This is a genomic window from Nocardiopsis terrae (assembly GCF_014651695.1).
Classification (GTDB): domain Bacteria; phylum Actinomycetota; class Actinomycetes; order Streptosporangiales; family Streptosporangiaceae; genus Nocardiopsis; species Nocardiopsis terrae.
In genome coordinates, this window is the sequence record NZ_BMXJ01000004.1 from 115,343 (window position 1) to 172,420 (window position 57,078).

Sequence of the window (57,078 nt, forward strand, 5' to 3'; positions counted from 1 at the left end):
ACCAGCGTGTGGTCGTCGGGTGTCTCGATACCGCCGAACCCGGCCAGCGGGTCCTCCCCCTCCCCGTAGGGCCCTTCGTAGTCCTCGCTGTCGGCCAGCAGGTCCTGGAAGTACTTGGGGCCGTTGGGCAGCGCCTGGTCGCCGAAGTTGCTGCGCGCGATGGCGTACTTGATGTCCTGCGCGGTGATCTCCGAGCCGTCCTCGTAACGCAGCCCCTGCTTGATGCGGACGGTCCACTCGGTGGAGTCCTCGTTGGCCTCGGGCATGTCCTCGGCCAGGTCGGGCTGGATTTCGATGCCCTGTTCGCCGGGGGCCTGCGTGTAGGTGAGCAGGGTGCGCGCGTAGTAGCGGGAGAAGTTCCAGCTGAACGCGTAGTAGGTGTTGCCCGGGTCGGGTGAGTCGAAGTCGGCCGAGATGGCGTAGCGCAGGGTGCCGCCGGTCTCGTCGGAGGGGTTGACGACCGTCGTCTCCCCCTCGTTGAACTCGGCGTCGGACTCCCCGCCGCCGCCTCCGCCGCCGTCGCCGCCGCAGGCGGCCAGCAGCAGCACCATGGCGGTTCCGACGGCTGCCGGAGCTGTGCGGCGGTGGAGTGCGCCGCGCCACCGGGACGGCTCCTGACGCGTGAAGTGATGGGTGGTCACCTTGGCCTCCTGGTCGGTTTCGCTGGTGGGGACGTGCGGCGCACGGCCCGGCGGGTGGCTGATCGGGGCGGCGGGGCAGGGAAGGAATGCCGAACGGGCCGGACGGGCTGCGCCCTCAGTCGGAGGAACGCGGGTCGAAGGCGTCACGGAGCCCGTCGCCGAAGAGGTTGAAGGCGAGGACGGTGACGAAGATGGCCAGGCCGGGGATGATCACGAAGTGCGGAGAGGTGGTGTAGAAGCGCAACGCGCTCTCCAACATGCCGCCCCAGGTAGCCATGGGCGGGTTGATGCCCACACCGAGGAAGCTCAGCGCCGCCTCGAAGAGGATGTTCGTGGGGATGAGCAGGGTGGAGTAGACGAGGATCGGGGTGATCAGGTTGGGCAGGATCTCGCGGAAGACGATGTGGGCGCTGCCCGCGCCGAGGCTGCGTGCGGCCTCGACGAACTCGCGTTCCTTGAGGGTGAGGGTCTGGCCCCGCACGATGCGTCCGATGTAGGGCCAGTTGAAGAAGCCGATGATGAACACCAGGACGCCGATGCGCAGGTTGTTCCCGGACAGGCCGAAGGCCCCGTCGGGGATGACGCCGACCAGGGCGATGGCGAAGAGCAGCAGGGGGAAGGCCAGGAAGATGTCCATGGCCCGGCTGATGGCCACGTCGACCCAGCCGCCGAAGTAACCGGCGAGGATGCCCAGGACGGTGCCGATGACCACGCACACCACGGTGGCGACGGTGGCGACGAGCAGCGAGGTCTGGGCGCCGTGGACGATTCGGCTGAACAGGTCGCGGCCGTTGACCGGTTCGACGCCCAGGAGGTGTTGTGTGCTGATGCCGCCCCAGGGGTCCAGGCCCTGGCCCGGGTCGTCGGGGTCGCGCAGGACCCCGCCGGTGAGCGGGTCGATCAGTGCCTGGTTGAACTGGTTGGGCGGGTAACCGAACCAGGACGTGAGCAGGGGCGCCAGGAACGCGACCAGGATGAGCAGGATGACCACGATCCCGCCGGTCATCCCGACCTTGTCCTTACGGAAGCGCTGCCAGGCGATCTGACGGAGGGACCTGTTGGCGGCGCCCCTGGCCCCCGCGGCGACCGCTTCCGGCTCGGCGTGCTGGGACGACTCGGGAACGTCCATCGGCGTGGTCATATGCCCCTGCACCCCGCCCTCTCTGCCTGTGACTACTTCACTACGCAGAGTTTGCATGAGGGGGGAGGGGGTTTCCAGCGTCCGCGCCGACCGGCGACGGCCGAAGCCCGGCGCCGCAACCGGCGGGGCGGGCCCGTGTGTCGCGGCCCGTCAGCCGGGGGTGGCCCGGAACCGTCCCGGGCCGGGCTCAGGGTTGCGGAGTTCTCACGGTCGGCCAACCTTCACCGAATGGGTCCGTCCTTCCGTTCGGTTTCACCGCCCCGCCCGGACCAGGTGTCCCGGACGGGGCGGTGAAACCACTGCGGGGCCGGGGTCCGGTCCCGTCAGCGACCGCGCAGCGTACGGTAGCGGCGCACCAGGCCGCCAGTGGAGGGGTCCAGCCCGGGAACCTCGGCGCCCTCGGTCAGGGCGGGCTCCAACCGCTTGGCCAGGACCTTGCCGAGCTGTACGCCCCACTGGTCGAAGGAGTTGATGTTCCACACCGCGCCCTGGACGAAGACCTTGTGCTCGTAGAGGGCGACGAGCTGGCCGAGCACCGAGGGGTCGAGCCGCTCGGCCAGGACCGTGGTGGTGGGCCGGTTGCCCGGGAAGGTCCGGTGCGGGACCAGGTCGGCGGGCACCCCCTCCGCGGCGACCTCGGCGGAGGTGCGGCCGAAGGCCAGCGCCTGCCCCTGGGCGAACAGGTTGGCCATCAACAGGTCGTGTTGGGGGACCAGGCCCGGGTCCAGGTCCGGGGCGGGGTTCGCGAAGCCGATCAGGTCGGCGGGGACGAACCTGGTGCCCTGGTGCAGCAGCTGGAAGTAGGCGTGCTGGCCGTTGGTCCCGGGGGTGCCCCACACCACCGGCCCGGTCTGCCAGTTGACGGGGCGGCCGTCGCGCTGGACCGACTTGCCGTTGGACTCCATGTCGAGCTGCTGGAGGTAGGCGGGGAACTTCGACATGTGGTGGCTGTAGGGCAGCACGGCGTGCGACTGCGCGTCGAAGAAGCCGCCGTACCAGACGCCGAGCAGACCGAGCAGGAACGGCAGGTTGCGTTCGGGCGGGGCCGTGGCGAAGTGGGTGTCCATGAGGTGGAAACCCGCCAGCATCTCCCGGAACCGTTCCGGGCCCAGGGCCACCATGAGGGAAAGGCCGATGGCCGAGTCGTAGGAGTAGCGGCCGCCCACCCAGTCCCAGAACTCGAACATGTTGGCGGTGTCGATGCCGAACTCGACGACCTTCTCGGCGTTGGTGGAGACCGCGACGAAGTGCTCGGCGACCGCGTCGGAACCCGCGCCCAGCCCGGCCAGGAGCCAGTCCCGGGCCGCCGAGGCGTTGGTGATGGTCTCGACGGTGGTGAAGGTCTTGGAGGCGACCACGAACAGGGTGCGCTCGGGATCGGCGTCGACCAGGGCCTCGTTCAGGTCGGTGCCGTCGACGTTGGAGACGAAGCGGAACTCCAGCCCGCGGTCGGTGTAGGGGCGCAGCGCCTCGTAGGCCATGGCCGGCCCCAGGTCCGAACCGCCGATACCGATGTTGACCACCCTGGTCACGGCTTTGCCGGTGTGGCCCAGCCAGGCGCGGGAGCGGACCCGCTCGGCGAAGGCGCCCATCCGCTCCAGGACCCGGTGCACCTCGGGGACCACGTCGTGTCCGTCCGCCCTGACCACCTCGCCGTGCGGGGCGCGCAGGGCGGTGTGCAGGACGGCCCGGTTCTCGGTGAGGTTGATGTGGTCCCCGCGCAGCATGGCGTCGCGCAGCGAGGCGACCCCCGTGGCCGCGGCCAGGTCGTTGAGCAGGCGCAGCGTCTCGTCGGTGACGAGGTTCTTGGAGTAGTCGACGTGCAGGCCGCCGACGCCGAGGGTGTAGCGGTCAGCGCGCGCGGGGTCGTCGGCGAACAGGTCGCGCAGGTGGGTCGAGCCGAAGCGGTCGCGGTGCTCGGCGAGCCCGGACCACTCCTTTCGCCGGTCCAGGGGGGTGGTCACGCCGGACCGGTTCCCGGTGTCCTCGGTCCGAGGGAGGGGTGTACTCGCAGACATCCGGTCGCTCCTCGTCATCCATGGTCTCAGTGGTGCCCGCGGCGCGCGGGTGCTCGGTCCGCGCGACGTGTGCGCCGTTTGCAGCTGTACCCCTTACCCTCCCACGAAAGCCGCCAACCACGGGCCCTTCCGCGCACGTCAGAGCGTCAGGAGGCGGAAGTACCGCTGGTCTGGCGCTCACGGTCCCCGCGCAGGGACGCGACCTCCGCGCGCAGGGCGCGCAGTTCGGCGAGAACCTGCTCCTGCCCTCCGCCGCCCTCCGGTCCGGGCGCCGGATCGCGTTTCGCGCCGCGCTCGGCCCCGCCGTCACCGGAGTCCTTCTCCAGGGCCTCCACCGCCACCGCAACGAACAGGTTCAGTGCCACGAACGTGGAGACCAGGACGAAGACCACGAAGAAGACCCAGGCGAGGGGCTGATGCGCCATCACGTCCTTGGCGATCGTGGACCAGCTGTCGGCGGTGGAGATCTGGAAGAGAGTGAAGAGGGAGGTCGGCAGGTCTCCGAAGTACTCGGGGGACACGTCCTGGAAGAGCTTGGTGGCCATCACACCCGAGACGTAGAGCAGCAGGATGACCAGGAAGAGGATGGCCACCATCCCGGGCAGCGCCCGGAACAGCCCCGCCACCACGTGGCGCAGGGTCGGTATCACCGACAGCAGCCGCAGGACCCGGAGCACCGCGAAGGGGCCCGAGGAGGGCATCAGGGCGAGCCCGACGATCACCATGTCGAACCAGCTCCACGGGTCGCGCAGGAAGGTGCCCCGGTGAGCGTAGGCCCGCAGGGACAGTTCGACCACGAAGAGCGCCAGGATCACCATGTCGATCCCGCGCAGCAGGTAGCCGTGTTCGGCCATGATCCGGGGGGAGGTCTCGGCGCCCAGGGTCACGGCGTTGACGAGGATGAGGGTGACGACCACGCTCTGGAACCAGAAGGAGTCAACGAGTCCGAGGACCCGTTCGCGCACGGTCACGGTGGGAGGGACTCCGTTCGTTGTGTCGGGCGAGCGCGCAAAAGCCTACCGCTGGGGGCTTCCCGCTGTTCCTCCCCCGTCCCCCGCCGTGCCCGCCCTACTGGCGTCTGCCGCCCCGACCAGGCATGATCGGAAACAGGGGAACCGAGGCGAGGGGGCCGCCGGTGACGGAATCCGCAGACTTCGACCGCGACGCGGCGGACATCGACGACGTGGACGCCGAGATGGACGTGGGTGCCCCGGACCAGGACACCGCTGTGGCGGAGTACCTGGAGGAGCACCCGGACGACTACCGGATCGAGGAGATCGAGGACCACGAGGCGCTCGGTATCGACGCCGAACTCGACCAGGAGGACCCGGAACAGGGGCCCGGACCGGAGGAGGCCCGGGCGCCCGCTCCGGGGCGGGGCGAGCTGTCCCGGTTGCTCAGGGCCGAGGAGTTCGCCGAGCGGGTGGACCGTCGGCGCGGTCACTGAGCCCTCGCGCACCGGGCGCCCGGGCTCCGCTCACCGGGGGCGTTCCCGCTCCGCGGGGTCTGGCCCGGGCCGGGTCTGGGCGCCGAGCCAGCGCTCCACCCGCAGCACGTGGGCGGCCGCGGCCGCCCTGGCCGCCTCGGGGTCGCGGGCCAGGAGGGCCTCGTGGATGCGCCGGTGGTCCTCGTGCAGGGCGGCGGTGAAGCCGGCCTCGTCGTGTCCGGCCCAGACCCGCTCGTTGAAGGTGCGCGAGGACAGCCCGGCGTGGACCGCGGAGAGCGTGGCGTTGCCGGCGCAGGCCACGATGGCCTGGTGGAACCCGAGGTCGGCGGCCCCGTGTTCGGCGGGCTCGCGGGGGGCCGCCCCGTCCTCCATCCGGTCGAGCAGGGCACCGATGCGTTCGAGGTCCTCGGGGGCCGCCCGGGCGGCGGCGATGGCGGTGGCCGCCGGTTCGATCATCCGCCGGACCTGGAGGACCTCCAGCAGGGTCTCGTCCCGGGAGACCTCGGCCAGGACCGAGAAGGCCTCCAGCAGGTCGGCCGGGCGCAGCGCGGTGACGTAGACACCCGCCCCGTGGCGAGCCTCCAGCACCCCGAGGGTGGTGAGGGAGCGGATCGCCTCGCGCACGGACCCCCGTGAGACCCCCAGCCGGGTGGAGAGTTCACGTTCGGTGGGAAGCCGCTGCCCTGGTCCTACCTCTCCATCGGAGATCATGGCCTTGATCTGCTCGACGGTCCGCTGGGCAACCGGGGTTCGCACGCCGTCAACCACCTTTGTTTCCTGGATTTTTACCGTTCATGCGGAGATTCTACCTGCCCGCCCCGGCCGGGCCCCGCTTGCCTCCACCCCAGCGACCATGCAAAAGTGGTCGGACCACTTGGCCTGTGTTGAGCCGGGGGCACGAAGGAGGCACATGCGAATCGCGCTGTTCATCACCTGCGTCAACGACACACTCTTCCCCGACACCGGGCGTGCGGTGGTGCGGCTCCTGGAGCGGTTGGGCCACGAGGTGGTCTTCCCCGCCGAGCAGACCTGCTGCGGCCAGATGCACTACAACACGGGCTACCGGCGCCCCGCGGCCAAGCTCGCGGTGCGCTTCGTCAAAACCTTCGACAACGCCGACGCGGTCGTGGTCCCCTCCGCCTCGTGCGCCGCGATGGTGCGCGACAACTACCCGAGGCTGGGAGCGACGGGCAGCCGGCTCTCACGCAAGATGGCCGACCTGGGCCCGCGGGTGTACGACCTCACCGAGTTCCTCGTGGACGTACTGAAGGTGACCGACGTGGGCGCCTACTTCCCGCACAAGGTCGTCTACCACCCCACCTGCCACGGGCTGCGCTTCCTCGGCCTGGAGGACCGCCCCTACCAACTGCTGCGCGCCGTACGCGGCCTGGAACTGCTCGAACTGCCCGGAGCCACCGAGTGCTGCGGTTTCGGCGGCACGTTCTCGGTCAAGAACGGCGACGTCTCCGCGGCGATGGGCTTCGACAAGGCCCGCCATGTGACCGGGACCGGAGCCGAGGTCCTGTGCGCGGTGGACAACTCCTGCCTGATGCACATCGGCGGCACCCTGTCCCGCCAGCGCTCCGGCATCCGAATCGCGCACATCGCCGAGATCCTGGCCAGCACCGAGAAGGAGTACGCGCACACATGAGCGCCACGTTCCTGGGCCTTCCGCCCTTTCCCGAAGCCGCCCGTGAAGCGGTCGGCGACTCGCAGACCCGGCACAACCTGCACAAGGCCACCCACACCATCCGGGGCAAACGGGACGCCGTCGTCGGTGAACTGGGCGACGACTGGCAACGCCTGCGCTCAGCGGGCGAGCAGGTCAAAACCCACACGCTGCGCCACCTGGACCACTACCTGGAACAACTGGAGGAGTCGGTCCGGCGGGCGGGCGGCACGGTCCACTGGGCCGCCGACGCGGCCGAGGCCAACGAGATCGTCACCCGCCTGGTGCGCGAGACCGGCGAGCAGGAGGTGGTCAAGGTCAAGTCGATGGCCACCCAGGAGATCGAGCTGAACAACGCGCTCGAAGCCGCCGGGATCACCGCCTACGAGACCGACCTGGCCGAGCTGATCGTCCAACTGGGCGAGGACCTGCCCTCCCACATCCTGGTACCCGCCATCCACCTGGCCCGCTCCCAGATCCGCGAGATCTTCCTGGACCAGATGTCGGAGTGGGGGGTGCCGGCCCCGCCGGGACTCACCGACGACCCCAAGGCACTGGCCGAGGCGGCCCGCGTCCACCTGCGCGAACTGTTCCTGCGCGCCAAGGTGGCCGTCTCTGGGGCCAACTTCGCGGTGGCCGACTCCGGAACGCTCGTGGTCCTGGAGTCCGAGGGCAACGGACGCATGTGCCTGACCCTGCCCGAAACGCTCATCTCGGTGGTGGGCATCGAGAAGATCGTGCCCACGTGGTCCGACCTCGAAGTGTTCATGCAGCTGCTGCCGCGGTCCTCGACCGGTGAGCGGATGAACCCGTACACGTCCACCTGGACCGGGGTGACCCCGGGGGACGGACCGCAGAACTTCCACCTCGTCCTGCTCGACAACGGCCGCACCGACGTGCTCGCCGACACCGTGGGCCGCCAGGCGCTGCGCTGCATCCGCTGCTCGGCCTGCCTGAACATCTGCCCCGTCTACGAGCGCACCGGCGGCCACGCCTACGGCTCGGTCTACCCGGGGCCGATCGGCGCGATCCTCACACCCCAGCTCCAGGGCATGTCCTCGGAGGCGGACCGGACGCTGCCGTACGCGTCCTCACTGTGCGGAGCCTGCTACGACGTCTGCCCGGTCGCCATCGACATCCCCGAGGTCCTGGTCCACCTGCGCGAGCAGGTCGCCTCCTCCCCCGGGCACCTGGGCGAGAAGGCCGTGATGGCCGGGGCCGACGCGGTGTTCGGCTCGCCGAAGGCACTCGACGCCGTGCAGCGCGCGGCCGGGCTGGCGGGCGGGAACGTCCCCCGGCACCTGCCCGGCATGGCCGGGAAGTGGACCGACACCCGGGACGTACCCGACGTCCCCGGGGAGTCCTTCCGCCGGTGGTGGAACGAGCGCGAGGAGGAGCGTTGAGCGGATCACGCGAACGGGTCCTGGCCCGGGTGCGGGCGGCGCTGGCCGACGTACCCGACAACGAGCCGGTGGAGCGGCCCGCGGAGCACGGCCACGACGAGCACCACTTCACGGGGCGGACCCTGGACGTGCTGGTGGACCGGCTGCTGGACTACAAGGCACTGGTGGAGCGGATGAGCGCCGCCGACCTGCCCGGTCGGATCGCCGCGGCACTGGAGCGGCGCGGCGCCGCCCGGGTGGCGGTGCCCTCGGGCGCGCCCGGGGAGTGGTTCGCCGACGCCACCGCGCGGCGGATCGCCGACTCCCCCGAGGCCCCGCTGTCGGTGGCCGAACTCGACGCCTGTGACGGGGTGGTGACGGGGTGCGCGGTCGCGATCGCCGAGACCGGCACCATCGTCCTGGACGCCGGGCCCGACCAGGGCCGACGGGCGGTCACGCTGGTCCCCGACTACCACCTGTGCGTGGTACGCGCCGACCAGGTGGTGGACGGGGTGCCCCGGGCCGTGCGGCTACTGGACCCCGTGCGCCCGCTCACCTGGATCAGCGGGCCCTCGGCCACCAGCGACATCGAACTCAACCGGGTGGAGGGCGTACACGGCCCCCGAACCCTGGAGGTACTGATCGTGGAACCGGCCGTCTGAGGGGCCGGGGCCGCACGGAGGCGGATCCGGGGCGGGGCCGGGACCGCCGGAAGTGGTGAAGGCACAGGTGGGGCGGGCCCTGGTGGGGCCTGCCCCACCGTCCGGGTCGGGGCTGCCCGCAGCGGGGCTGACGGTGTACACCCTCGCGTCGGCCGGGCCCGGATCCCTAGCGTTTCGGGGAAGGCAGGACGACCACGACGGGAAGGCTCCCCGATGCACCACCCCACCCACCGGAGACCACCCGCCCCCTCTCCCGGACGAGGGCGCGCCACGACCCTGGCCCTGGCCTGTGCGATGGCCCTGGGCACCGCTCTGGCCGGTGGCCCGGCCGCCGCCGGAACCGCCGGGAGCTCCCCTCCGGCGGCAGCGCTGCCCGAACCCACCGGCCCCTCCACCGTCGGCACCACCGACCTGCACCTGGTCGACACCGACCGCGAGGACCTCTGGTTCGGCGGTGACCGGGAGCTGATGGTGACCCTGTGGTACCCGGCCCGCGGCGAGGTCGGGCGCCCCTCCCCCTACATGACCGGGGCCGAGTCCGAGGCGGTCCTGGCCCAGACGGGATACGACCACCTGCCCGCCGACACCCTGACCCGGGTGGTCACCAACGCCCGCGCGAACGTCCCGCCCGCCCACGCCGACGGCGGTTTGCCGCTGGTGGTGTTCTCCCCCGGCGCGGGCGTGTCCCGGACCATGATGTCCTCGCTCGGTGAGGAACTGGCCAGCCACGGCTTCGCGGTGGCCGGGGTCGACCACCGCCACGAGGCCGCCCCGGTGGAGTTCCCCGACGGACTCGTGACGGAGTGCGGGGGCTGCGCGACCGGGCGGTGGGAGGACGGCGCCGTCAACCGGGCCGAGGACGTCGCCTTCCTCCTGGACGAGCTGGAACGGGGCGAAGCCTGGCGGTGGTCCCGCCTGGTCGACACCGGCCGTACCGGGATGGTCGGCCACTCCTGGGGCGGGGCCGCCACCGCCCAGACCCTGCTCACCGAGGACCGGGTGCGCGCCGGACTGAACCTGGACGGCCCCTACTACCCCGCGCAGCTCCAAGGCGAGATCGACAGACCGCTGGCACTGCTCGCCAACGACCAGGCACGGCCCTGGGAGGGCTGGGACGAGCGCTGGGCGGGCCTGACCGGCTGGCGCCAGTGGATCCGGATCACCGGCTCCGGCCACTCCACCGGCCTGGACCGGGGTGTGCTCATGGAACAGCTCGGGCTGCGGGACACACTGACGCCGCAGCAGTGGCGGGCGCAGTTCGGCGACCTTCCGGTCGAGCGCGGTGTGCACCTGGTCCGGACCTACGCCGCCGCCTACTTCGACCACCACCTGCGCGGCGGTGAGCAGCCGGTCCTGGAGGATCCGGCCGGCGTCCACCCCGAGCTGGTCGTGGTGGACCCCGAGGCCGGTTGATTCTTCGGGCTCGGCCCCCGTACCGCGCTCAGGCCCGGGGACTCCCGGTTTCTGCGCGCCAGGTCTGCAGAAGCCGCTCCAGGGGGTCGGGGGTGTGCTCCTCCTGCGCGAACGGCGCCTGGTAACGCGCACCCGCCCCCCGGGGCGCGGCCCTACGGGGCTTGGTGCCCGCGGCCCGCAAGGGACGCTCCCGTGCGGGCCGCTCCCCCCGCTCGTCCTCCTTGCCCAGGGGCGCCTGGTAACGGGCCCCCTGGGCGGTCGGCCTGCGCTTCCTGCGGCGCACCCAACGCACAGGAGAACGCCCGGGCTCGGGCTCGGGCTCCTCACCGCGCTGGTCGCGCTCCCCCGTCGGGGTGAACCACACCGGCAGCTCCACCAGGCCGTGCACGGTCAGCGAGGTGCGCCAGCGCAGCTCCTCGGGCTCGACCGCCATGACCATGCCCCGCATACGGTCCACCGCGGTGTCGATGGCGGTGCGCACCAGCTCCCGGGCGAAGGCGGTGGCCGGACACCGGTGGGCACCCGCCCCCCAGGACAGGTGGGAGCGGTTCCCGGCCAGCGCCATGGCGTCGTCGGCACCCCGGGACACCGAGGGGTCGGTGTGCGCGGAGGCGAACCCGAAGAGCAGGGGCTCGCCCCGGCCGATCCGCGCCCCCGCGAACCTGAGGTCCATGGTCGGGTAGCGCCCCGCGAGCATCCGGATCGGCGGGGCCGTCCACATGACGTAGTCGACGAAGTCCTCCGGGGCGAGTGTCCCGCCCAGGTAGGCGGTCCACACGTTCGGATCCTCCAGGAGCGTGAGCAGGGAGTTACCGATGAGGTGGGTGGTGGGCTCGTGCCCGGTCTCCCACAGCAGGGACAGCGCCTCGACCGCCTCCTCGTCGGTGAGCCCGTGCGGGTGCCCCAAGACCAGACTGGCGACGTCCTGGCCGGGTTCGGCGCGTTTGCGGGCCACCAGCCCCCGGAAGTAGGAGCGCAGGGCCGGGGCCGCCGCTTCGGCCCGCTCCGGGTCGCCGCTCCACAGCCGGGCGGTGAGGTCGGCCAGCAGGTGACCGTAGGAGTCGGACAGGCCGAAGAGCTCGTTGAGGACGAGCGCCGTCAACGGGGCGGCGTACCCGCCGATGAGGTCGGCGCTGCCCCGCGCCTCGACCCTGCCGATCAGGTGCACGGCGGCGCGCTCCACGACCGGGACCAACTGCGGGGTGCCCACCGAGGCCAACGCGTCCACCAGGGGAAGACGCAGACGCTGGTGTTCGTCGCCGTCCCGGGCCAGCGCCCCGCTGCGGGCGGGCGGGACACCGCCGGGAGCCCACCGGCGCGCATCCGCGGAGAAATGGGTCTGGTCCCGCAGCACCTGCAGGTTCTCCTTGTAACCGAGCAGGAGCCAACCGGGTACGCCGGGACTGATCTGCACCGGGGCCAGGCCGCCGTACCGGGAGCGCAACCGGTCCCAGGCGGGCCCGTCCGCCCGGTGCAGGGGGAGGGCGCCCTCCCCGGTGAGGGGACAGCGCGCGACTCCCCCCTCACCGCCGTGGGCGGCGTCGCCGCCCGTGGACCCGGTTCCCTGGCTCATGGAGACTCCCTCGGTGGCTGCGGTTGGGGGCGAGGCTATGTCCCCGATGTTTCCGGGGTGCTTCCGCGAGGAAAGGGCCACCTTTCGGTGCCGGGCACCGGAACCCACCGCGGGGCGAGTCGGGACAACACGGGAACCGCCCCTTCCGGACACGACCGCCGCCCCGGGCCACCGCCCCGGCCGGCCGTACCGGGGCCGGTAGGGTGGCCTGTCGGCCCCGCAAGGGCCGGCAGTCCCCTTCGACCAGGGAGAACCACCGTGGGCAGGAAAGACCGCAGGCGCGGCGACGTACGGGCGGAGGCCGCCTGGGCCGGGCCCGACCCCTCGGACACACCCGTGGAGGTGGTCACCGGCGCCGTCGACGCCCTCGTACGCGGCCAGGAGGGCGGCGGCGTGGACCTGGCCGCCGCCCGGCTGGCCGACACGGAGGACCCCGCCTGGGCGGGTGCGGCGGGCCGTGCACTCCTGGACACCCTCCTGTTCGCGGTGGCCGACGCCTGGGCACGCGGCTGGCAGCCCGCGGAAACGGTCCGGCACGTCACCCGCGAGTCCGGCCCCCTGGCCGCCGCCGTGTGCGCCGACGCCGTCACCGCCGACCTGCAACGCCACTCCGCGGCCACGGTGGACCCCCGCTGGGCCGAACAGGTGCGCGCCCTGGACGCCACCGCCCCTGTCTCGGGGGACCAGCACCTGTCCCGGCTGGGCTCCGAACACGGGCTGCTGCGTTTCGAGGCGGTCGAGGTGGTGCTCCGGCTCCTGGCGCTGCTGCGCGTCCTGCCCCCGATGCGCCGCCTGGGGCCCCCGCCCGGCACCTTCCGCCCCGGGGGCCGCACCGCCGCGCCGGTGGACCGGGGCCGCCTGCAGCGGGTGCGCGCGCTCCTGGCCAAGGCCGAGTCCACCGAGTTCCCGCTGGAGGCCGAGGCGCTGACCGCCCGCGCCCAGGAGATGATGGCCCGGCACAGCATCGACCTCGCCCTGGTGACGGAGGACCCCGAGGAGCCCGAGGCCGCCGCGGCCCGCAGGCTCCCGGTGGACTCCCCCTACGAGGAGCACCGGGCGGTACTGCTGAACGAGGTCGCCGAGGCCAACCACTGCCGGGCCGTGTGGCACCGGGAGCTGGGGCTGAGCACCGTGATGGGCTTTCCCGGCGACGTGGAGGCCGTGGATCTGCTGTACACCTCGCTGCTGGTGCAGGCCGAAGCGGCGATGCGGGTGAGCGGTTCGGCCCGGGACCGCTCCGGGCGCGGAGCGAGGAAGGACTTCCGGGCCTCGTTCATGTCCGCGTTCGCGGTCCGGGTGGGCGAGCGGCTGACCGAGTCGGCCCGCGCCGCCGAGGAGGCGGTCACCGCCGAGACCGGCACCGATCTGGTCCCGGTGTTCGCCGCCCGGGAGAAGGCGGTGGAGGCCGCGGTGGAGGAGGCGTTCGGCGCCCTGACCACGTCCCGGGTGCGCGGCCCCGCCGACGCCGAGGGCTGGCACGAGGGCCGCGCCGCCGCCGACGCCGCCTCCCTGGGCACCCGCGAACGACTGGCGCGATGAGGCCGCCCCGCTCCGGGTCCTCCCCGGGCGGGAAAAACGTGTGGCCCCCGGAACCCGGTGCTGTGTAGAACCGACACATGCTGCACAAGTACCCGCGGACCCGGCACATCCGGGGCTCGCGGCTCCAGCCCGGTGACCACGACCTGTCGGCCGCGCCGTTCGGGCTCCTGGCCGGACGGCACCTGGTCGTGGAGGAGAAGCTCGACGGGGCCAACGCGGGGATCAGCTTCGGCCCCGGCGGTGAACTACGGCTCCAGAGCCGGGGCCACTACCTGGCCGGCGGCCCCAGGGAACGGCAGTTCGCACCGCTGAAGGCCTGGGCGGCGGCGGTCGCACCGGCCCTGTGGCCCCGCCTGGGCGAGAGGTACGTGCTCTACGGCGAGTGGCTGTACGCCAGGCACACCGTCTTCTACGACGCTCTCCCGCACTACTTCTGCGAGTTCGACGTCCTGGACACCCACCAGGGCGTGTTCCTGTCGACGCGGCGCAGACGCCAACTCCTGGCCGACACCCCCGTGGTCTCGGTCCCCGTCCTGCACCAGGGCCCGCTGTCCTCGCTCACCCAACTGACCGACCTGGTCAGGGCATCGGTCTGCCGGACCCCCGGGTGGCGGACGGCGCTGACCGGCGCCGCTCGGGCGGCCGGGGCCGACCCCGAACGGGCCCTGGCCCAGACCGACGGCACCGACCTCATGGAGGGCCTGTACGTCAAGGTCGAGGAGGGCGGCCACACGGTCGACCGGTACAAGTGGGTGCGGTCGGGGTTCACCGCCGCGGTCCTGGACTCGGGCGCCCACTGGCTGGACCGGCCCCTGATCGCCAACGCCCTGGCCGACCCGGAGGTGCTGTATGCGGGTGTTCGATGAGCTGTGTCCGGCCCCGCCCCACTGGGACCTGGACTGGGGCCGGGTACGGGAGGCCTTCGCCTGGGTGCGGGACCTGGCCGGGGTGGAGCAGGACCCGGTGCACCACGCCGAGGGCGACGTGCAGGTCCACACCCGGATGGCGTGCGAGGCCCTGGCGGGGCTGCCGGAGTGGCGGTCCCGGCCCGCCGGGGAACGGGTCCGGCTCTTCGCCGCGGTGCTCCTGCACGACGTCGCCAAGCCCCTGTGTACCCGGCGGGACGGGGACGGCCGGGTGACCGCGCACGGGCACTCCCGGCGGGGCGACCTGCTCGCCCGCCGCATCCTCTGGGAGGCCGGGGCCCCGATCGGGTGGCGCGAGCACGTGGCGGCGCTGGTCCGCCACCACCAGGTCCCCTTCTGGGCGCTGGAGCGCCCCGACCTGCGCCGGATCGCCTTCCGCGCGAGCCTGCTGGCCCGCAACGACGACCTGGTGCTGCTGGCCACCGCCGACATCCTCGGCCGCCGCTGCGGGGACGCCTCCGAGGTCCTGGACAACATCGGGCTGTACGCCGAGTACTGCGCCGAACAGCGCTGCCTGGACCGCCCCCGCGAGTTCCCCTCCGACCACGCGCGGTTCTGGTTCTTCCGCAGGCCCGACCGCGACCCGGACTACGCGGCCCACGACGACACCCGGCTGACCGTGACGGTGATGTCGGGGCTGCCCGGCGCGGGCAAGGACCACTGGATCCGGACGCACCGGCCGGACCTGCCGGTGGTGAGCCTGGACGCGCTGCGTACGGAACTGGGGATCGGGCCCACCGCCGACCAGCGCCCGGTGGCCGTGGCCGCCACCGAGCGCGCCCGTGAGCACCTGCGCGCGGGGAGGCCGTTCGTGTGGAACGCCACCAACGTCTCACGTGACCTGCGCACCCGGTCGGTGTCCCTGGCCGCCGACTACGGGGCCCGGGTGGAGATCGCGGCGTTGGAGGCCCCGCCCCGGGTGCTGCGTGAGCGGATGGGCCGCAGGAGCGCACCGGTCCCGCCCGCGGCGGTGGAACGGCTCCTCCGGCGCTGGGAGTACCCGGACCCCACCGAGGCCCACCTGCTGCACCGGGAGGAGACCGGTGGGCTCAGCCCCGGTTCGGGGTGGTCTCGGGGGCGCTCCCGGCCATCAGCCAGCGGGTGACGCCGACTTCCAGGAGGGAGCGCCGCGGGTCGGAACCGTAGGGGGTGCGCGGGTCCCAGGCGTAGCGGTCATCAAAGGCGGCGAGTACGTCGTCGGGGAAACCGTCGCGGACGGTCGCCAGCCCCTGGGCGACGACGGGGGCGTCGCCGTCCTCCAGGGCCAGGCTCACCCGGGGGTCGCGGAGCGCGTTGCGGACCTTGACGGAGGCGGTGGATGCTCCGATCCACCACCGTTCGCGCAGGTGGACGAACCACACGGGGACCACGTGGGGCGAGCCGTCGGCGCGCAGCGTGCACAGCCACACGTTGCGGTCCAGGGCCAGGCGCGGGCGTACCGTCTCGGGGGCGGGCAGGAAGTCCTGTGTACCGTTCACCGTTCTCCTCGATTCGTGGTGTACGTCGGTGTGTGCCTGGGGAGTATGCGCCCTCAACCATGGTTGAGATCAACCGGAAGAGCACGGAAAAGAGAAAACGGAACTCTTTGCCCCGGTTCACGCCTTTTGCCCCGGCACCCGCCCCGAAGGCCGACGGGCAGCGGGAACGGTTTTCCGGTTAGCATGATCCGGGCCCTTCCCCACCAGGTCGGCCGCACCGGACGGAACAGCGCAACCCCTGTACCACAGGGACCGCAGAATTCGGACCTGTCGCCCCGACATCCCTTCCGGGGCTTTCAGCACCTACCGATTTCCACCTGCATTGAGAACGATGTCCAAAACGGATGCACTTGTTGGGGGGACCGGTCCGGCCCGGTACGCCAGCCGCTGGCGCACCCACTTCGCACTGCTGTGGAGCAGCGTGGCGTTGGCCGGCCTCGGAAGCATGACCTTCGGTCTGGCGATCCCCCTCCTCGCCCTGGCCCACACCGGCTCCCCCGTCCTGGCCGGATGGATCGCGGCCGCGGGCATGGTGCCCCGCACCCTCCTGTACATCCCGGTCGGCCTCGTGGTGGACCGCCACGACCCCCGCACCCTCATGGCCCTCGGCCTGACCGCCCGCATCGCCTGCGTGGCCCTGTTGGTCACCCCGGTACTGCTGTTCGACGCCCCCGTGGCCCTGCTCGCCGCGGCCTCGGCCCTGCACGGGGTGTGCGGCACCCTGCACACCACCGCCGGAACGGCCGCCGTCCCCCTCCTGGTCCCGCGTGCGGAACTGGCCGGGGCCGCCGCCAAGAACGAGGCCCGCAACGACGCCACCCAGATGCTCGGACGCCCGCTCGGCGGGGCCCTGTACGGCCTCGCACACGGGCTGCCCGCCCTCTTCGACACCCTCGTCTGCGCCCTGGCGCTGTGGGCCGCACTGCTCCTGCCCCGGCTGCGCCCCGCCCCGCCGCCCCGCCGGACCACCCGACGCCCTCTCCTCCGGGAGCTCGCCGGCGGCTTCCTCCTCCTGCGCGGGGACCGCTTCCTCCTGGGGTCACTGCTCGTGTGCGCGGCCACCAACGCCCTGTTCCAGGTGGTCTGGCTCGTCATCATGCTGACTGCCACCGACGAGGACCTGTCCGCCTTCCTCCTGGGGCTGGTGCTGGCCGCCACCGGCGCGGGAGGACTGCTCGGCGCGGTCCTGGCACCGTTCCTGGTACGCAGGCTGTCCCCCACCCTGATGGTGGCGCTGTGCCTGTGGTCCTGGCTGGCCCTGACCGTGCTGCTCGCCGCCGCCGAGCGGGCCGGGGCCTCCTGGCTGCTGGCGGCGCTCCCCCTCGTCTGGTGCGGGATCGGCTTCGTCGGGGCGCACATGAACGTCACCGTGACGACCTACCACACCAGCCGCGTCCCCCCGGAGCTCCTGGGTCGCCTCACCGGCACCGTCCGCTTCCTCGGCGGCGCCGCCCTGCCCGTGGGGGCGCTGTGCGGGGGCTACGCGCTCGAATCCCTGGGAGTCCACAGCACGGTGCTGCTGGTGGCCGGGGCCACCGGGGTCCTCACCCTCGGCTTTACCGCGAGCCTTCTCCCAGCTGTCCCGCCCCGGCGGCGCCCCCGGTCAGGGCGCCCCCGCCAGGGGCCGCCCCCAGAGCCGCCTCCGCCACGACCGCCTCGGACAGCACCCTCAACCCCGCCGTCAGGTTCCGGTGCACCTGGTCGGCCCCGCCACGGCCCGCCCGCGCCTGAACGTGGCTGAACACCCGGTCCACCGCCTCACGCAACTCGTCGACCGGGCCCTGGCGGTCCGCGGGCAGGACGTCCCGCATCCGCTCGACCGCCACCACCGCCTCGTACAGGTGCGTCCGCGCCTGACGGACCTGCTCGGGCAGGTCGTCGTCGCCCTGCTTGGGCGGCCCGTGCACACGCAACTGGGCGATGTGCCGCATGCTGATGTCGAGTTGGAGGACTGCGCGCCGCACCTCCTCCAGCCGGGTACGCACCTCCCCCGCCCGGGCGCGCACCCGCTCGCGCTCACGCCACTCCCGCTCCCGTTTCAGTGCGTGCTCGGCCCGCCAGCGCTCGACCGCCTCGGCCCGGTACGCCGCCAGGGCCGTGGCCCCCAGAGTGCTGACCGCCGTCACGATGCCGGTGATCAGTGCCACCAGGACAGTACTGTCCACGCTCAGGCCCTCCTTCCGTCGACTCGCCCGTCCCGTTCCGACCGGATCTCCCCGCGGGTCCGCCGCGCCTCGGTGACCCCGCCCCCGCCCGCGAGGGCCTCCTCCAGCACGTCCAGGGCCGACTGCGCCTGCCCGGCGAGCCAGAGCGCCTGACCGATCCCCGCCCGCAGGCTGGGGTCGGCGTGCACCCTCCCCTGCGCGGCGGACAACCCCGACAACCCCGCCGAACGCTCACCGGCCAGCAACCGGTTGCGCGCCTCCGCCACCAGCAGCCGGGAGACCGCCGCCCCGTCACCGGCCGCCTCCCGTTCCCGTGCCGCGTCCGCGTAGTGCTCGGCGGCGGCCCGGTGCTCGCCGCGTTCGAAGGCGAGATCACCCAGGAGCGCGGTGAGCAGGGACCGCGGCCGCGGTCCGGGGTCGGCGCGCAGGGCCTGCCGTGCGTGCTCGGCCGCCAGCTCCGCCTCACCCCGGGTGTGCGCGGCCCGGGCCGCCCCCAGGCGGTCCCAGCCGCTCCACGGGGGCGGGCCGGGCGCGTGGGACGAAGGGGCCAGCGCCATCAGGGGGCGGGCCAGCCTCGGATGCCGCAGGAGATAGGCGGAGCCGTCCCGGTTCGTGGTGACCAGGTGACGGTCCTCCAGGGCCTGTACGACCCCGGGGGTGAGCACGCCGTCCGGATCTTCGCAGGCCGAGCGGCCCACGCCCCGGTCGCCCGCGGCCACCACCCGGCGCAGCCAGGCGTGCGGAACCTCGGGCGGCACCAGGTGCTCAGCGGCGACCTCCGCCAGGACCCCGGCCAGGCGCACGGTCAGGACCCGGTCGACCTCGGTGCCGGAGGCCGGGACCAGGCCGGCGCCCTCCCGTCCCGTCTCCTGCCACAGGGTCGCGCCCAGGAGTTGCAGAAGGGCGGGGTCGACGGTGTCGGAGCACGAGCGGGGGCGGCCGCGCGGGTCACGGACCGTGCGGGCCTCCCGGACCAGGCGGCCGGGCTCCTCCGGACCGGCACGGGAGCCGACCAGGGCCAGGGAGCGCTCGACCACGTCGACGGCGGTACCGGGACCGAACGGCCCCAGCCCGATCTCCGCGTGGTCGACCTCGCGTTTGTCCACCAGACGCCTTAGCTCGTCGAGGTGGCCCGTGCGCACGGTCAGCAGCAGGTGCAGGTCCGCCCGGTCCTCCACCGCGGCGAACAGCTCGTCCAGGAAGTCCCTGCGCCACTGTTCGGGCGCGGCCGAACGGCGCAGCAGGAGTTCGGTCTGGTCCAGGACCGCGAACAGGGGGCGGGCGAGTCCGTGCCGGTCGGTACTCCCGTGGGTACGCAGAAAATCGCCGATCGAGGTGCCGGGGGCGTGGGTGGGAAACTCCGCCGGCCCCCAGAGGGCCAACAGGGCACGGGTGTAGGGGTTGTGCCCGGGCAGGACCGCGCTGGGGAAAGCCGGGTCGAAGCGGAGCTCCCCCGAGTCCAGGACCGTGTCGCCGCGGTCGGTGAGGGCGGGGACGGCCCCGGCGCCCACCAGGGAGGTCTTACCGACCCCGTTGGCCCCGTGGAGCACGGTGAGCCGGTGGCGGCTCCAGGAACGCACCAGCTCCCCCGTCTCCTCCTCGCGCCCCAGGAAGAGATGACGGTCCCGGGCAAGGAAGGGCCGCGCCCCGACGAACGGGCCGTGCGCGCGCCCAATGGCGGCTCGTGTCATGAAGCAGCTCCCGGCCAGCGGAAATGGGGACTGTTCTGGCGCGAAACAGCGCTGTCCATGGTGCCACGAATCAGGGCCCCCTTTCGAGCCCCGGCGACATTCCTGTGTCCTTTTCGCCGCACCGCCCCGAGAACCCCCACCGCGGCGGCGGAAGGCATGGACCGCACCACGCCAACAGCCCGAACCGGCCCGGCTCCCGGAGCGTCGAAACCGCTTTCCTACTCCGGGTCGTTCACGAAACCGGCCACCGCCTCGACGCCCGCCTCACGGGGGTCGAGCACCGTACGCAGCGCCTCCGCGATCGCCGAAGCGCCGATCCCGTCGAGGTCGCGCAGCGACAGACCACCCACGTCCACCAGCGCGGACCCCCCGGCGAAACCGTGCTCTCCCATCAGCTTCCCTCCATGCGTCCACCTTTTGACAGCCAACCATGAAAGGACGGCGACCACCGCCCTTTCACAAGAACCGTTTTTGTTTTTGTCGTACGAAGTTCCTACCACGCACCTGTCGCTCCCTAACCTCTTCGCCTACGCTGATTGTGCATACGTCTCCCTCAGGCAACATCCACCGACACAACACAACACCGGGCTTTTTCCGTCGACGGGAAAAACAAAGTCTGGTGGGACCTATGTGAAACCGGAGGACACCGCGTGACCACTTCCCAAGGGGACCTCCCCGACCGGGGCAAGAACCGATTCCCGGAGGTGTGGGGCAGGGTCCCGCCGCGCCACAAGAACTTCACCGGTCGCAGCGAACAGATCAACGACCTCCGCGCCGGTCTGCTCAACCAGGTCACGGCCGTGGTCCCGCACGCCCCGGCGGACCCGGCCGTCCCTCGCGCGCTCCAGGGCTACGGCGGTGTCGGCAAGACCCTGATGGCCGTGGAGTACGCCCACCGCTACCGCGGCGAGTACGACCTGGTCTGGTGGGTCATGGCCGACCAGCCGGGCCTGGTGCGCTCGGCACTGGCCCACCTGGCACCGCACCTGAACCTGCCCGGACCGGCGGTGACCGGGGTGGAGGACGCCACCAACGGGGTCCTGGAGGCCCTGCGCAAGGGCGAACCGTACGCGCGCTGGCTCCTGGTCTTCGACAACGCCGACGAACCCGAAGAACTCTCCGACGTCATCCCGCAGGGGCCGGGGCACGTCCTGATCACCACCCGCAACCACCGGTGGGAGGGGGTCGCCGAAACCGTCCCGGTCAACGTGTTCGCCGAGCACGAGAGCGTGGAGTTCCTCACCAGGCGCATCCCGCGGGGCATCACCGTCGAGGAGGCCGTCGAGCTGTCCGAGGCCCTGGGCCACCTGCCCCTGGCCCTGGAACAGGCCGGCGCCCTCCAGTCCGAGACGGGCATGTCCACCCGGGAGTACCTGCGCCTGCTCACCGAGCGCACCGGCCCGCTCCTGCGCGAGGGCAAACCCCCCGAGTACCCCAAACCGATGACCGCGGCCTGGCAGCTCTCGGTGGCCAAACTCCAGGAGAACCTGCCCGAGGCGATGGAGCTGTTGCGCTGCTGCGCCTTCTTCGGCCCCGAACCGATCCCCCGCGACCTGTTCTTCCCGGTGGAGAACGGCCCGGTGCGCCCGGAGATGGCGGAACTGCTGGCCGACCCGATCCGGTTGAGCAAGGCCATCGGCCGCCTCGGCCGCTACGCCCTGGTCCGGCTCGACCAGGCCAACCGCACCATCCAGGTGCACCGGCTCATCCAGGCCCTGCTGCGCGAGGAACTGGACGAGCAGACCCAGGAGTCGATCCGGGTCGAGGTGTGGTCACTGCTCAGCGCGGCGGCGCCGGACACCTTCACCGACGCACCCGCCCAGGCGCGCTACCTCGAACTGCTGTCCCACATGCGCCCGGCCGGGATCGCCGAGTCCGACCTGCCACAGGTACGGCGCTTCGCGCTGAACATGCTGAACTTCCTGTACGTGTCCGGCAACTACGAGACCGCCAGCCGCTACGCCCGCGACTTCATCGAGAAGTGGACGGCCGACTCCGGCAACGAGGACCCCTTCGTCCTGGAGGCACAGGCCAAGTACGCCAACCGGCTCCGCGACCTGGGACGCTACGTCGAATCGCACGACCTCAACCGGGCCATCCTGCCCAGGATGCGCCGCACACTGGGCCCCGCCCACCCGGAGACCCTGTCGGTGCTCTCCGGCCTGGGCGCGGACTACCGGGCCCACGGTGACTTCTGGCAGGCGCGCGAACACGACGAGGAGGTGCTGCGCCAGCACCAGGAGGCCTTCGGGCCGGGCGACACCGCCACCCTGCGCGCCCTGTACAACCTGGCCCTGGACTACGCGCTGACCAGCGACTTCGCGGAATCACAGCGCAAGCACGAACGCGCGTACATGCTACTCAAGCGCAGCGGCCCGGCGGGCGGCTCGCCCACGCTGCTGACGTTCTGGTTCGGACTGGCCCAGGCGGTGCGCCTGTCCGGCGACTTCACCGAGGCGTGCGACCTGGGCGAGGACGCGCTCGCCTACGGCCGGGACCAGCTGGGCGTGGAGGACCCGCGCACCCTGCGCACCCAGGTCGACCTGGCGATCGCCCGGCGGCTGTCCGGGGAACTGGACGAGGCGCTCGAACTCGGCCAGGACGCCCACTCACGCTATCTGCGGCTGCACGGCATCAACCACCCCAGCACCCTCGCCGCGGCGATGTGCCTGGCCAACCTGTGGCGGATGACCGGCGAACTGGCCGGCGCCCTGGAACTGGCCGAGGACACCGACATGCGCTACGCCCAGGCCTACGGCGCCGACCACCCCTACAAACACGGGTGCACCAGCAACGTGGCCCTGCTGTACCGGCTGACCGGCGACCCGGCCCGGTCCCGGTCGATGAACGAGTCGGCGCTGACCGCCCTGGAGGCCAGGCTCGGCCGCAACCACCACTACACGCTGGCGGCCGCCACCAACCTGGCCAGCGACCTGGCCGCCCTCGGTGAGGCCAAGAACGCCGCCCGGCTGGGCCGCGGCACCCTGCGCCGCTACCGCGCCCTGCTGGGCGAGGAACACCCGAGCACCCTGGCCTGCGCCTCCAACCTGGTGTTGGACCTGCGCGGCGAACAGGAGGCGGAGGAGGCCGAGGAACTGGCCGAACGCACCCTCACCGGCTACGTGCGCACCCTGGGCCGCGAGCACGCCTTCACCGGCGCCCTGGCCGAGGGCCGCAGGCTCGTCGCCGACTTCGACCCGCCCCTGCTCTGAACCGGCTCAGCCGTTGCGCTCGCGCCACCGGGCCAGGTGGGCGCGGGCGGCGGCCCCGGCCGCCTCCTCGGCCTCGGCAGGGACCGGCTCGGCCAGCCAGCGGCACAGGGTCCGGTCGGCTGCGCCGAGGAACCTCCCGCCCTCGGCGGTGAGTCTTCCGGACGCGGCCAGGGCCCGGGAGGCGTCCGCGGTGGAACGGCGCCAGTGCGCGAACTCGGCGTGGGCCCTGCGGGCCCCCTCCCCCGCGAGGGTGTGCCGGTGCCTGCGCCAGAAACCGGCCACCCCCAGATGGGCGTACACCCCCTGGAGCAGACCCGAGGCGGGCCGGGGGTCGGGGCGCCAGGGCGCGTAGTAGCGGCTCCCGTCCTCGGGCAGGGTGAGGTCCACCAGGTCGAGCAGGGCGGTGAGCTTGGCGTGCTGCACCTCGTGGGCGAAGGTGAGCGCCAGCAGCACCGGGTCGGGCGGTGTGGACAACCCCAGGTTGCCGAAGGCGTGCCGGGCGGTGGCACTGGTGTGCAGGCGCCCGCCCGGGGCGGTGATGGGCGTCAGGGTGACCACGGTGCCCTCGGTCTCGTCCGCCACCGTCCAGTGGTGCTCCACCAGCAACCGCCACGCCCCGCCCAGGGTCCGGCGCCAGTGGTCGAGCTCCCGCGCACCGAGCCGGCGGGCCACCGGGGCGGCGCCGGGCATGCGGTCGGGGTCCTGGTCGTCCAGGAGCAGCTCGATCCGCCTGCCCCGGTGCTCGGCGGCCAGCCGGCGCAGGGCGTGCCAGCCGGGCGCGTCCTCGTGCGGGTCCTCGGGGACCGCCACCCGCAGGCCGCGCTCCGCCCGGACCGTGGCCAGGCCGCCACGGGTCTCGAACAGCGCCCGGCCGCCCCGTGCACCGACCAGGGCGCGCCCCAGGGACGGCAGCGGCACGGTGGGGCCGTCCAGCGGCACCTCGATCCGCGCGTCGACGGCGCCGCGCAGCGCCGCGGCGGCCGCGACCGCCGCCATCCCGGCGGGTCGGGGCTCCTCCGAACGGTGCCCGGCCAGGGCCAGGGCGGTCCGCCGCGCCCACACCCCCACGGTGGGGTGGCGCAGCACCGCGGCCACCCGGTCGGGTGCGTTCTCCTGGGCGCGGACCAACAGGTCGTAGGCGTCCCCGACCCGGCCGGCCTCGGGGTGCTGTGCCTCCCGTGCCGCGTCGACGACCCGGCGCAGCAGCATGAGGTGTTTGCCGAACTGGGCCAGGCGCAGGAAGGAGGCGGCCCCGCTTCCACCGCCGCCGCGTGCCAGGGCGTCGAACACCGGAGCCGGAACCGGGTCTGGCATCAGAGTCCCTCCCTGATCCTGGCCACGTCCGCGGCCACGGTCTGGTGGATGTGCGTGATCAGGTGGAACAGGTCCGCGCAGTACACGGAGGGGTTGAGGAAACCGTTTCCGCTCCGGTAGCGGTGCGGGTAGAGCCCGCCGCCGCAGACACGGGACAGCGGGCAGGCGGCGCAGGTGGGGCTCAGGGCCCTGGCCCCGATCTGCCGGGCGGCGACCGAGGGCAGGTAGAGGGCGTCGTCGAAGCCGTGCGTGAAGGTGTGCAGGGGTGTGCTCGCCGCCCCCTCGAAGGCCGACTTGAGGCTGTCGACCTGTTCGATGCTGCCGTCGGTCTCCACCACCACGAGGGCGGCCGGGGACAGGCCGACGCTCTCGGTGCGGGAGGGGCTGCCCAGGACGAGGCGGATGATCTCGTTGAACATGCGGATGTTGGTCTCGCGCTCGGCCGCTCCGTACCACCGGTCGAACACGGACGCCAGCCAGGACCCGTAGCGCGGTTCGGTCGGCGACCACCCCGGAGGCGGTTCGTCCCAGTTGCCGTGGGGCAGGAGGAAGTCGACACCGGGCGGGCCGTAATCCAGGAGGTGCTCGTAGGTGGTGACCGGGTCCGACTCCAGGTCGACGGTGGTGAGCAGGCCCGACATCAGGTGGCTGCCGCGGGTGTTGAGCCGTTCGATCCCCGCGCGCACCTCGGCGTGGGTGCCGCGCCCGTCGGCCCGGGTGCGGTGGCGGTCGTGGTCGGCCTCGGCCCCGTCGATGCTCACCCCGACACGGATGCCGAGCTCCTCGAACAGGTCGAGGAAGTGGGAGTCGATCAGGACCCCGTTGGTCTGCATCCTCAGCGCGACGTGGACGTCGGGTTCGCAGGCCTTGCGCAGGGCCTGGACCGTGTACCGCAGGTGGTCGAGGCCGACCAGGAGGGGCTCGCCGCCGTGGAGGACGACGTCCACCCGTTCGCGGCCGTGGGTCCGGGAGTGTTCGGCGATGCGTTCGGCGACCCGGTCGACCGTGGGTCGGGCCATGCGACGGGGTTGGCGGCGCCAGCCCTGGTCGGCCATCTCGTACATGTAGCAGTAGTCGCAGGCCAGGTTGCAGCGGCTGTGGATCTTGAGGATGAACTCACGAAAGGGTGTGGGCCGCCACCCCTGGCCGAGGAGTTGGCCGACATCCATACCCTCGGGCCATTCCGGACGTCTTTCCGGCTCACTGTTGCCTACCACGCTGACGACCTCCTGGGATGACGGAAAACGAGAAATACGACTGGTTATCGCATTCACCGGTCTATGTACTCCCGGCGGGTAACCACAAACATCACCCCCGGGCAGTCAGAACTCGCGCCGCGGTACAGGAGGACTGACCCGAAGGCCCACCCCCGAGGGCGGGCCTCGTCAACCACCCCCGGCGATTCTTCCCGACCCACCGCCCCCAAACGTCACCCACTCGGCGGAAATGACCGATTCCGGCCAATGAAACAATGATTGACCATTGCCCGCCCGGCCCAGACGAACCCCGCCCGGCGCACAACACTCATGATTCCTCCGCTTTCCTTCCGAATTTCCGCCCCGAACCCCCGTCAAGACGGCCGCCGACCCGTTTCCACCGGCCGGGGCGACAACCGGAACGCATGCTCCCGCAGAACGGGTTTGGGCGTTCCGCCCTGCGCGAGGCCCCGCACGGGTTACCCTGATCCCGTTTCGGCCATCCTCATCACGTTCGGCGACACTTCCATGACTGAGCGACTCATGACCGCCATCTCCCGCTGCCTCGACTGGGCGAACGAAGCCGATCCACCGCCCCTGCTCCAGGTGGACGCACTGGTCCTCCTCCTGCGCGCCCACGAGGACGCCGGCGCACACGAACCCGGTGACTGGACGGTCGACGACGTGCACGAGGTCGCCGCCCTCCTGACCGAACGGGGGGAACCGCCCGAACACCTCCGGGACACCTGGCTGTCCTGGTGCGACCACCTCGTCTCCCGCGGCGCACTCATGTCCACGGAGAGCCCGCGCCGGCTGCGCACCGCCATCGAACAGGTCGACCTGACCCCCGGCGCCCCCACCGCCCCCGGACCCGAGCCCCTGGCCGATGCCGCCGCACCGCTCCTGGAACGGCTGGGATACGGGGAGAGCGGGGAACCCGCGCTGCTGCTGCCGTTCGTGCCCGCCCCCCTCAGCGAACTGGACGCCCGGGCCGGGGCCGTCGACACCCTGCACCGGGCCGCCAGACTGGCCGCCTGGGTGGACCCGGACCGGCTCCTGCGCCCGGGCACCGACCACGACGACCTCTGCCCGACCGACACCGCCCAGGCCGCCGAAGCCCTCGGAACCACGCCCCGGGACGTGCGTTTCCTGTTCACCGTGGCCCGCTCGGCCGGCCTGCTCCGCACCACCTACCTGCACGTACTGCCCGGACCGGCCGCGCACGCCTGGGCGGACGAACGGCCCGGGGCCGCCGCCGACGCCTGGGCGGACGCCCTGACCACCATGGCCGCGATCCCCGGACCCGCCCCCTTCCTGCTACTCACCGAACTGTTCCTGTCCGGTCGTGCGCACACCCCCGCCGAACTGGTGCACGCCTGCGGGCCCGGCGCGGTCCCGGGCCCGGAATCCGCCGAACAGCACGTACACCGGGTGCTGAGAACACTGGCCCGCCTCGAGGCGGTACAGGAGGTCGCGAACGGGCGGTACCGCATCTCGGCCCTGGGCGACCACTGCGCCGCCCGCCGCCTACGCGCCTCCGGCATCGAGGTGCCGGAGGCCCCGTCGGTGACGGCCCTGGACGCCGAAGCCTTCCTGGGCGTGCTGGAGGAGGTCCGACCCGTGGACGTGGAGGCCCTCCTGGACCGCTGGATCACCGGACAGCCCTCACCGGAGACCGCCGCCCGAACCCTGGTCAACGCCGGACTACCACCGGTCGGCGCGGACGCCGGAACCTTCGTCCGCACCGTGGCCGAACGCCCCTGGGCCGACGTGGTCCTGGCCCTGACCGCGGAGTGCCCGCTCAAGGGCACCGCCGAACTCGCCCGGTAGACCCTTCCCGCCCGACGGCCCCCGGACTGCCCCCGGGGGGCCGGAAACCGCTCAGCCCAGAGCCGGCACGGGACGACGGTCCCGCCAGGGGACGGCCTCCTCCAACTGGGCGGCGACCGCCAACAACAGGTCCTCCCGGCCATGGGCGGCCACGAGCTGCACCCCGACCGGCAGGCCCTCCCGGCTCTGGGCCAACGGCAGACTGACAGCCGGATTACCGGAGACGTTGAACGGCGCGGTGAAGGGGCCGTGCGCGTAGATGTCGCGCAACCAGGAACGCACCGTGTGCCCGGCCCCGTGGTCGAGGGTGCCGTGCGGCAGCGGCAGCCCCGCCAGGGTGGGGGTGACCAGCAGGTCGCACCCCTGGAAGAAGCGCCCCACCGGCCCGGTGATCCGGTGCTGGGCCTGGAGACAGGCCACCACGTCCAGGGCGCCGTACCCCCGCGTCTCGGTGAGGATCCGCGCCGGAACCGCCTCCATCAGGGAGGGGTCCGGGGGCCTGGGACCGCTGAACAGGGCGGCCGTGGTCGAGACCGCGGCGAGCAGTGACGCCTCCACCACGTCCTCGGCCTCCAACTCCGGCGCCTCCTCGGACACTGCGTGCCCGATCCACTCCAGCACCCGGCCCACGTCGCGGGCGGCCTCGGCGACCTGCGGATCCACCCCGGTCTCCGCCCAGGGGCGGGTGCTCACCGCGACCCGCAACCGACCGGGACCGGCGCGCAGGGCCTCGAGGTGGGAGCCCCGGGGCGGCGGCGGGGCCACGTGCTTCTCCCCCACGGGCGGAGCACCCACCAGGTCGAGCAGCAGCGCCGCGTCACGCACGGTCCGGGTCAGACCGAACTCGCACACCAGCCCGAAGGCCGCCTCCCCCACCAGCGGCCCGCAGGGCACCCGCCCCCGGCTGGGTTTGAGCCCGACCACACCGCAGGCCGAGGCGGGCACCCGGAGCGAACCCCCGCCGTCGTTGCCGTGCGCGAAGGGCACCGCCCCCGCCGCCACCAGCGCGGCCGAACCCCCGCTGGAGCCGCCGACCCCGCGTCCGAGGTCCCACGGGTTACGGGTGACGCCGTACGCCGAGGACTCCGTCGCGAAACTCAGCCCCAGCTCGGGCGCGGTGCTCTGTCCCAGGGCCACCAGGCCGGCCGACCGGAACCGGGCCATCACCTCCTGGTCGACCGCACCCACCGCCCCGTGCAGCGCCCGGCTGCCCAGGGTGAAGGGCACGCCCCTGGCCACGGGGCCACTGTCCTTGACCACGAAGGGCACACCGGCGAGCGGGCCGTCCGGATCATGGGAGAGCCCGGGCTCGAAGGGCGGGCGGGTGAGCGCGTTGAGGTCGGCGTCGGCAGCGGCCAGACACCTCCTGGCCACCGCCTCGACCTCGTCGGGGGTCACCTCACCCGCGCGCAGCGCCGCCGCCAGAGCGGTCGCGTCCAGGTTCGCGTACTCATGGGCGTCCAAGGTCAGTCCTTGAGAACGAGCCCGTAGGCCAGCAGGTCGCCCCCGGGGACAGGGCACCAGTCACGTTCGGGCAGACGGACGAACCCGTGCGCCTCGTACAGGCGCTGTGCGCCCCGCATCACCGTCCGGGTGCTCAGCACCAGCCGGGACACCCCCTCCTGCCCGGCGCGTTCCACCACCGCGTCCACCAGAGCGGTGCCGACCCCGCGCCGCTGCACCGACGGATCGACCGCGAAGGCGCGCACCTCCGCCTCCTCCGGGCCCCGGGCGATCTCGCTGTGCGGCCCCCAGGGCACGAACACGACCGTGCCGGCCACACGCCCGTCCACCAGGGCCACCAGCACCTCGTCCCTCCCCTGCCAGCCCAGCTCCCGGAGGGTGTCGGCGTAGGAGGGGCTCGCGTCCAGCAGGCCCCGGGCCCCGTAGGCCAGGACCCGGAGCTCACCGATGGCCCGCCGCTCGGAGGGCAGCGCTGTTCGAATCAACATGGGCGCATTCAACCAGGCCGCGGGGCGGCACCTCCACGGGTTTCTGTCGCCCCATGCACCGCGGACCGGTAACCTCGCAGGCGCCGCCGCACCCGTCGAGAGGTCCCCCATGAGTCGCAACGTCCTGGTCACCGGTGCCGCCCGAGGGGTCGGCCGGGCCGTGGCGACCGCCTTCGCCGAGGCGGGGGACCGCGTCGCCGTGCACTACGGCACCCGCCGTGCGCAGGCGGAGGCCACCCTGGCGGCCCTGCCCGGGCAGGGCCACGTCCTGTCCGGGGCCGACCTGCGCGACCCCGAGGCCGCGGCCGCACTGGTCGAGCGGGCGGTCGAGGGCCTGGGCAGCGTGGACGTGCTGGTGAACAACGCCGCCGTCAACCTCCCGCACCCGGTCGCCGACACCTCCTACGAGGAGTGGCAGGCGGCCTGGCGGGAGACGGTGGACGTCAACGTGTTCGGGGCGGCGAACGTCTCCTACCTGGTGGCCCGGCACATGATCGACCGCGGGCACGGGGGCCGCATCGTCAACGTCGGTTCACGCGGCGCCTTCAAGGGCGAACCCGACCACCCCGCCTACGGGGCCAGCAAGGCCGCCCTGCACTCGCTCGGCCAGTCCCTGGCGGTGGCCCTGGCCCCGCACGGCATCACGGTGGCCTCGGTGGCCCCGGGCTTCGTGGAGACCGAGCGCGTGTCCGCCCGACTGACCGACCGGGTCCGCGCCCAGAGCCCCTTCGGCCGGGTGGCGGCACCGGAGGAGGTCGCCTCCGCGGTGCGTTACCTCGCCTCCCCCGAGGCCACCTGGACCTCGGGCGCCGTCCTGGACCTGAACGGCGCCTCCCACCTTCGCTGACCCCGGGCCCGGCCGCGCCGGAACGGAGTACGGGACGGGGACTCCCCTGTCCACTATCGGGATTCCAGGATTCGGAAGCACGGACAGACCGTTAACGGAACCAGAATGCGGCTTTTCCTGCTGAATAATCCTGTTTGTCCAAGACCTGAAAACCCCTTTCGGCGGCCTTCTTCCCACGATGTCCACGAAATCGCACCACGACCCCGCGCACTCGCTGTAGAAGGAGAGGAGGAAACGCAGCGCGAGGACAACCCGGGGGCACCCATGTCATCCCACCACCCGCAAGCGCCCTCCCCCCGCCTGTTCTCCGCCCGCCCGGTCTCCCTGCTGCCCACCGAGGAACTCGCCCGCAGAGCACTGGACTCCCCGCTGATGCGCGCCACCGTCGGCCTCTCCCGCTGGTGCGGCCCCGTCACCCCGGTGGACGCGGACGGCCTCCCGGACCTGCACGACACCCTCACCGCGATCAACGAGTTCGGCCTGTGGCCCCGAACCCTGTGCCGCGACCCCGAACGCCGCTCCGCCTGGACAGCGAAGATCACCTCACCCGCCCAGGCCGAGGACTTCCTCATCCCCTGGCACACCGCCCGACACCTGGGCATGATCGAGTGCGGGGCCGGACAGGCACGCCCCGCCCCCGAACTGGAACGATGGCTCGGCTCCACCGGACGGGTCCTGCACTGGTGGACCCTCGCCTTCCACCAGTGCGCCGAACGCGCCCTGCGCGGCACCGCCGGACTCGACCCCCGCACCGCCCTGGGCCGCCTCTACGAGTCCCCGGACGGAGCCCGCGTCCCCCTGCGACTGGTCACCCAGGAGATCCTGCCCGCCCGGCAGACCCACTACCTGCCCACCCGCCACCCGCCCTGGAGCACCGCCCTGCTGACCCGCGCCCTGTGGCAGCTCAACGACGCCGGGGCGGTCGCCCTGGGCTGGCACACCCCCGGAACCGACACCACCGGGGCACACGGCCACCGCCCGGAACCGGCCTGGGTACAGCTCACCGACCTCGGACGCTTCGGCATCCGCCAGTTGCTCCTCGCCGAGGAGCAACCCGCACCCCTGACCGAGGAGTTCATCCGGCTCGGCGCAGACGAGTTCCTCGACGCCCTGGCCGACTTCTCCCCCGACGGCCAACTCGTCGCACTCACCGCCTGGCTGGACGCGCGCCCGCCGGACCGCGCCCTGCGGGAGATCGTCTCGGCCTCGTCCGGACCCGGGCTGGCCCTGCGCCGTTGGAACGCCACCATGGCGCTGGGCTCCATCAGCTCCCGGATCGAACCGGAACTCCGCGCCCTGCTCCGGAGCCGGGACCCCACCGTGGTCAGCCTGGCCTCGGTGGTCCTGCTGGCCTCAAGGATGCTCACGGCCCCCGAACAGGACGGACTGACCTCCGCCTACGGCCACTGGACCGCCATCGACATGTTCGCGGCGGCCACCTGCCTGGGCGAGACCGGCCTGAAGTCCTTCCTGGGCTCCGAGGCAGCCGAGGGCATCGACCGGTTCCTCCTCAACGACGTCCCGCGCCTGTGGAACCCCGAACACCCCGAGACCCGCGAGGTCCTGCGTCTGCTGGGACGCCACCACCCCGACCCGTCGATCGCGGCCAGGGCCCGCGCGGCCGAAACCCACGCACCGCCACCCGCCTGAGGCCCGCACGGCACACCGGGCGGACCGTCACGGAACCGAAACCCCACCGGAGTCCGCGGGGCCGGGGAGACCGCCCCCGCGGACGGGCTCCCCGGCCCCGGACGGGACAGCGGACACCACCGGGGTCAGGGCACCGGGTCCCGCTCCCGACCCGTCCCGGTCTGCTCCTTACGACGCCTGCGCCGGAGCACGACCAGACCGAAGAACAGCGCGGCCGCCATCGTCGCGACCATGATCGCCAGGAAACCCCACGGCCCGACCATCGGACTGACGATCAGCGGGATCGCCGCAGCGGTGACCAGACCACCACCGAAGAACGGCTCGAAGACGAGCTGCTTGTACCCGAAGGCCGGGTAGGCCGGCGTCCTGGCCTCGGGGTCGGCCACCCGCATGAGCACCATGCCGGTGGCGGTGACGCCCAGGGACTGGCCGAACTCGCCGATACCCCGCTCGAACCAGTGGTCCGGCATGATCCGCGGCGCCAGGAAGAGGAAGGCGAACAGGCACCACAGCACACCCGCCACGGAAAGGACCGCGAACGCGACGATGTTGTCGGCGATGGCCTGCAGGGACAGCGTCGCCATGGCGGCGATGACGAGCACGTCCAGGGACATCCCCTGGATCCGCTCCACCGACCGCGCGTCGACGATGTCGTTGCGGTCGAACCGGTCGATGAACAACTGCACGATGATGCCGCCGATCATCGCCAGCGGGAACAGCGGCACGAAGGCCATGACCTCGATGGAGTCGGCCCACACCAGCTGCTCGACCCACTGCAGGGCCGACAGGAGCAGCTGGCCGATGAGCACCGCGAGGGCGACCAGGCCGAAGTGCAGGGTCAGCGGGTCCATCGACGAGGGGTGGACCGTCAGCATCGACCCGGCGGTGCGGTTCTCCCGCTCGACCAGACCGGCCTGCTCCCCTTCGGTACCCCTGCTGTCCGCGCTGATCACGCTGGTCCTGCCCCGGCGCACACCCCAGTTGATCAGGATGATGCCGATGATCACGCCGGAGAGCAGCCCGACGGTGGCCATCCCCAGGGCCACGTCCTGGCCCTGGGCCCAACCGACCTGGTCGAAGGTGCTGCCCAGTCCCGCGGCGGTGCCGTGGCCGCCGAGGAAACCGATCTCGATGAGCGCACCCGAGATGACCGGGACGTCGAAGAACGGTGCCAGGACCAGCAGGGCCAACAGCAGACCGATGACGTACTGACCGCTGGCGACGGTGATCCCGAAGGACAGGTTGGGCCCGGCCAGGTCGACCGCCTCACGCAGCCTGGGCATCCGTTTGCCCAGGAAGAGGCTGGCGAAGACCACCGAGATGAGCAGGCCCGGCAGGGCCGACCACACCGACATGACGTCGGCCCCGAAGAGCCCGCCCTCGGCCGCCCGTTCCGCGAAGCCGACCGCGACGCCCCGGTCGGCCAGCAGCCCCGTGGCCCAGCCGAAGACGTCCGGGCCGAGCAACAGCGCGATACCGCCGCCGATGATCGAGCTCGGCAGGTACAACCGCTGCGTCAGCTTCCACCTGACCCGGACGAACTTCGAGATCAGCAACAGCACCCCCAGCAGGAGGAGCGCGAGGCCAACGGTGTCAGGGGACATGATCCACCTCTCAATACGGTCCCGCAGGCGTGCAGGGGCATGGGTGCGCTCCTGCGGGCACACGGGGCCCGGGACGGGGCGCCCGACCGGGCAGGGACTGTGGCTGGGAGGTAGATCGCGCACGGGGAAGCGGCTCAACTTACGCGAACGCCTGGGGAATCCTACACACGGTGACGACCCGTCCGATCCTGGCCCCGGACGCCGTGAAGCGCCGGCCGGCGTCCGGCACCCGCAGCTCCGACACACCGCTCCCACCAGCACAGGTCCCGGCAGAACCGGAAAGTACGACGGTTGAAGCGTTCACACTCACCGGGCCCCGCGCGACGCGGGCAGCGGCTACCCCGCCCCACCCGGATCCACACGCCCCCGGCCCCGGGAACCACGGTGAGGATGATCATGCCCGCCGCGCCGGGCACCCCCGGCCCCGGTTCCGGGCCGCCCGGCGCGAGGACGACGGCGGACCGCGGCCGTGCACGCGGGCCGGGTGCCCGGGCTCCCGGGTTCGTACCGATCTGTGCGAAACCGCCCCGCGGCCCCGTCCCGGAGCGGTAGAAGGGGTGTGGACCAACATCCCCCGAAGAGAACGCATACCCCCAGAAGAGAAACCGGGAGCGGACGTGCCCTCTCACAACCCGTCGGACCCGGAGTACCCGCCCCTCGCCGCCAGGCCCGTGTCCCTGCTGCCCACCGACGTCCTCGCCCGCATGGCCCTGGACTCCCCACTGCTGTGCGACGCCCTCAGCCTGGCCCGGTGGAGTGCCCCGGCCGTCCCGGTCACCCACCACGGGGTGCCCGGCATCGACGACGCCCGCACCGCGATCACCAGATTCTCGCTCTGGCCGCACGACCTGCCAGGGCGGCCCGCCGAACGCACCACCTGGCTCGGCGGGCTCCACTCCGCGGCCGACGTCGCCCACTTCGTCGTGCCCTGGTCCGCGGCCCTGCGCCTGGGCCTGGTCGAGATCAACGCCTCGCACGCCCGGCCCGCCCACGACCTGGAACAGCAGACACGCGACCCCGACCGGGTCCTGTCCTGGTGGTTCCGGGAGTTCGAGCACACCATCGAGAACGCCCGGGGCGACCTGGCCCGCCCCGACCGGCCCGCCCCGGGAACCACCGGCCCCGAGCTGCTCCCCGGGGTCCTGCGCCACCTCTACGAGGCTCCCGACGGCTCCCGCCCCGACCTGGACACCCTGGCCAGGGAGGCGCTGGACTCCCCCGCACCCTCCGCCCCCCGGACGACCTCCCCCCTGCTGCACGTGCTGTGGCAGCTCTCCGACACCGGCGCCGTCGCCCTGGACCACCGTCCCGCCGAGGCCCCCGGACAGGACGGCCACGGTCACTGCACCGTCGAACTCACCGCGCTGGGCCGCTACGGGGTCCGCCGCCTCCTGTTGGAGGTGGGCATCCACGCACCCCTCGTGGAGACCCTCGCCGAGGCCGGAGCCGCCCGGTTCCTGGACGCGCTGTCCGTCCTGCCCTTCGAGGACCGGCTCGCCGAGGCCGGCCCCTGGCTGGACCGACGCGGCCCGCACCGGGCGCTGCGCCAGATCGCCGCGGTCGTCTCCGGCCCGGGTCTGGCACTGCGCCGCTGGGTGGGCACCCAGGTCCTCAACACGACCAGCTCCGAACTCGAACCCGAGCTCCGCTCCCTGCTGCGCTCACCGCACCCCGCCGTGGCCAGCATGGCGGCGGTCGTCCTCCTCTCCTCCGGGATGCTCACCCAGCGCGGCCTCGACCGGATGCTGGGCGAGTACGGCCCCTGGGTGGTCCTCGACATGATCGCCGCGGCGATGACCCCCGACAACGCGGGCCTGCCCGGCTTCCTCTCCTCCGAGGGCACCCCCGACGTCGAGCAGATCGTCCTCGACTCCCCCGACCTGCTCCGTCTGCGCGCTCACCCCGACGCGCTGCCCGTCCTGGAGGCCCTGGGGCGGCACCACCCCGACCCCGCCACTTCCGGTAAGGCCCGCGCGCTGGCCGAGCGGATACGCGAGGACCACTGATCCCTGGGGCGGCGCCCCGGGCCGCTGGTACGCACGGTGGCCCGGACCGGGGCCCGACGGGCCCGGACGCCGGGCAGGGGCCGGTGGCGTCCCGGCGACCGCTTCGGTCCGCCGTCTTCTCCGGTTTTCCAGAACCAACGCCTTTACGACGTAGATTCATAGATCCGTGTCGCGGGGCCGGCGGAGGAGAGACCCCGGCGCACACCGGGAGCACGGGCGGTCAGGCCACTAGCCGTCCAGCGCGTCGAGGTAGGCCCAGGCGCCCCCGTGGCGCAGGAAACGGCTGTGTTCGCGGAGTTCACCCTCCCGGCCTCCCTCCCGGAAGACCGCCAGGAACTCGACCGTGCCCTCGTTGTGGAAGGGGGTGCCCGCACCGGTGCCGAGAATCTCCAGCCGCACCCACTCGGTCCGGGGATCCAGGTCCACACCGGACGGCCGGGTGTCGGGGTGCCAGGAGCGCAGCAGGTACCCCTCGTCGCCGACCGCGAAGGCGCTGTAGCGCGAACGCATCAGGTCCTCGGCTGTGGCCGCCTTCGCCGAGCCCTCGTGCAACCGGCCGCAGCACCGCCCGTACACCGTGGGCCTGCCGCAGGGGCAGGGCAGGTCGGCGGAGTGGGGCGGCCGGGTGCGGAAGCTGCGCTTGGACATCCCCCCATTCTGGCGGCTGTCCGCCACCCCTTCGGCCCGCCCCTGCCCGCACAGGGCCGTGTCCGACGAGGGGATCGGGCTCGGCCCTGCGACCACGACGTCCCTAGCGGATCGGACGTCGTGGTTCGGGCGGCGGGAACCACCGGGGCGGCGGCCCGTCATCGGGTGCTGGGCGTGGACGAGGGATCGGGAGGGCGTTTCCGTGCCGGATTACGATGTCCATCCACAGGGTTAGTACCCAGTCCCCCGACGGGGACGAAACCCGGAATCACCGGCTTTTCGCCTTTCCTTCCGTTTCTGGCCGTCCCGCCGCCGCGGCGGGCACCACCTGCCGGGGCTAGGCTCCGGGACGGTTCCACGAGGTGATGACGGAGCGGCCGTGCTCCGTGCCCAGGGTGCTGACGGAGCCGGTGTCGAGGCGGAACAGGGCCCCGCCCGAAGGGGGCAGCCCCAGCCGCCGGGCCGTGAGCGCGCGCAGGATGTGACTGTGCGCCACCAGCGCCACGTCGCCGCGTTCGAGCGCCGACGCCGCGTCGACGAGGACCCGGTCGGCCCGCGCCCCCACCTGTTCGGGGTTCTCTCCCGGATGGTCCGGCGGCCCAGGGGGCACCCCGTCGGTCCACAGGTTCCAACCCGGCCGGTCCCGGTGGATCTCGGCGGTGGTGACCCCCTCGTAGGCCCCGTAGTCCCACTCGGCGAGGTCGGGATGGGCCGCGGTGTCGGTGATCCCGGCGAGCTCCGCGGTGCGCACCGCCCTGCCCAGCGGGCTGGTGAGCACCAGCTCGAACCCCCGCTCCGCCAACAGCGGGCGCAGTGCCCGCGCCTGACGCTCCCCCTCTTCGGTCAGAGGCAGGTCGGTGCGCCCGGTGTGCCGGCGCTCCCTGCTCCATTCGGTCTGTCCGTGCCTGACGAGTACCAGTTCTCCCACCCGAACGTCATGCCCTGCGCACCGGCCGCGCAAGCCCTCCGCCGTGCGCGGGGCCGGAAAAGCGGGGACGCACCCGCCCCCGGCCCCGCCCCGGGACCGGTCTCGCACGGCCGCGCAGCGGGAACCGACCCTCCGACAAAAGCCACGGAAAAGCAGAAAACACTCGCCGACCCGAACAACGGATAACACCCGACCGGAGCCGGGATATGATCCGAGGCGACAATCCGGCACGACGCGAAGAATTCACCGCGCCCAGAGAAGCAGGAAGAAGAGAAGATGCCCACCGTCGAATGGAACCGAAAAACCTGGGGCAAAACCCACTCCTGGGAGCGGAGCGGAGACGAGTGGGCCTTCATGGCCGCCTACTGCCGCCAACCCTACGAGGCGTGGAAGGACAGCCTCGTCGACACCCTGCTGGCGCCGGGGGCCGGCCGGGGCACGGCCCTGGAGATCGGGCCCGGGCACGGACGCTGGACCGAGCACCTGCTGGCGCACTCCCCGAAGGTGTGGATCGTGGACGTCAATGAGAGCTGCCTGGACCGCTGCCGCGAGCGGTTCGCCGACCGCCCGGAACTCAACGTCCACCACACCCCCGGCTTCTCGATGGACCCGGTACCGGACTCCTCGGTCGACTTCGTCTGGTCCTTCGACGTCTTCGTGCACCTGGACCCCGACGTCATCACCGGTTACCTCGGCGAGGTCTCCCGTGTCATGGCACCCGGCGCGAGCGCGGTCGTCCACCACGCCGGCAAACCCGACTGGACCCTGAGGCTGTCCCCGCTGACCCGCAGGGCAGGACGCCCCGGCAGGGTCGCGCAGCGCTGGCTGAGCCAGCACCGTTGGCGCGACGACGGCAACCGCTCAGACGTCTCCCCCGGGGCCTTCGCCGCCTGGGCCCGGGACGCGGGCCTGACGGTGGTCGGCCAGCGCACCTCCTGGGGCCCCGAGGACCAGTACACCGTCGACAAGTACCGCGACTGCGTCACCGAACTCCGTAAACCCGAATAGTCCGACATCCCGGAGAAATCAAAGGCGCCCACACCGCGAGAAACACCTCGGGACCAGGCGAACAGGCCACTTCCGCGACGGTGTTCTTCCCAGGGTGAAAACGACAGAGGAACCCTTTCCCGCACAGGCGGCCCACCGGACCCCCGGCCACGGGCCCCACTCCCGAAGGAGCGGAATGTCCCCCCAGGAAATCGAGGAGTTCGCCCAGGGCCCGGAACCGGACCGTTCGGAGTTGCGGAGGGTCCCCCGGGAGGAACTCGGGCCCGAGGAGTGCGATGCCTGTCTGACCTACTGGACGGGAGGCCCCGAACGGTGCTGCGGAGCCCCCAACGTGCCCGGCTACTCGAACTGCCGGTTCCACCTGTTCCACGCGATCAACGGCGGTTACACGGTCAGCAAACTCAGGGTCGGATGCGACGAGGCGCGGTTCCCGGCGGCGGACCCCTACGCCTGAGCACCGCGGGCGGGCGGCCCGAGAGGATGCTCTCCCCAGGGGCCCGGGACGGGGCACGCAGGCCGGAAAGGGCCTGTGGAAAACCCGGTTCGGTCACCCCCGGGCGCCCATACTCGGGGTGTGAAGCTCTCCACGGGCGCGCTCGCCCTGCTCAGGTCCCTGCTGCGGGATGTCCCCGGCGACCACCACGTCCTCACCCTGCACACCCACCACACCGTGTCCACCGCCGTGGACCGCCGGGCGGAAACCTTCGACGCGGAGCATCCGCAGGTGGTGGAACGGTTGTACGCGGCCGTCACGGGCGGCGCCAGCGCCTCGGTGGTTCTGCGCACCGTCACGGACCGGATCTCCCACACGCTCCCCAACGGGGTCGAGATCCCGGTCGAACTCGTCCGCGGCTGGTACGTGACGGACCACCGCCTCATCCCGCTGGACGGGGCCCGGATGTTCGACGCCCACTGCACCGACGCCGCCTCGGGCGAACCCCTCCCGCCCGAACACGGCGTGGAGTACACCGGCGCTCCCGAGATCGACCTCACCCCCCTCCCCCGCTCATGAACCGGGGAACCGCCGGACGCGGACCCGGTCGACGGAGGCGACCGGGTCCACCGCGACGGTCCCGGGGACACGGCCCCGGGCACCGCCGTATCAGTCAGTACCGGGAGGGGACGCGATCACAGGTTCTTCTGGTCGACGTCCCACTCGGGGTCGACGCACAGACCGCAGTCCTGCCCGACGAACTGCTCCGCGGCCTCCGCGTCGTCCTTGAGGTGCCACTTGAGCCAGGCGGTCCCGACCCGCCCGTACTCGCCGCCGTCGGGTTCAGCGAAGGTTCCGTAGTGGCCGACGTCGAGGTGGCCCATGAAGGCGGGCAGCCCGTCCGGCAGGTCCCGCCAGTCGTTGAGTGCGTTGCCGTAGGCGATGTCGTCGGGGCCGCCGGTGAAGTAGGCGACGGGGGCGTGCAGGTGGGAGAGCCGGTCGGGGTCGCGGTCGCTGAACATGCCGCTGTTCCAGATCACCGTGGTGGTGATCCGGGGGTCGTCGGCGACCTCATAGGTCTCCAGGCCGCCGCACGACTGGCCCATGACGGCGATCCGGTCGGTGTCGATCCTGCCGCGGTACTCGCTGAACAGGCGGGTGTTCGCGGATTCCGCCCAGTCGAGGGCCTCGGTGAGCATCTCGGCGTCGGTGCTGCCGGAACCGCCGGGCCTACCGTTGGCGATGACCAGGAAACCGTGCGAGGCGAACTCGGTGAGGATGTTCTCGAACCACGTCCCGTCGGCACGGCAGGCGCCGTTGCCCCAGGCCACGACCGGCAGCGGTTCGTCGTCGGGCAGCTCCAGGGGACGGTAGACGGTGTGCTCGCGCAGCCGCCATTCGGTGACGTATCCGGCCTCGTAGGGGCCGGTGCCGCCAGCGGTCTCGGGTGCGGCGGCCACCGCCGCGCCCGAGGGCGCCGAGAGCAGGGCCCCTGCCATGAGCGAACCTGCGAGCACGGCCAGGCATCTTCGGGCAAGCTTCGCTGTTCCCATTGCGTACTCCTGCGGGGGGAGGTGCGCACCGGTGTCCTCCGGCACGCCGGAAGGCGAATATCCGTTCCGCCGACACGAGTGTCAACGGGGGTTCGGCGCCAACGGGTGGCATCACTGATGCCCTCGCGGGAAACCGACGGGATCGCGGTTGTTCCACCGATGCGCCCGGAGCCCTCCCCGGCGCAGACTGGGCGGCGCCCGGCCCCCAGAACGCCCCCGGAGAGGGAGAACCGCGTTGGAAGACAGCCCGCTACGCATTCACGACATCATGGCCTGCGACGTCTACTGGGACTTCGACGGGACGCCGCTGCCCAGGGAACAGCACAAGTTCCTGGTCTCCTTCCACCCCACCCCGGGGATCCCCACACCCGAACTGGTGCGCTCCATCACCGCCCGCGGCCCGGACGGGTACCGGGTGGAGTTCGCCAACCAGCCGTTCACACCGGCGAACACCAACGGCCACATCTACGACCGCACCCTCGACTACTACTGGTACATGGTCAACCTGCCGGAGGGGTTCCTGCCCGGCGGTGTGTACAGCATCGAGGTGGTGGGGACCGACGGCTCGGTCCGGAACCGTTCCCGGCACCAGGACATCGCGGCCTCCCGCCGCCTGGTCGAGCACTACACCGCACGACGGGAGGAGATCCTGGCCTCCTTCGCCCCCTCCGGCCGCCGGGAGCTGGAGACCGTGCCCGCGGCCGGCGAGTTGGAGTGCTCCTGGAAGACCCTGGACCAGCTGGGCGGCCCGGACGCCTACTACATCCACCGGCTGTCCACCGGCGGCTCCGCCCGGGAGTTCGACACCCAGAACCTGACCTGGTGGGACAACATCTTCGTGCAGAGGATGCGAGGCCGGTCCGAGGCGGGGCTCAACCGCTCCTCGGTGCGGGTGCGGGCCGACCTGACGGCCGACACCCGCTACGCCTACTTCGTCGAGGCCACCGACGCCAACGTGCAGAGCGAGACCAACATCTGCGTCTTCCAGCCCCACCAGTACTTCCGCACCCCGGCGGCCACCGGTACGGCCGCGAACGCCTGAACCCGGGCACCGGCACCCCCTCGGCGCCTCCCCGTTCCGCTCTCCGCTCAAGGCGGAGAGCGGAACGGGGAGGCGGGTTCACCGCCCGGAGCAGCGCGCCGGGCGGCCCCTGTGCTCCGGCCCGGCCGCTGGGAGAAATCAGTGCGAAAAATAGCCGTCACCCCCTGGGTCAGGAGGGCTGCTCCCGGTAGCCTTACCCTGGCTGGGAGCGCTCCCAGCCAGTTCGGGGGATGCCCGTCACCGCAAGGTACCGGGATACGGGGTTCACAACGGAGGCAACCCACCGAAGGAAGGCTATGTCCCGCACACGCACAGCCATCGGAGCCGCCCTCGGCTCCGTCACGGCCCTGGCCACCGGAACGGCGCTGCTCAGCCTGTCGCCGGCCGCCGCCCAGGAGTCCGAGTTCTACGTCAACCCCAACACGTCAGCGGCCGTCTGGGTCCAGGAGAACCCGGACGACCCGCGCGCCGAGGTCATCGGCGACCGTATCGCCTCGGTCGCACAGGCCACCTGGTTCACCCAGTACAACCCCGACGAGGTCCGCGGTGACGTGGACGCGGTGGTCAGCGCCGCCGAAGCCCAGGGGCAGGTCCCCATCCTGGTGGTCTACAACATCCCCGGGCGCGACTGCGGCAACCACAGCGACGGCGGGGCGCCCGACCACGACGCCTACCGCGCCTGGGTGGACGAGGTCGCCGCGGGCCTGGATGGCCGTCCCGCCACCATCGTCCTGGAACCCGACGCCCTCCCCCTGGTGAGCGGCTGCAGTGACCCCTCCGAACTCCTGGAGTCGATGGCCCACGCGGGCAAGGCGCTCATCGCGGGCTCCTCCGCGGCCCGGGTGTACTTCGACATCGGGCACTCCGCCTGGCTGGCGCCCCAGGCGGCCGCCGACCTGCTCAACGGCGCCGACATCGCGAACAGCGCCCACGGGGTGGCCACCAACACCTCCAACTACAACTGGACCGGGGACGAGGTGGCCTTCGCGGAGGCCGTCATCTCCGCCACCGGGGTGGCCGGGCTCGGGGCCGTGGTCGACACCAGCCGCAACGGCAACGGGCCCGCCCCCGACGAGGAGTGGTGCGACCCGCCCGGGCGGATGATCGGTCGGCCCAGTACCACCGACACCGGCAACCCGCTGATCGACGCCTTCATCTGGACGAAACTCCCGGGCGAGGCCGACGGCTGCATCGCACCCGCCGGACAGTTCGTGCCACAGGCCGCCTACGACATGGCGGTGGACGCGCCCCAGCCCCCGGACGAGCCCACCGACCCCGGTGGGGACCCCACCGACCCGGGCGAGGACTGCACGGCCGAGTACCGGCTGGCCGGTGACTGGGAGAGCGGCTTCCAGGCGGAGGTGACGGTCACCGCCGGCTCCGACCTCACCGGATGGACCGTGACGTGGACCTACGCCGACGGCCAGCGGGTCAGCCAGGGCTGGAACGCCGACATCAGCAGCAGCGGGGCACAGGTGAGCGCGACCGACCTGGGCTGGAACGGCTCCCTCGGCGCCGGTGAAAGCACCGGGTTCGGCCTCACCGGAACCCATGACGGCGACAACGGCGTGCCCGACGTGCGGTGCGCCGCCGCCTGACCGCGACGCGGCCAGGGCATTCGGCGGGTGCGGGGCGGAGAACGCCCGCGCCGCACCCGCCACCCGCCTTCCGCGAAGTCGTCACGGCAGCGCTGCGGCCCCGCCCCTGGCCCGGTTCAGGCCCGGACCAGGGATCCCGGGGTGGGCGGTGCGGCGAGCAGTTCCTCGGGTGCGGTCAGGTACCAGGCCTCCAGGGTGAGCTCACTGAGTTCGTCCAGGTCGATCCCGTCCAGATGGACGACCACCCACCCGAACCCGCCCGCCGTGAACTGCACCTCGAACACCTCGGGCCGCTCCGCCACGAGCGCCGTCTGCTCCAACAGGGTCTGCTTCAAACCCACGGTGGCGGTCCTCGGCCACAGGTAGCCGAAGGGCCTGCCCCGTACCCGGAACGTCGTGTACCGCTCCGAGTCCTGCTGCTCGCACTCCGGCAGCGCATCCGCCAACCGCAGGAACCGCTCGATCTCAACACCCATGGGACGAAGGTAACCACACACCACCGACAGGGCACCGTGCCGCCGACCGCCCCGGGCACGGGGACGCCGTTCGTCCATCCACCGGTCACCCCGGGTTCGCCGGGCGGACAGGCGCGGGTGCTGTCCTCGGAAGGGTGCCCACACCGGCGGAACGGACCAGGAGGAACGTGTGAACACGGCGTCCCTGAGCGTACTCATGGCGGGGATCGTGGCCGCCGCGTCCCTGCTGTGGGCCCTGGTCGCCTTCAAGTACGAGCGCCCCGTCCTGGCGACACTGCTCGGCTTGTCCGTCCTCCTCGCCGGGGCCCTGGTCGCCTACTCCCTCGGCACCGAGGACCAGGGCGGGACCATGGTCACGGGGCTCCTGGCGATCGGCGCCCCCACCCTGCTCTGTCTGTGGACCGTGATGATCGTGGGTGGTCTGCGCGAGGGCACGGGAACCGGTGACGGGGCGGACGTCGGGGCCGATGAGGACGGCGGCTGGGACTTCGACTGACCGATCGGCCCCTACCGGGACCCTCAGGCGCCGGGAGGCGCCAGCGCCGCGACCGCCCTGTGCTGCTCGCCCCACCGGGCGATCAGCCGCTGCTCCCCTTCGGGTTCCTCGTCCAGTACACGCGGAAGCAGCAACCGCCCCTCCTCCCGCGCCCCGGTACCGTCGCCACCGGTTTCCCGGGAGAGCAGGACCTGCTGCGGCCTGTGCGCCAGGACGCGGCCCTCCTCCCAGACCTCCAGTTCCGCCTGCTCCTGCTCTCCCCGCAGAGCCCGCCGGAAGCAGGCGAGCGCCACCTCGTCCCCGGTTCCGTCGTAGACCCAGCGGGTGCCGAGGACGGAGTGCTCCGTGGTTCCGACGAGATGGTCCCCGTGCCCGGGCAGGGGCGCGGCCCGATAGGTCAGCGGCAGGTGGAGGAGCCTGTCCCCGCGCCGGAGCAGGAACACCTCCACTCCGACCTCCCCCTCCGGGTCGTCGAACCTGTACGTGCCGAGTACCTCGTCGGGCCCCCGGCCCGCCCACGGCTGGCCGTTCAGCCATGTGCTGACCAGAGTCGGTTTGCTCGGGGTGAGAGTGGCCCGGTAGATGATCGCCATCGCACCAGTATCCGGCACGGGGCCGGAGAACGTGGTTGAAGCCCCGCCCCGGCGACGATCTCCCGGAGTCCCTGCAGCCCCGACCCGAGGCGTAGGGTCAACGCTCGCCACACCGCACCGGATGATCCGGGAAACACCTGTCACGCCAAGTGGCCTCTCATGTGGCGCCTCCGGCTGCGAAGCCACGGCCAGGAAAGGTTCAGGCGTTTCGAAGGAGACTACTGAGTTCGGCAACAACAGGAAGCACCACGGCCCTCCACACCTCATGACATACGTGGCGAGAGCACCCTGTTCAGGAAACGGTAGACCGTGGTCTTGGTGCTCGGAGGCGCTGGGGCGGGCGAGGGCCGCTCAGCCCCCTCACCGAACTCCTCCAGATCAGGGTGCGGAAAACCCTGGCCGCACTCGGCCCTCCTGCGCACAGCGATCCAATCGACATGCCGTGACAGCACGTAGACCTCGATGGCAGGAAGCCTGAGAAACTTGGCGATGGACAGTCGGTGTGCCCCGCCCGTGCCGAGCAGGAAGCCCCCGTTCCTCGTGATGGAGACGGACACGTTGTTCTGGAACAGCCCGCCTACTTGTTCCTCCAACTGCCACCCGGTGTCACGCAACCGCTCGTAGACATCGTCCAGGCGCCGGTACCTTACGACCAGGTCAGCCCGTGATCGACAGCCGTCGACCCTTCCCTGTTCACGGATGGCCTTGAGCTTGTGCTCAAACACCGGAAGGTCCTCCCAAGCGGTGTTATTGGCGTAGCGCTCGAAGACTGACTGGTGAATGACCGTCTCCTCAAGGGGGGTGTTGCGCTTTCCCTGGTTCGACAGGTCCCAGTCACCATCCAGAACCCGACCGAAGTCGTAGAGCTTCGAGCCCTGCTTCTTCTTGGTATCGACGTGCCTGCGACACATCCTGGTTATCTCCAGGGGACTGACATGAATAGTGCGACCAGGATCATAAAGGCCAATATCACTGACCCCCCGCGCCTGCCCTCGAGCATAATCGATCCATTTATTACCACTGTTAATAAAATCCACACAAACCACCCTCGACAAGACTTGACACCCCGAAGATGGTAACCGAACCGAGGAAATACAGACCGCAACCCACCGGACACATGGAAAGTCAGCACCCGATGAATCATAACAATAACCACAAAGTTACCCAAATGCGCCGCAAGATCTTCAGCGCGCCTTACGCGGCCTCGAACAGGCAGAAGAATAGAGTCCGCACCGACGGCCATGCGAGCCTTCACCACGGACTCGGACACTCTGGAAGATTATGGAAAAAAGGTCACTAGTAAAAGAGCAGAAAAAGATCCCCTATGAGGCTTTCACCTCCATGGACCACTGGAACTCTTCACGCCGGGAGCAAGCAGATGAAATCATCAGCCAAGGATGGAAGACCAGAAAATTCCCCCGAATCAACATGGCACTCCCGATTGACTGGGACAAAAGCGCATCGAAAAACAGGTCCTGGTCTTTCTACTTTCATTCCTGGGACTTCCTCAGCCCTGTGCTCGCCACCCATTCCCACACGAAGGAGGCACGCTACCTGAACTGGGCCGTCGACATCGCCCTGGACTGGGCCAGGCAGCACCCTATGGTGGAACCCCAACGGAGCATGGCCTGGTACGACATGGCGATCGGTCTGCGCGCCTACAAACTCGGTTACCTCGTGGAGGCGGCGGCACGTAGTGACCAGGTTGACGACACAGCCTTCTCACTGCTTCTGAGCTGTGCGAAGCTCCACCTGGAAGCACTGGCGGACCCGCAGTTCTTCGCAGCACACTCCAATCACGGCTTCTACGTGGCCGCGGGCCAAATGGCCCTGGCGCGCAGGCTTCGCAGCCTTCCCGGCATGGAGCCCCACCGGGGACAGGCCCGTGAACGGGTGCACGAACTGGTCCGCAGGCAGTTCACCCCCACGGGCGTGCACCGCGAGCACTCTCCGGACTATCACCGAATGGTGCTGGACACCTTCCAGGGCCTGATCGAGTCGGAACTGTTGGACCGGACCGAGTTCGCCCCGCTTATCGACCGGATCCAGGAAGCGCTGTCCTGGTTCGTGCTCCCCAACAACCGTCTGGCCATGTTCGGGGACACGAACCACCGGGATGTTCTCCAGGAGCACCGCACCCGCGCCCTCAACCCCGCCCTGGAGTTCGTCCTGACCCGTGGTTCGCAGGGCAAACCTCCGGGCGACCGCTGGCGTTCCTTCGACGACGCCGGATTCTTCGTGGCACGGGACCGCTGGCCCACCGGCCCCGAGGACTACGCAGACTGCTCCTATCTGGCCCAGACAGCGGGCTTCCATTCACGGGTGCACAAGCACGCCGACGACCTTTCGATGGTCTGGTACGACAGGGGCCGTGAGATCCTCGTCGATGCGGGCAAGTTCGGCTACCTGGACCGAACCACGCCCGAAAGCGAACTGGGCCGGGCGGGTTTCTACTACGCACACCCCTCACGCGTGTACGTCGAGTCGACTCGGGCGCACAACACCGTCGAGATCGACGGTAGAAGCTATCAGCGACGCGGCGTCAAACCCTACGGTTCGGGGCTTCTCCGGTCCGGTGAACACCAGGGGGTCTTCTACTCCGGCGCCCACGTCCGGCATGACAGGACCATCCGTCACGCGCGCGTCCTGGCCTTCCGACCGGGAGAGTGGCTACTCGTTTACGACTGGCTCTGGGACAACCTGGACCAGCCCCACACCTACACACAGCGATTCCACCTCGCGCCGGAGCTGGACATGACATCGGCGGGGTCAGGTTTCGAGGTCCCGCTACCAGATACGCGGCTGCACATGGTGCCGCTCCTGTCAGCCCGCGCCCTGCCGGCGGTGCGGGGCCGGAAGGAGCCGGAACCGCTGGGTTGGATCTCGCGCCAGGACGGTGAGTTCCAGCCCTGTTGGACCGCGGCCTACCAGATCAGTGGAGGGGCTTCCTGCTCCATCGCCACCCTGTTGGGCTTCGGTGAACGGGCCCCGGTCCCGGGGGAGTCAACGGCATCAGTCAGGGGAGACGAGGTGCGCCTGCGATGGTCGCGGGCGGGCGAGGAATGGGAAGTGGGGTTCGGACGCCCGGATCGTGAGGATTTCCAGTTCCGCGTCCGACACACATCCGCGAACGGCACGGCTTTGCGCAGGGCCCTCAACTGGCTGCGCGGCCCTCGCCTGTCCTGAGGCGTGGGGGCCGCACAGCGCGGACTGGCGACCAGTCAGGCAAAGGCGCCCAGACGTTCGTAGAGGTCCCGGTAGACCTGGGCGTTACGAGCCCAGGTCCGGTGGGCCAGGACCTCCTCGTGTGCCGCCTTGACCTGCTGCTCACGCAGGCAGTCGTCCTTGGCCAGGCGAACAACCGCGTCGGCCAGGGAGACCGCGTCGCCGGCGGGGACGAGCGTTCCCGCCCGGCCGTCGGCGAGCAGCTCACGCAGGGCGGGCAGGTCACTGGCGACCACGGGAGTCCCCAGGGCCATGGCTTCGACCGGTTTCAAGGGAGTGACCAGCCTGGACACACGTGCGTCGATACGCGGCACGACCATGACGTCCAAGGCCGCCTGCGCACGCAACGCCTCCTCGGGCCCCACGCTCCCGGGCAGCAGACACAGGGATCCGAGACCGAGTCGCTTGACCTGTTCCAGGAGGTCCGGGCGCACGGCGCCGTCCCCGACAAGGAGTACCCGCACCTTGTGCCCCCAGCCACGCAGGTGGACGGCCGCATCGATCAAGGTGTCGAAACCCTCGTAGTGGGTGAGACTGGAAACGGATCCAATCACGGTCTCGTCCGATGAGATGCCCAGACTGGCCCGGTAGGCCCGACCATCGGGACGATTCCGTAGGAGGCTGTCGTCGACGGCGTTGGGCGAGAGAACGATCCTCTCCGGCGCAACTCCACGGTGAACGATCTCCTCCCGCATCGTCCGCGCGAGAGTCACCACGGCGTCGGCTTCCCGCAGAACCGAGGACTCCCGTTCCACGAGAAGTCGATGGCGTTCGCTACCGCGCCGCGAGGGCGCACCCTCGTGGGACAGCCAGGTCTCCTCCAGGAACCCGCGAAGTTCGTAGACGACGGGGATGCCGAGCTCACGTCCCACGTGCAGGGCCACCGTGGCGTTCTTATGGTCGCTGGCGGCGTGCAGCACTGCGGGACGCAGGCGTTTGACCAGTTCGGTGACTTCCGGGACAGCGGCGTCGATGCGCTCCTGCAATCCGGGCAGGAACCTCTTCCCTGGAAGAATCCGGTGATAGGGGATCCCGTCGACCTCACGCAGAACGGAGGTGTCACCGTCGTCCATGGTGGGCCAGCCCACGAAGGTCACTACGTGCGGGTCCAGGCCCGCCTCGCGCTGGGCGGTGACGATCCGGTGGGTTCGCACCGTGTAACCGGCTTGCGTGTTCGGAAGAGCGTTGGTCACCAGGTGCAGGATCCGCCCCGAGACCGGCGAGAACGTCGCCGTGGTGCGTTCGGGCAAACCGGTGATCGGGCCCAGCGCCCGGCGCTCGCTCAGCATGCGGCGACGGGCGAGGTCAGCGGTGTCGTCCAGAGCCGCATAGGGGACCAGTTCATCAACGGCTTCCTGGATCCTCCCCTCGGCGTGGAGTACGCCCGCTCGCTGTCGTGCCTCTTTGGCGCGCCCGGAGATCCGCGCCATATCCCTGGCAGTCATGAGCTGGTCGCCACCGTGCACCGAACGGTGGACGTCTCGGATCCGCAGGTCCACGCGGCGAAGCAGGAGCAGGAGGGACGCCGTTCCCAGGCCTATCGCACCCAGTGCGGTGGCCTGGAGGGCCAGAGTCCACGGCAGGACACCGGTCAAGGTCAGAGCACCGGAAAGCACGAAAACGAACAGCAGAGCCGCGGCGGCTACTGCCTTCTTTCTCATCATCATATATCGCATAAAACCTCCGCATCGAGCTCAATCCGAAAAGCATGGAATGATTGATCCCCAGACACCACCCCGCAGAACCCGTGATCCGGCCCTGAGAGGTGAACATGAGACTAACCCGATGCGTTCTTCCAGCCATTTATGCCATCGCCACCGGCATGGCGGGACAACAGCATTCCACCAAATCACTGCTTGTCACTTATTTCGTCACTTTCAATGCAAAAAGACAGTACTGATCTTCGGCAGAAGGGAAGACCCGCCTGGGAGCGCCGGGGCGGAGCGGGACCTCTGCGAGACCGGCGGGAACCGTGCACAGAGCGGAGGACCCGGTCGTGGCGGAGGCGGGGAAACCTCCCCGGAAGCTGGCAGCCGTCTCGAACCGGGAGTCAGCATTTCCGGCTGAGGTACCCGCCCTCCCCTTCCGGTTCGATCCGTCGGAGGCGGATGAGGAACTCAAGGCCGACGCCCCACCGGGGCACGCTCGTGGTGGAACCGCACGTCGGCCGCGCGGAAAGGTGACCCGGCACGATCAGGGGCCTCAACCCCGGGCCGGAAGCCGGGCCTGCGCCCGGGGCCGCCGACCTCTAACTTGAGAACATGAAACCGACCGAGAGAATCTACTCCGCTCTGCTCAGGCGCGACCGGGAGTCGGAAGAGGAGCTGCCCGAGCGGGTGCGCGGCGACGTCCCGGGCAACGGTCTGCGCCTGGTCGGGGCCAACGCCCTGCAGTCCTCCGGTGACCAGGTGGTCAACGCCTCGACCGTTCTGCCGTGGCTCTTCCACGCCCTGGGGGTGCCCGCGGCGCTGGTCGGTGCGCTGGTCCCCATCCGTGAGGCCGGTTCGATGCTGCCGCAGGCGTTCCTGACTCCGCTGATCCTGCGGGCCCGGCACCGCAAGTGGGTGTTCGTCACCGGCTCCCTCGTCCAGGCCTCGGCGGTGGCGGTGATGGCCGCGACCGCGGCGTCGGGCCGGGGGCTCCCCGCCGGTGCGGTCATCCTGGTCGCCCTGGCGGCGTTCTCCCTGGGCCGGTGCCTGTGCTCGGTCTCCGCGAAGGACGTCCAGGGCCGCACCGTGCCCAGCGGAGAGCGCGGCCAGATCAACGGGTTGGCCACCGCCGCGGCGGGGCTGGTGGCCGTCACCCTGGGGCTGGGCATCCGTGTGCTCGGCGGTGAGGAACTGGACGCCGGGCCGCTCGTCTGGTTGCTGGCCGGCGGCGCGGCCCTGTGGGTGGGCGTGGCCTGGGTCTACGCCCGGGTCCGGGAGCCGGCCGACGACGAGGTCTCGGCCGGGCAGGGCCGCGGCTCCGACGACGGGCCGCCCGTGCGGTGGCACGACTGGCTCGTCCGGACCTACCGGTTGCTGCGCGAGGACCGGTCCTTCCGGCATTTCGTCGCCGTGCGCGGTCTCCTGCTGGTGTCGGCGTTGAGTCCGCCGTTCGTGGTCGCCCTGGCCACCCGGTCGGGAACCAGCGGCCTGTCGGGCCTGGGCGGGTACGTCATCGCCTCGGGGGTCGCCGCGCTGTTGGGCGGGCGCCTGGCCGGTCGGCTCGCCGACAGGTCGAGCAGGAAACTGATGACGTTCGGAGCCGCGATCGCCTCGGCGGTCGTCCTCGCCCTGGTACTGGTCGTCTCCCTGCCCGGTTTCAACGGCACGACGGCGTGGGGCTCAGCGCTGTTCATCGGCTGCTACTTCCTGCTGACACTGACGCACACCGGCATCCGGGTGGGGCGTAAGACCTACGTCGTCGACATGGCCGAAGGGGACCGGCGCACCACCTACGTGGCGGTGTCGAATTCGGCGATGGGGCTCGTCCTGCTCGTGGTCGGCGGCCTCAGTTCGCTGCTGGCGCTGCTCGGCGTGGTGTGGGCCCTGGTCTTCCTCGCCGCCCTGGGGCTGGTCGGCGTGGTGGCCGGCCACAGGCTGCCCGAGGTGTCCCGGGGGTAGAGCGGTGCCCGGGGTTCTCGCCTGTCCCCGGCCGCGCCCCGGCTCGGGGGATGCGAACCGGGGCGCTCTCGGGTCCGGTGAGCCGTCGTCACCTGATGTTGACGTCCACGCAGGCGTAGAAGGCGTTGCCCGTGTCGGCCACGTTCCACCGGGCCAGGACGGTCTGCCTGCCGCTGTAGCCGGACAGGTCGACGTTGTGGCTGAAGCTGGACGGTGGCTGGGCACCGTGGTCGTTGAAGCTGTCGACGAGTCGGCCGTTGATGAAGTACTCCCACGTGGCGGTGGAGTGGTTGGCGGTGATGATCCAGTTGAAGGTGGCGTTGGTGCCGATGTCGGCGACCTGCCAGCCGTAGTTGTCGTCGTCCAGTTCGGAGAAGCGCGCGTTGCCGCCCGAACAGCTCATCAGGCCCTTGGGGCCCTCGACGCTCTGCGGCTCCCACTGGATCTGGCCGCACTGGACGACACCGGCGGCGCACTGGGCCTGGCGGCTGGCGGGGTTGGAGATGTAACCGTGTGCGCTCGCCGTTCCGGCCGGCATGAGGGAGAAGACCAGCGCGGTGGCGGCGGCCACCGCGGCGGCGGAGCGGAACCTGTACTTCTTCATGGTTTTTCGCCCTTCTTTGGGTCACGAACTCCCGGAGGTGCACCGGGGTCGTAGCGGGGGGACCCGAGCCGTTCTCCGACCCAGGACGGTCTGTTTCGCGTCCATGGGGTTCGAACATTTCCCAATGTTCGCGAGGGGCGTCGTCTGCAGAAATCCAGAACTTTTCCGTGCTTTCCGCGACCTGTTGACAAGCAGGCTAGGCAGCATCCGATTAACCGGTCAAGCCCCCTCCCCCACCTGGGACCACGTACCGGAAAAGCCGCACGGAGGGGGCACCGAAGCGCCCCCTCCACTGGTACTGCCGGAGGTTCGCCCAGCCGATCCTCCGAACTGGAAAGACTCTTATCAAATCCTTCCGTGGTCTATCCGGAAACCTCTCTCCATTCTCACTTCCGACCCTCTCCGCCATCAGCACAATCTATCCTGGAAGATAGATCTCCTTCCCTTCTCCGAGAACGCGGGGGTTACGTCTGCGGCCGCAGAAACGGAACCAGCGGACAGTGCTCGCCGATCAGGCGGCACACCAGGACCAGGGCCGCCACCACCGCCGCCACGACCGCCGGTACCGGGCCGTAGGGCGCGGGAAGCTCCTGGGCCAGCACGAGAACGCCCATGACCAGGACGAAGACCCCGAAACCCTTGCGCAGGGCGGCTTCGGGCAGGCGAGAGGTCAGGAGCGCACCGACGAGCGACCCCGCGACCGCGAGAGCGGTGACCGCGCCGACCAGCGCCCAGTCCGGGCTCACGGTCGTCAGGTACCCGGTGAGCCCGGCGAAGGACTTCATCGCGATCACGAGCAGGGAGGTGCCCACGGCGGCCGGCATGGCCAGTCCGCCGAGCAGCATCAGGGCGGGCACGACGAGGAAACCGCCGCCGGCTCCGACCAGACCGGTGACCGCGCCGACCGCCAGACCGTCGGGGACGATGCGGCGCAGGGGGAGCGCCCCGCCTTCCGCACCCTCGGCGGGCACCTTCCTCCTGCCGCGGATCATGGTCACGGATGTGGCCACCATCATCAGCGCGAAGGCGATCATCAGCAGGGTGCCGGGGATGCGTCCGCCCGCCAGGCCGCCGAGGAACGCCCCCGCCATGCCGGCCGCACCGAAGACCAGCCCGGTGCGCCATCGGACGTTTCCCGCGCGTGCGTGCGCGAAGACGCTGACCAGTGAGGTGGCGCCCACGACGAACAGGGAGGCGGCTATGGCCTCCCTGGGGTCCATACCGGCGACGTAGGTGAGCAGCGGGACCATCAGGATGGAACCGCCGCCCCCGAGCAGTCCGAGCGCGAGCCCCACCACCACGGCGAGACACAGGGCGAGGACGATCTGGAACTCCATGTTGACTCTTCCTCCGTGACCGGGGGCCGTGAACGCGGTCGGCCGGGGCTGTGGATCGTGGCGGGGCCTTCGGTCCCGCCCTGAGACCGGGGGCGGAGCCCGCTCCCCGAACGCGACGGACGCGCACGGTCGGGCTCCGCCCCGGTCCCGCCGTTCAACCGGTGGCGGCCTCGGCCGCGGTGTCCCGCTCCTGCTTCCAGGCCGCCCAGTCCGGGTAACCGCGGTCGAGTTCGACGACGTCGTATCCCGCGCGGCGCAGGGCGGCGGCGGCCACGGAGTTGCGGACACCGGTCTGGCAGTAGCTCACGATGGTGCCGCCGGTCGGAAGCGCGTCGAGGTTCCACAGCAAGCGGCCCGCGCTGAGCTGTCGGGAGCCGGGGATGTGGCCCTCGGCGTGTTCGCCCCTGTTGCGCACGTCCAGGACGAGCGCGGCGCCGAAACCGTCGAGCTCCTCCGGGCTGACGAGCGGCGGCACGACCGTCGGCAGGTCCTCCACCGCGGTGGTGTAGCCGGCCACGCGGTCGATGCCGACACGCAGCAGGTGGTCGCGTACCCGGTGCGCGGTCTCCCCGTCGGGGGTGAGCAGGACCAGGGGCCGGGTCTCGGTCTCGGGGTCGTGGGCCCAGGCGCCGAAGGTCGCGGCCTTGTCCGGCCCGGGGATGTTGAGCGCCCCGGCCACGGTGCCCCGGTGCACCTCGGTGTGCGACCGGGTGTCGACGAGGACGATCGAGTCCCCGTCCAGGGAGCGGCCGACCTCCTCGGCGGGGAGTTCGGGCAGCGCGGCCAGCGGGCCCAGGACCCGCGGCCCCTCCTTGTTCTGGCGCTTCATCCGCGCGAAGTAGGCATGGGCGTCGGGCTGTCCGTCGAGCAGTTCCGCGACGAAACCCTCCATGTCGTCCTCACGCAGGTAGGAGGACCACCAGGCGTTGAGCCGCTCGTATCCGACCGTGGTGCCCGGGAGCGCGCCGAGCGCCTTGCCGCAGGCGCTGCCCGCGCCGTGCCCGGGCAGGACCTGGACGTGGTCGGGCAGGTTCAGGAAGACCTCGCGCAGGCTCGTGAACAGCTGGCGCGCTCCCCCGAACCGGGTGTCGACCCCGTCGGCGGCCTCGTCGAGCAGGTCGGGGCGGCCGAGGTCTCCGGCGAAGACGAAGTCGCCGGAGAGCATGTAGCCCGGGTCCTGGCTGAAGGCCCCGTCGGTCACCAGGAACGACAGGTGTTCGGGGGTGTGGCCCGGGGTGTGGCGGGCCCGGACGGTGAGATTGCCGATCGTGACGGTGTCACCGTCCAGGAGCCGTTCGGCGTCGAAGCCGTACTGCCAGTCCTGGCCGCCCTCACCGGAGACGTAGACCGCGGCGCCGGTCGCCGCGGCGAGTTCACGGGTGCCGGAGAGGTAGTCGGCGTGGATGTGGGTCTCGGTCACGGCCACGATCTGCATGCCGTTTCGGCGGGCCAGGTCGAGGTAGTCGCCGATGTCCCGGCGGGCGTCGACCACGATGGCCTCTCCCCTGGCCTGGCAGCCGATGAAGTAGCCCGCCTGGGCGAGGTCGTGATCGTAGACGCGTTCCAGCAGCATGTCCTGCTCCTTGTGTGGTGGCGTGTTCTTGCTGATCGGATACTCCGGGGAGTATCCAGATAGCGGGGTTAGGCCCTGGTCGGGAACACCGCGTGCGACCTTCGGACCCGAGGCGCACCCGGTCGTTCAGGCCGCTGCGGTCATCCGCGGGCGCCGATCCGGGCCAGGGAGTCCTCGATGTCGACGTCGTTGCGCGGCTGGTTGTAGGGCAGGCGGGACAGGGCCATGCCCATGGCGCAGGTGTCGGTGACGGCGGCGAAGACCAGGCCGGCCCCGACGAGACCGGCGACCGCGACCGCCGGGGGCCAGACCAGGGAGGCGAGCACGGAGGTCAGGACGAGCCCCCCGGCCACCAACCGGACCTGGCGTTCCAGGGCCCACCGCTTCCGGCCGCGTTCGACGGGGGCGCGCTGGGCCTCCCAGGCGTTCATGCCGCCGTTCATCACGACCGTGTCGTGCAGGCCCGCGGCGGCCATCTTGCCCTGGCACTGCCCGGCCCGGCCGCCGGACTGGCAGACCAGGACGAGGCGGCCCCCGGCGTCGGCGACGATGCGCTCCAGGTGGGCGTCCACGCGCCCCAGCGGCAGGTTGATCGCGCCGGGGATGTGGGAGCTCTCGTACTCGGCGGGCGTACGCACGTCGACGAGCAGGGTGTGGGGGTCGGTTTCGAGCAGGTCGCGCACGGCGTGCGCGTCGATGCCGCGGTCACTCATGTGTCTCTCCTTCGGTGGGGTCGAATCCTTGCTGACACCCCTGGGGGTATCAAGAAGGCAGATGGGAGCTTCGGGTTCGGGGGCGACCAGCCGGAGCCATCACCCCTCATACAGGGGGGAGTATCCAGAAGTCATGGGTGCGTCCAGACAGGGAACGAGGGGCAGCCGCGCAGGACCGGCCTGCGGGCGCCCGATCGCACGGTCGGGGCCCGCGAACACTCAGGCCAGGGCCAGGAACAGCTTCTCCAGCTCCTCCTCGGTGAGCTCGGGCTCCTCGCCCTGCTCACGCGCGGTGTTGCAGTGCCGCATGCCACTCGCGACGATCTTGAACCCGGCCCGGTCCAGGGCACGGGAGACCGCGGCCAGCTGCTGGAGGACGGCGGTGCAGTCCTCCCCCTCCTCCATCATCGAGATGACGCCGGAGAGCTGCCCCTGGGCGCGCTTGAGTCGTGTGATGGCGTCGCCCACCATTTCAGGCTTCATCTGGTTCCCCTTTCGGCCCGCATACAGGCCACAACATACCCCCGGGTGTATCCATTCCGCCAATCACCCGCGGCACCCGTCGCGTGCCTCACAGCACGGGGGATGCGGCTCGAACCGGTACGGCCGCCGACCGCCCCGGGAAGCGCCTCAACAGGTGCCCCGATGGCCGACCAAATCCGGCCAAGGGCCCATCCTCCACCCGATGAGCGGTCCCTCGTGACGGAACGCCGTCCCGCACCTGGCATCAACGACGGGTGACGTTCCAGGGACCAGCCGCGTCCGTGAGCATCGAACGGAAGGGGGACCTGTTGGCCAGGGGCGACCGGGAACGCGCACGCATCGTGGACTTCTGGCGGGCGGTGGAGCTGTCCGAACCGCAGAAGGTGGAACGCCCCGACCTGAGGAGCGACACCCCCGTCTCCGAGGTTCGAGCCCGGGTTCCCCCGCCCTGGGGCGCCACGTGCTCCACGGTGGGCTGGCGGGCCGACCAACCCCGGCCACCGTGAGCAGGTACGCACACCGGTCCTCCCTGAAGCCGGCTCAGACCTGGCCGGTGTACTCGGCGAGGTTGACGTAGACGTCTTCCAGCAGGTGAGCGGGAAGTTGACCGACGTAGTCACCGATGTCGTCCTTGGCGACGGGTTGCACGGCCGCCACGCGGACCCAGCACTTCTTCTGCACGTTGCCGACACCGTGGCTGAGTTTCACGCAGTACCGGGTCCTACGGGAGGACTGGCTCGAACACGGGGCCACCAGGACGATCGGCCAATCCTGGTTCTCGTGCTCGGCGTCGCCGCTGATCACCACGACGGCGCGCCGCGGATGCAGGTCTCGGTCTTGGTCAGGGGGCAGGGCGAGAAGGCGGTCGGGGACCCAGTAGATCCCACCGCGTTTGATCGGGGGTTTCACTCCTCACCCAGCGCCTTCGTGGTCGCCCGGCGACGGGCCTCGACGGATTCGGCCATTTCCGCGAGGAGGTCCTCCCCCACACCCGGATCGGATTCGACAGGACCTCTGTCGGCCAACCGCGCCCGGTAGCGTTCCTTGAGGGCGGCGTACTGTTTGCGGCGCCTGGCCCGGTTCAGGTCGAGAAGCACCCCGCGTTCGCCCTCGGACCGGGCCTGCACCATGGGCGCGGTTTCGTATGCCAGGTCTCTCAGCTGAGCGGCGGACCTGCCACCGTGTTCGGCGACGACCTTGCCGAGCACCGTCAGTGACCCGGATTCGAGAGGGGCGTCAACGTCCTCGACCAGGCGAAGCCGCACTTCCCCGCAGGAGCTCTGGGAGTCCTGGGTGCGTTCGATGATCCCGGAGGCGACCAGAGCATCCTCGACCCGGTACTGGGCCGGGTCGAAGGGGCCGTGGTTCTCCCATCGCCAGGTCGCACCGCTGAACGCGACGCTT

General features: G+C 71.3%; 51 protein-coding genes (2 of these 51 only partly in view). 23 read left to right on the top strand and 28 right to left on the bottom strand.

What is annotated here, in order from left to right; genetic code table 11:
• The 4 genes from IE195_RS12045 to IE195_RS12060 form a co-directional block, all read right to left on the bottom strand.
• Positions 1-641: the start of an ABC transporter substrate-binding protein gene (locus IE195_RS12045; RefSeq protein ID WP_191270747.1), read on the bottom strand. The gene continues 1,171 nt to the left of window position 1, outside the view; only the first 641 of its 1,812 coding nucleotides appear in the window; it begins with the start codon at positions 639-641; the stop codon falls past the left edge of the window.
• 115 nt (positions 642-756) lie between these two features.
• Positions 757-1,782, bottom strand: coding sequence for an ABC transporter permease (locus IE195_RS12050; RefSeq protein ID WP_191270749.1), 1,026 nt, complete (start codon positions 1,780-1,782; stop codon positions 757-759).
• 323 nt (positions 1,783-2,105) lie between these two features.
• A complete protein-coding gene (pgi, locus tag IE195_RS12055; RefSeq protein WP_191270751.1) occupies positions 2,106-3,800 on the bottom strand; it encodes a glucose-6-phosphate isomerase in 1,695 nt (564 codons plus the stop codon).
• A gap of 146 nt (positions 3,801-3,946) precedes the next feature.
• Complete coding sequence (locus IE195_RS12060) at positions 3,947-4,771, bottom strand: ion transporter (RefSeq protein ID WP_191270753.1); 825 nt, start codon at positions 4,769-4,771, stop codon at positions 3,947-3,949.
• Between the two features lie 164 nt (positions 4,772-4,935).
• On the opposite strand from IE195_RS12060, the gene IE195_RS12065 reads away from it, so the two are divergent.
• A complete protein-coding gene (locus IE195_RS12065) occupies positions 4,936-5,247 on the top strand; it encodes a hypothetical protein (RefSeq protein WP_191270755.1) in 312 nt (103 codons plus the stop codon).
• A gap of 30 nt (positions 5,248-5,277) precedes the next feature.
• On the opposite strand, the gene IE195_RS12070 is transcribed toward IE195_RS12065, so the two are convergent.
• A complete protein-coding gene (locus IE195_RS12070) occupies positions 5,278-6,003 on the bottom strand; it encodes a FadR/GntR family transcriptional regulator (RefSeq protein WP_268249169.1) in 726 nt (241 codons plus the stop codon).
• 154 nt (positions 6,004-6,157) lie between these two features.
• Between IE195_RS12070 and IE195_RS12075 the strand changes: the two genes are divergently transcribed.
• The 4 genes from IE195_RS12075 (at position 6,158) to IE195_RS12090 (ending at position 10,373) form a co-directional block, all read left to right on the top strand.
• The gene (locus tag IE195_RS12075) at positions 6,158-6,898 is read left to right on the top strand and encodes a (Fe-S)-binding protein (protein ID WP_191270759.1); all 741 of its coding nucleotides are present in this window, start codon (positions 6,158-6,160) and stop codon (positions 6,896-6,898) included.
• On the top strand, positions 6,895-8,319 hold the full coding sequence (locus IE195_RS12080) for a lactate utilization protein B (protein WP_191270761.1): 1,425 nt from the start codon (positions 6,895-6,897) through the stop codon (positions 8,317-8,319). The genes IE195_RS12075 and IE195_RS12080 overlap by 4 nt, the downstream gene beginning before the upstream one ends.
• Positions 8,316-8,960 carry a LutC/YkgG family protein gene (locus IE195_RS12085; protein ID WP_191270763.1) on the top strand — a complete coding sequence of 215 codons (645 nt, stop codon included), beginning with the start codon at positions 8,316-8,318 and terminating at the stop codon, positions 8,958-8,960. The genes IE195_RS12080 and IE195_RS12085 overlap by 4 nt, the downstream gene beginning before the upstream one ends.
• Positions 8,961-9,173: 213 nt before the next feature.
• On the top strand, positions 9,174-10,373 hold the full coding sequence (locus IE195_RS12090) for an alpha/beta hydrolase family protein (protein WP_191270765.1): 1,200 nt from the start codon (positions 9,174-9,176) through the stop codon (positions 10,371-10,373).
• A gap of 28 nt (positions 10,374-10,401) precedes the next feature.
• On the opposite strand, the gene IE195_RS12095 is transcribed toward IE195_RS12090, so the two are convergent.
• Positions 10,402-11,946, bottom strand: a complete 1,545-nt coding sequence (locus IE195_RS12095; RefSeq protein ID WP_191270767.1) for a cytochrome P450 family protein — start codon at positions 11,944-11,946, stop codon at positions 10,402-10,404.
• Positions 11,947-12,204: 258 nt separating this feature from the next.
• On the opposite strand from IE195_RS12095, the gene IE195_RS12100 reads away from it, so the two are divergent.
• The 3 genes from IE195_RS12100 (at position 12,205) to IE195_RS12110 (ending at position 15,516) form a co-directional block, all read left to right on the top strand.
• On the top strand, positions 12,205-13,485 hold the full coding sequence (locus IE195_RS12100; RefSeq protein ID WP_191270770.1) for a DUF2786 domain-containing protein: 1,281 nt from the start codon (positions 12,205-12,207) through the stop codon (positions 13,483-13,485).
• A 77-nt stretch (positions 13,486-13,562) separates the two neighbouring features.
• Positions 13,563-14,351 (top strand): RNA ligase family protein, encoded by a 789-nt coding sequence (locus IE195_RS12105; RefSeq protein ID WP_191270772.1) that lies wholly within the window; start codon positions 13,563-13,565, stop codon positions 14,349-14,351.
• Entirely contained in the window at positions 14,335-15,516 is a 1,182-nt protein-coding gene (locus IE195_RS12110; RefSeq protein ID WP_191270773.1) for an AAA family ATPase, read from the top strand. The genes IE195_RS12105 and IE195_RS12110 overlap by 17 nt, the downstream gene beginning before the upstream one ends.
• Here IE195_RS12110 and IE195_RS12115 read toward each other — a convergent pair.
• Complete coding sequence (locus IE195_RS12115; RefSeq protein WP_191270774.1) at positions 15,461-15,889, bottom strand: pyridoxamine 5'-phosphate oxidase family protein; 429 nt, start codon at positions 15,887-15,889, stop codon at positions 15,461-15,463. The two genes, IE195_RS12110 and IE195_RS12115, sit on opposite strands and share 56 nt — an antisense overlap.
• 331 nt (positions 15,890-16,220) lie before the next feature.
• On the opposite strand from IE195_RS12115, the gene IE195_RS12120 reads away from it, so the two are divergent.
• Positions 16,221-17,630 (top strand): MFS transporter, encoded by a 1,410-nt coding sequence (locus IE195_RS12120; RefSeq protein WP_191270775.1) that lies wholly within the window; start codon positions 16,221-16,223, stop codon positions 17,628-17,630.
• A 426-nt stretch (positions 17,631-18,056) separates the two neighbouring features.
• Here the strand turns inward: IE195_RS12120 and IE195_RS12130 are convergent, their stop codons facing one another.
• The gene (locus IE195_RS12130; protein WP_191270776.1) at positions 18,057-19,745 is read right to left on the bottom strand and encodes an nSTAND1 domain-containing NTPase; all 1,689 of its coding nucleotides are present in this window, start codon (positions 19,743-19,745) and stop codon (positions 18,057-18,059) included.
• Between the two features lie 218 nt (positions 19,746-19,963).
• Entirely contained in the window at positions 19,964-20,137 is a 174-nt protein-coding gene (gene fxsA, locus IE195_RS12135) for an FxSxx-COOH cyclophane-containing RiPP peptide (protein ID WP_191270777.1), read from the bottom strand.
• 258 nt (positions 20,138-20,395) lie between these two features.
• Here fxsA and fxsT point away from each other — a divergent pair, with 258 nt between their 5' ends.
• The gene (fxsT, locus tag IE195_RS12140) at positions 20,396-22,957 is read left to right on the top strand and encodes an FxSxx-COOH system tetratricopeptide repeat protein (RefSeq protein WP_191270779.1); all 2,562 of its coding nucleotides are present in this window, start codon (positions 20,396-20,398) and stop codon (positions 22,955-22,957) included.
• A gap of 6 nt (positions 22,958-22,963) precedes the next feature.
• Here the strand turns inward: fxsT and IE195_RS12145 are convergent, their stop codons facing one another.
• Together IE195_RS12145 and IE195_RS12150 are read right to left on the bottom strand one after the other, a co-directional pair.
• A complete protein-coding gene (locus IE195_RS12145) occupies positions 22,964-24,271 on the bottom strand; it encodes an HEXXH motif domain-containing protein (RefSeq protein ID WP_191270781.1) in 1,308 nt (435 codons plus the stop codon).
• Positions 24,271-25,440 (bottom strand): FxsB family cyclophane-forming radical SAM/SPASM peptide maturase, encoded by a 1,170-nt coding sequence (locus IE195_RS12150; protein ID WP_191270783.1) that lies wholly within the window; start codon positions 25,438-25,440, stop codon positions 24,271-24,273. Before IE195_RS12150 ends, IE195_RS12145 begins: the two co-directional genes overlap by 1 nt.
• Before the next feature lie 555 nt (positions 25,441-25,995).
• Here IE195_RS12150 and IE195_RS12155 point away from each other — a divergent pair.
• Positions 25,996-27,297 (top strand): hypothetical protein, encoded by a 1,302-nt coding sequence (locus IE195_RS12155; protein ID WP_191270785.1) that lies wholly within the window; start codon positions 25,996-25,998, stop codon positions 27,295-27,297.
• A 51-nt stretch (positions 27,298-27,348) separates the two neighbouring features.
• Here IE195_RS12155 and IE195_RS12160 read toward each other — a convergent pair whose 3' ends face one another.
• Together IE195_RS12160 and IE195_RS12165 are read right to left on the bottom strand one after the other, a co-directional pair.
• The gene (locus IE195_RS12160; RefSeq protein ID WP_191270787.1) at positions 27,349-28,761 is read right to left on the bottom strand and encodes an amidase; all 1,413 of its coding nucleotides are present in this window, start codon (positions 28,759-28,761) and stop codon (positions 27,349-27,351) included.
• A gap of 2 nt (positions 28,762-28,763) precedes the next feature.
• A complete protein-coding gene (locus IE195_RS12165; protein ID WP_191270789.1) occupies positions 28,764-29,249 on the bottom strand; it encodes a GNAT family N-acetyltransferase in 486 nt (161 codons plus the stop codon).
• A gap of 109 nt (positions 29,250-29,358) precedes the next feature.
• Here IE195_RS12165 and IE195_RS12170 point away from each other — a divergent pair, with 109 nt between their 5' ends.
• Positions 29,359-30,096, top strand: coding sequence for an SDR family NAD(P)-dependent oxidoreductase (locus IE195_RS12170; RefSeq protein ID WP_191270791.1), 738 nt, complete (start codon positions 29,359-29,361; stop codon positions 30,094-30,096).
• Between the two features lie 264 nt (positions 30,097-30,360).
• Positions 30,361-31,746: a hypothetical protein gene (locus IE195_RS12175; protein WP_191270794.1), complete on the top strand. Its 1,386-nt coding sequence runs from the start codon at positions 30,361-30,363 to the stop codon at positions 31,744-31,746.
• Positions 31,747-31,871: 125 nt separating this feature from the next.
• Here IE195_RS12175 and IE195_RS12180 read toward each other — a convergent pair whose 3' ends face one another.
• Positions 31,872-33,350: a sodium/glutamate symporter gene (locus tag IE195_RS12180; protein WP_191270796.1), complete on the bottom strand. Its 1,479-nt coding sequence runs from the start codon at positions 33,348-33,350 to the stop codon at positions 31,872-31,874.
• A 617-nt stretch (positions 33,351-33,967) separates the two neighbouring features.
• Here IE195_RS12180 and IE195_RS12185 point away from each other — a divergent pair.
• Complete coding sequence (locus tag IE195_RS12185; RefSeq protein ID WP_229826181.1) at positions 33,968-35,356, top strand: hypothetical protein; 1,389 nt, start codon at positions 33,968-33,970, stop codon at positions 35,354-35,356.
• 228 nt (positions 35,357-35,584) lie between these two features.
• On the opposite strand, the gene IE195_RS12190 is transcribed toward IE195_RS12185, so the two are convergent.
• Together IE195_RS12190 and IE195_RS12195 are read right to left on the bottom strand one after the other, a co-directional pair.
• Positions 35,585-36,004, bottom strand: a complete 420-nt coding sequence (locus tag IE195_RS12190; protein WP_191270798.1) for a YchJ family protein — start codon at positions 36,002-36,004, stop codon at positions 35,585-35,587.
• A 337-nt stretch (positions 36,005-36,341) separates the two neighbouring features.
• Positions 36,342-36,932 (bottom strand): histidine phosphatase family protein, encoded by a 591-nt coding sequence (locus IE195_RS12195; RefSeq protein ID WP_191270800.1) that lies wholly within the window; start codon positions 36,930-36,932, stop codon positions 36,342-36,344.
• 276 nt (positions 36,933-37,208) lie between these two features.
• Here IE195_RS12195 and IE195_RS12200 point away from each other — a divergent pair, with 276 nt between their 5' ends.
• From IE195_RS12200 to IE195_RS12210, 3 genes are all read left to right on the top strand, one after another.
• Positions 37,209-37,940 (top strand): class I SAM-dependent methyltransferase, encoded by a 732-nt coding sequence (locus IE195_RS12200; protein WP_191270802.1) that lies wholly within the window; start codon positions 37,209-37,211, stop codon positions 37,938-37,940.
• 175 nt (positions 37,941-38,115) lie between these two features.
• Positions 38,116-38,394: a hypothetical protein gene (locus IE195_RS12205; protein WP_191270805.1), complete on the top strand. Its 279-nt coding sequence runs from the start codon at positions 38,116-38,118 to the stop codon at positions 38,392-38,394.
• A gap of 120 nt (positions 38,395-38,514) precedes the next feature.
• The gene (locus IE195_RS12210) at positions 38,515-38,952 is read left to right on the top strand and encodes a hypothetical protein (protein WP_191270807.1); all 438 of its coding nucleotides are present in this window, start codon (positions 38,515-38,517) and stop codon (positions 38,950-38,952) included.
• A gap of 116 nt (positions 38,953-39,068) precedes the next feature.
• Here IE195_RS12210 and IE195_RS12215 read toward each other — a convergent pair whose 3' ends face one another.
• Positions 39,069-39,926 (bottom strand): poly(ethylene terephthalate) hydrolase family protein, encoded by an 858-nt coding sequence (locus IE195_RS12215; protein WP_191270809.1) that lies wholly within the window; start codon positions 39,924-39,926, stop codon positions 39,069-39,071.
• A gap of 235 nt (positions 39,927-40,161) precedes the next feature.
• Here IE195_RS12215 and IE195_RS12220 point away from each other — a divergent pair, with 235 nt between their 5' ends.
• Entirely contained in the window at positions 40,162-40,968 is an 807-nt protein-coding gene (locus IE195_RS12220) for a hypothetical protein (RefSeq protein WP_191270811.1), read from the top strand.
• 296 nt (positions 40,969-41,264) lie between these two features.
• Positions 41,265-42,566: a glycoside hydrolase family 6 protein gene (locus IE195_RS12225; protein WP_191270813.1), complete on the top strand. Its 1,302-nt coding sequence runs from the start codon at positions 41,265-41,267 to the stop codon at positions 42,564-42,566.
• 116 nt (positions 42,567-42,682) lie between these two features.
• Here IE195_RS12225 and IE195_RS12230 read toward each other — a convergent pair whose 3' ends face one another.
• On the bottom strand, positions 42,683-43,042 hold the full coding sequence (locus IE195_RS12230) for an MmcQ/YjbR family DNA-binding protein (RefSeq protein WP_191270815.1): 360 nt from the start codon (positions 43,040-43,042) through the stop codon (positions 42,683-42,685).
• 169 nt (positions 43,043-43,211) lie between these two features.
• Here IE195_RS12230 and IE195_RS12235 point away from each other — a divergent pair, with 169 nt between their 5' ends.
• Complete coding sequence (locus IE195_RS12235; RefSeq protein ID WP_191270818.1) at positions 43,212-43,538, top strand: hypothetical protein; 327 nt, start codon at positions 43,212-43,214, stop codon at positions 43,536-43,538.
• Between the two features lie 23 nt (positions 43,539-43,561).
• Here IE195_RS12235 and IE195_RS12240 read toward each other — a convergent pair whose 3' ends face one another.
• The gene (locus tag IE195_RS12240; protein ID WP_191270820.1) at positions 43,562-44,131 is read right to left on the bottom strand and encodes a maltokinase N-terminal cap-like domain-containing protein; all 570 of its coding nucleotides are present in this window, start codon (positions 44,129-44,131) and stop codon (positions 43,562-43,564) included.
• Between the two features lie 263 nt (positions 44,132-44,394).
• Positions 44,395-45,168 carry a hypothetical protein gene (locus IE195_RS12245; protein WP_191270822.1) on the bottom strand — a complete coding sequence of 258 codons (774 nt, stop codon included), beginning with the start codon at positions 45,166-45,168 and terminating at the stop codon, positions 44,395-44,397.
• A 304-nt stretch (positions 45,169-45,472) separates the two neighbouring features.
• Between IE195_RS12245 and IE195_RS12250 the strand changes: the two genes are divergently transcribed.
• Entirely contained in the window at positions 45,473-47,317 is a 1,845-nt protein-coding gene (locus IE195_RS12250; protein ID WP_191270824.1) for a heparinase II/III domain-containing protein, read from the top strand.
• A gap of 35 nt (positions 47,318-47,352) precedes the next feature.
• On the opposite strand, the gene IE195_RS26595 is transcribed toward IE195_RS12250, so the two are convergent.
• The gene (locus tag IE195_RS26595; RefSeq protein ID WP_191270826.1) at positions 47,353-49,032 is read right to left on the bottom strand and encodes a glycosyltransferase family 4 protein; all 1,680 of its coding nucleotides are present in this window, start codon (positions 49,030-49,032) and stop codon (positions 47,353-47,355) included.
• Between the two features lie 585 nt (positions 49,033-49,617).
• Here IE195_RS26595 and IE195_RS12260 point away from each other — a divergent pair.
• Complete coding sequence (locus IE195_RS12260; RefSeq protein WP_191270828.1) at positions 49,618-50,964, top strand: MFS transporter; 1,347 nt, start codon at positions 49,618-49,620, stop codon at positions 50,962-50,964.
• A gap of 88 nt (positions 50,965-51,052) precedes the next feature.
• On the opposite strand, the gene IE195_RS12265 is transcribed toward IE195_RS12260, so the two are convergent.
• The 5 genes from IE195_RS12265 to IE195_RS12285 form a co-directional block, all read right to left on the bottom strand.
• On the bottom strand, positions 51,053-51,568 hold the full coding sequence (locus IE195_RS12265; RefSeq protein WP_191270830.1) for a lytic polysaccharide monooxygenase auxiliary activity family 9 protein: 516 nt from the start codon (positions 51,566-51,568) through the stop codon (positions 51,053-51,055).
• Between the two features lie 464 nt (positions 51,569-52,032).
• Positions 52,033-52,905 (bottom strand): sulfite exporter TauE/SafE family protein, encoded by an 873-nt coding sequence (locus tag IE195_RS12270; protein ID WP_191270832.1) that lies wholly within the window; start codon positions 52,903-52,905, stop codon positions 52,033-52,035.
• Positions 52,906-53,059: 154 nt separating this feature from the next.
• Positions 53,060-54,478, bottom strand: a complete 1,419-nt coding sequence (locus IE195_RS12275) for an MBL fold metallo-hydrolase (RefSeq protein WP_191270835.1) — start codon at positions 54,476-54,478, stop codon at positions 53,060-53,062.
• Between the two features lie 140 nt (positions 54,479-54,618).
• Positions 54,619-55,191 (bottom strand): rhodanese-like domain-containing protein, encoded by a 573-nt coding sequence (locus tag IE195_RS12280; RefSeq protein ID WP_191270837.1) that lies wholly within the window; start codon positions 55,189-55,191, stop codon positions 54,619-54,621.
• A gap of 219 nt (positions 55,192-55,410) precedes the next feature.
• Positions 55,411-55,662, bottom strand: coding sequence for a metal-sensitive transcriptional regulator (locus tag IE195_RS12285; RefSeq protein WP_191271560.1), 252 nt, complete (start codon positions 55,660-55,662; stop codon positions 55,411-55,413).
• A gap of 293 nt (positions 55,663-55,955) precedes the next feature.
• Here IE195_RS12285 and IE195_RS12290 point away from each other — a divergent pair, with 293 nt between their 5' ends.
• Positions 55,956-56,180 (top strand): hypothetical protein, encoded by a 225-nt coding sequence (locus IE195_RS12290; RefSeq protein WP_191270839.1) that lies wholly within the window; start codon positions 55,956-55,958, stop codon positions 56,178-56,180.
• 34 nt (positions 56,181-56,214) lie between these two features.
• Here the strand turns inward: IE195_RS12290 and IE195_RS12295 are convergent, their stop codons facing one another.
• Together IE195_RS12295 and IE195_RS12300 are read right to left on the bottom strand one after the other, a co-directional pair.
• The gene (locus tag IE195_RS12295) at positions 56,215-56,583 is read right to left on the bottom strand and encodes a type II toxin-antitoxin system PemK/MazF family toxin (protein WP_191270841.1); all 369 of its coding nucleotides are present in this window, start codon (positions 56,581-56,583) and stop codon (positions 56,215-56,217) included.
• Positions 56,580-57,078, bottom strand: the 3' portion of a protein-coding gene (locus IE195_RS12300) for a Panacea domain-containing protein (protein ID WP_191270843.1). 182 nt of this gene lie beyond the right edge of the window; the window shows 499 of its 681 coding nt (coding positions 183-681); its start codon lies off the right edge, out of view; its stop codon occupies positions 56,580-56,582. Before IE195_RS12300 ends, IE195_RS12295 begins: the two co-directional genes overlap by 4 nt.

Bases quoted from the DNA above. Each gene is read 5' to 3' on its own strand.
- IE195_RS12050 (WP_191270749.1), bottom strand. From the start codon at position 1,782: ATGACCACGCCGATGGACGTTCCCGAGTCGTCCCAGCACGCCGAGCCG.
- pgi (WP_191270751.1), bottom strand. From the start codon at position 3,800: ATGTCTGCGAGTACACCCCTCCCTCGGACCGAGGACACCGGGAACCGG.
- IE195_RS12075 (WP_191270759.1), top strand. From the start codon at position 6,158: ATGCGAATCGCGCTGTTCATCACCTGCGTCAACGACACACTCTTCCCC.
- IE195_RS12080 (WP_191270761.1), top strand. From the start codon at position 6,895: ATGAGCGCCACGTTCCTGGGCCTTCCGCCCTTTCCCGAAGCCGCCCGT.
- IE195_RS12090 (WP_191270765.1), top strand. From the start codon at position 9,174: ATGCACCACCCCACCCACCGGAGACCACCCGCCCCCTCTCCCGGACGA.
- IE195_RS12095 (WP_191270767.1), bottom strand. From the start codon at position 11,946: ATGAGCCAGGGAACCGGGTCCACGGGCGGCGACGCCGCCCACGGCGGT.
- IE195_RS12105 (WP_191270772.1), top strand. From the start codon at position 13,563: ATGCTGCACAAGTACCCGCGGACCCGGCACATCCGGGGCTCGCGGCTC.
- IE195_RS12110 (WP_191270773.1), top strand. From the start codon at position 14,335: ATGCGGGTGTTCGATGAGCTGTGTCCGGCCCCGCCCCACTGGGACCTG.
- IE195_RS12120 (WP_191270775.1), top strand. From the start codon at position 16,221: ATGTCCAAAACGGATGCACTTGTTGGGGGGACCGGTCCGGCCCGGTAC.
- IE195_RS12130 (WP_191270776.1), bottom strand. From the start codon at position 19,745: ATGACACGAGCCGCCATTGGGCGCGCGCACGGCCCGTTCGTCGGGGCG.
- fxsA (WP_191270777.1), bottom strand. From the start codon at position 20,137: ATGGGAGAGCACGGTTTCGCCGGGGGGTCCGCGCTGGTGGACGTGGGT.
- IE195_RS12145 (WP_191270781.1), bottom strand. From the start codon at position 24,271: ATGCCAGACCCGGTTCCGGCTCCGGTGTTCGACGCCCTGGCACGCGGC.
- IE195_RS12150 (WP_191270783.1), bottom strand. From the start codon at position 25,440: ATGGATGTCGGCCAACTCCTCGGCCAGGGGTGGCGGCCCACACCCTTT.
- IE195_RS12155 (WP_191270785.1), top strand. From the start codon at position 25,996: ATGACTGAGCGACTCATGACCGCCATCTCCCGCTGCCTCGACTGGGCG.
- IE195_RS12165 (WP_191270789.1), bottom strand. From the start codon at position 29,249: ATGTTGATTCGAACAGCGCTGCCCTCCGAGCGGCGGGCCATCGGTGAG.
- IE195_RS12170 (WP_191270791.1), top strand. From the start codon at position 29,359: ATGAGTCGCAACGTCCTGGTCACCGGTGCCGCCCGAGGGGTCGGCCGG.
- IE195_RS12175 (WP_191270794.1), top strand. From the start codon at position 30,361: ATGTCATCCCACCACCCGCAAGCGCCCTCCCCCCGCCTGTTCTCCGCC.
- IE195_RS12180 (WP_191270796.1), bottom strand. From the start codon at position 33,350: ATGTCCCCTGACACCGTTGGCCTCGCGCTCCTCCTGCTGGGGGTGCTG.
- IE195_RS12190 (WP_191270798.1), bottom strand. From the start codon at position 36,004: ATGTCCAAGCGCAGCTTCCGCACCCGGCCGCCCCACTCCGCCGACCTG.
- IE195_RS12200 (WP_191270802.1), top strand. From the start codon at position 37,209: ATGCCCACCGTCGAATGGAACCGAAAAACCTGGGGCAAAACCCACTCC.
- IE195_RS12205 (WP_191270805.1), top strand. From the start codon at position 38,116: ATGTCCCCCCAGGAAATCGAGGAGTTCGCCCAGGGCCCGGAACCGGAC.
- IE195_RS12215 (WP_191270809.1), bottom strand. From the start codon at position 39,926: ATGGGAACAGCGAAGCTTGCCCGAAGATGCCTGGCCGTGCTCGCAGGT.
- IE195_RS12225 (WP_191270813.1), top strand. From the start codon at position 41,265: ATGTCCCGCACACGCACAGCCATCGGAGCCGCCCTCGGCTCCGTCACG.
- IE195_RS12230 (WP_191270815.1), bottom strand. From the start codon at position 43,042: ATGGGTGTTGAGATCGAGCGGTTCCTGCGGTTGGCGGATGCGCTGCCG.
- IE195_RS12240 (WP_191270820.1), bottom strand. From the start codon at position 44,131: ATGGCGATCATCTACCGGGCCACTCTCACCCCGAGCAAACCGACTCTG.
- IE195_RS12250 (WP_191270824.1), top strand. From the start codon at position 45,473: ATGGACCACTGGAACTCTTCACGCCGGGAGCAAGCAGATGAAATCATC.
- IE195_RS26595 (WP_191270826.1), bottom strand. From the start codon at position 49,032: ATGCGATATATGATGATGAGAAAGAAGGCAGTAGCCGCCGCGGCTCTG.
- IE195_RS12260 (WP_191270828.1), top strand. From the start codon at position 49,618: ATGAAACCGACCGAGAGAATCTACTCCGCTCTGCTCAGGCGCGACCGG.
- IE195_RS12265 (WP_191270830.1), bottom strand. From the start codon at position 51,568: ATGAAGAAGTACAGGTTCCGCTCCGCCGCCGCGGTGGCCGCCGCCACC.
- IE195_RS12270 (WP_191270832.1), bottom strand. From the start codon at position 52,905: ATGGAGTTCCAGATCGTCCTCGCCCTGTGTCTCGCCGTGGTGGTGGGG.
- IE195_RS12275 (WP_191270835.1), bottom strand. From the start codon at position 54,478: ATGCTGCTGGAACGCGTCTACGATCACGACCTCGCCCAGGCGGGCTAC.
- IE195_RS12280 (WP_191270837.1), bottom strand. From the start codon at position 55,191: ATGAGTGACCGCGGCATCGACGCGCACGCCGTGCGCGACCTGCTCGAA.
- IE195_RS12285 (WP_191271560.1), bottom strand. From the start codon at position 55,662: ATGGTGGGCGACGCCATCACACGACTCAAGCGCGCCCAGGGGCAGCTC.